Source organism: Gordonia sp. SID5947 (assembly GCF_009862785.1).
Taxonomy (GTDB): Bacteria; Actinomycetota; Actinomycetes; order Mycobacteriales; family Mycobacteriaceae; genus Gordonia.
In genome coordinates this window covers 1667610-1723639 of the sequence record NZ_WWHU01000001.1, presented here as the reverse complement: position 1 = coordinate 1723639, position 56030 = coordinate 1667610, and the positions used below count along the sequence as shown (strand labels likewise).

The following is a 56030-nucleotide window of genomic DNA, read 5'->3' as shown; positions in this document are numbered from 1 at the left end:
GGAACCTGGCCAAGTCGGTCACCGTCGAATAGTCACGGTCGATGTCGATCCGCTATCTCACCGCCGACGCCGTCCGGCAGGCGGAACAGGCGACCGGGCATCTGCTGACCAACGGCTCGTTGATGCGGCGCGCATCGGTGGGTGTGGCGCAGGTGGTACTCCACGAGCTCGCGGCGACCGGCGGCTGTTATGGACGCCGGGTCGGCGGTGTGGTCGGCGCCGGTGACAACGGCGGCGACGCTCTCTATGCACTGGCCTTTCTGGCGCGCCGTGGCGTCGCGTGTACCGCCGTACTGCTGAACCCGGACAAAGCGCATGGCGGCGGCCTCGCTGCGTTTCGCCGCTCCGGCGGCCGGGTCGCCGAAGCGCTCCCGCCCGGGCTCGATGTGGTGGTCGACGGGGTCGTGGGGCTCGGTGGCCGGGGACCGCTGCGGGCAGCGGCCGCCGAGCATTTCGGGCGTCTCGCGCCCGCCGACGCCGGAGGGCCGGCGATCGTGTCCGTCGACCTCCCGTCCGGTGTGGATGCCGACACCGGACGGATCCACGACCCGGCCGTGCGCGCGACCGTCACGGTCACGTTCGGGGCACCCCGTCACGCTCACCTGCTCGCCGCCCCGCAGTGCGGGCGGGTCGCGGTGGTCGACATCGGCATCGACCCGCCGGGTTCTTCCGACGGTGCCGCGCCTCGACTCTCGGCACTCACCGACAGCGACGTCGCACGACTCTGGCCGGTGCCCGGGGCCGCTGACGACAAGTACACGCAGGGAGTGGTCGGGGTCATCGCCGGTTCGGCGCGCTACCCGGGCGCCGCGATCCTCGCCACGGGCGCCGCGGTGAGCGCGACGTCCGGGATGACCCGGTACGTCGGGACGGCTGCCGACGAGGTGGTCTCCCACTTCCCGGAGGTGGTCGCGGTGACGGCGCTCGACGACGCCGGACGCGTGCAGGCCTGGGTGGTCGGACCGGGGATGGGAACCGATGACGAAGCACTGGAGATACTCCGCGCGATCCTTGCCACCGACCTGCCGGTGCTCGTCGATGCCGACGGGCTCACTCTTGTCGCTGCTCATCCGGAGCTCGTCGCGAAACGTTCTGCCCCGACACTCCTGACCCCGCACGCGGGCGAGTTCGCACGTCTGACGGGCGCCGAGGTCGGGGCCGACCGGTTGCAGGCGGTCGCGGACCTGGCGTCGAAATGGCAGGTCGCGGTCCTCCTCAAAGGGCGGATCACGCTCGTCGCGGACCCTTCGGGTGACGTGTTCGGCAACGATGCCGGTTCGTCATGGGCGGCCACCGCGGGGGCCGGTGACGTCCTCTCCGGGATTGCGGGCGCTCTGATGGCATCGGGACTCAGGCCGTCCGTGGCCGGGGCCGCAGCGGCACGAGTGCACGGACACGCAGCCGATCTCGCCGCCCGCGGGGCGCCGATCGGCGCCTCGGCTCTGCTGGGCGCGGTTCGATCTGCGGTGCGGACGATCCGCGAGGGCGCCGCCGACCGATGAGTGTGGTCCGCCCGCGGTATGGCTGCCACCGTGGTCCACAACACATCGGTGCCTGCGCGCGCGTTCGGTGCACGACTGCCCATCTGGGACAATGGACGCGATGACCTCACCTGCCCTGACCGCGACCGTCGATCTCGACGCGATCGCCCACAACGTCGGCGTGGTGCGCTCCGCTGCGCGCGCCGACGTCCTGGCGGTGGTGAAGGCCGACGCCTACGGACACGGGGCGCTGCCCGTGGCCCGAACCGCGCTGGCTGCGGGTGCCACCGAACTCGGGGTGGCACACGTGGGGGAGGCGATCGCGCTGCGAGCCGAGGGGATCACAGCGCACATCACCTCGTGGCTGCACACGCCCGCTACGGATTTCGGCGCGGCGATCGCTCACGACATCGACATCGCCGTGTCCTCCTCCCGTCAGCTGGCAGCAGTCATCGCAGCAGCGGAAGCCCGGTCGACCACGGCCACCGTGACCGTCAAGGTGGACACGGGACTCAATCGCAGTGGCGTCGCCGTCGACGAGTGGACCGACTTCGCCGAATCGCTGGCGAAGGCTCGCGCCGACGGCGCGGTAGCGGTCCGGGCGATCATGTGTCACCTCGCGCGCGGCGACGAGCCCGACCATCCACTCAATTCCGAACAGGCGCGCCGTCTCGACGTCGCCGCCGATGACCTGCGCAGGCTGGGGGCAGGCCCGGAGGTCATGCACATCGCCAATTCCCCTGCCGCGCTGACCCGTCCAGATCTGGCGCGCGACCTGGTCCGTCCCGGTATCGCCCTCTACGGCCGGACGCCGGTGCCCGAACGCGGTGACTTCGGCCTGATCCCTGCGATGACGCTGGCCGCCGAGGTTTCGCTGATCAAGAAACTCGCTGCCGGAGAAGGCGTTTCCTACAGCCATACGTGGGTCACGCCGACCGACACGACGATCGCGATCCTCCCCGCAGGTTACGCCGACGGCGTGCCGCGGCTGCTCTCCGGCAGGTTCGCGGTCCGGATCAACGGTCGGTCGTTCCCGGGTGTCGGCCGAATCTGTATGGACCAGATGGTCATCGACGTCGGCCCCGACGGTGGGGGAGTTGCCGAGGGCGATCGGGCGGAGCTGTTCGGCACCGGCCGCGACGGAGGGCCGACGGCGAAGGACTGGGCGGACACGATCGGCACCATCGACTACGAGATCATCTCGGGAATCGGCCGGCGCGCGGTGCGCGAATACATCGGGGGCGCCCGTGGATGAGTCGGAGCGCATCGGGTGGTTGGCCGGGGTCACCGGTGTCGCCGCGCTCGGGGCCGTCGCGGCCGGTGGGGTCGCCCGCAACGTGGCCCGTCGCCGGACCGCGGACCGGGTGGATCCGTTTGCGGGGGTGGATTTCACCACTCTCTACGACGACCCCGCGAGCACCGTGACGACCGACGACGGGGTCGATCTCGCGGTCCGCACGGTGATCACGGGTCCGCCGGGAGCAGATCCCACCGGCGATCCGGAACTGACGGTGATCTTCGTCCACGGCTTCAGTCTGCGTCTGGCCAGCTGGCATTTCCAGCGCTACGAATTGGCAAGGCGGTGGACCGACCGGCGCATCCGGATGGTCTTCTTCGACCATCGCGGCCATGGCCGTAGCGGTCCGGCACCGGCCGAGAGCTGCACCATCACCCAACTCGGCGACGACATCGGTTCGGTGATCCGCGCCGCGGCGCCGACCGGACCGATTGTCCTGGTGGGGCATTCGATGGGCGGTATGGCGCTGATGGGACTCGCGCGCCGTGACCCAGCTCTTTTCGGGCCGCAGGGACGGGTGAGTGGGGTGGCACTGGTGGCCACGGCCTCCCGTGGGCTGACCGAGGTGGGTCTCGGTGAAGGACTGTCGAATCCGCTGCTCGACGCGTTCCGGTTGTCGGTCCGTCGCGTCCCCGCCGTGGTGCGCGCCGGCCGCGGGATCACCCGCCAGGTTCTCGAACCCGTCCTGGTGGCAGCCAGTTTCGGTCCGGACTTCTACAGTCCCAACGCGGGGCGCGCCGTCGAGAAGATGATCCAGAACACGCCCATCGAGACCGTCGTGAACTTCTTGGGCGCATTGGAGGACCACGATGAGTTCATGTCGTTGCCGATCCTCGCGCGTGTGCCGTCGGTGGTGGTGTGCGGCAACGCCGATCGCCTGACACCGTTGCAGACGTCGATGCGGATGTACGGGGAACTCGGGGAGGATTCGCGGCTCGTCGTGGTGGAGGGAGCGGGGCACATGGTGCAGATGGAAACGCCGGACGTCGTGACCGAGGCGATTGCGGAACTGGTGGACCGCGCGCGGCCGGCGAAACCGCAGCCCCGTCGTCGGTGGTGGCGAAGGCGGGTGTCTCGGTGAGCGCGCCGGTGGAACCTGGTGCGCCGGGTACGCGCACCCTGGCCGAGGTCACCGACACCGAGGACCTGGGACGCGAACTGGCCGCGACCTTGCGCGCGGGCGACCTGGTGATCCTCGACGGCCCGCTCGGTGCGGGCAAAACGGCGATGGCCCGGGGTATCGGCGCCGGGCTGAGAGTTCTCGGCAGGGTGTCGTCGCCGACCTTCATCATCGCGCGGGAGCATCGGCCGTCCGAGCCGGACCTGCCCGGCATGATCCACGTCGACGCCTACCGGCTCGGCGGTCTCGACGAATTGGATGCACTCGACCTCGATTCCGACCTGAACGGGGCCGTGGTCGTGGTGGAGTGGGGCGAGGGAGTCGCCGAACGTCTCGCCGAGCGACATCTGCGGGTACGACTGCGGCGGGAGTCCGAATCGGAAGTCCGCCGCGCCGAGTGGGAATGGGTGGAGCACTGATGTGGGTACTGGCCATCGACACCGCGACCGACTCGGTGGTGACCGGCGTCGCACGCCTGGGTTCGGCCGACGCCGGTCTCCCGGAGGTGTCGGCCGAGCGTGTCGTATCCGACGGACGCCGACATGCCGAGGTGCTGACCACGCTGATCGGTGAGGTCCTCGACGAGTCGGGCGTCGCGCGGGCCGACCTCGCAGCGGTGGTGGTGGGCTGCGGGCCGGGGCCGTTCACCGGACTGCGCGTCGGGATGGCGACCGGTGCGGCGTTTGCGGACGCGCTGGGGCTGCCCGCCTACGGTGTGTGTTCGCTGGACGCGGTGGCGGAGCAGGAATTCGAGAGAGCGAGCGGGGGATCGCTGTTGGTGGTCACCGATGCGCGCCGTCGGGAGATCTACTGGGCCCGCTATGTCGACGGGCGGAGGGTGAGTGGCCCGGAGGTCATCGCGCCGGCCCTGCTCGTCGAGGAACTCGCCGACACGCCCGTCGATCTCGTGAGCGGCTCCCCGCCACACGCCGAGCTCTTCGGCCGGCCGGTCGGTGCCGCGACGGTGCCCTCGGTGGCCGGTCTGGTGGCCACTGCGGCCGTCGACCTGCGGGCCGGTACACGGCCGGAACCCCTGGTGCCGCGCTACCTCCGGCGCCCGGACGCGGTGGAATCCAAAGACCGTCGGGCCCGGGCCGGGCAGAAGTGAGAGGTGAGGCGATGACCACGTCGGAGATGCTGATCGACGAGCTGGACTACTCGGACATCCCACGCTGCGCTGCGCTGGAGAAGGAAATGTTTGCCGACGACTCACCTTGGCCTGCAACAGCTTTCCGTGCCGAGCTCAACGCTCCCTACAACCGCTACTTCGCGGCCAGGGAGCGTCCCGGCGGTGAGGTCGTCGGCTACGCGGGGGTCTCCACGCTGGGATCGGCGGGATCTTTCGAGTGTGAGATCCACACCATCGCGGTCGCGCCGTCGCATCGTGGCCGGGGATTCGGGCGGGCATTGCTGCGGGCGATGCTCGACGTCGCCGACGACTGTGGCGCACCGGTTTTCCTCGAGGTGCGAACCGACAACGACACCGCCATCGACCTGTACGCGCGACACGGTTTCGTCCGGTCGGGCATCCGCCGGAACTACTACCAACCGTCGGGTGCGGATGCATACACGATGATCCGGCCGACTGCGACCGAGGTCGCCGCGCCGGAGTCGGGGAGTGCGTCATGATCGTGATGGGAATCGAGAGTTCGTGTGACGAGACCGGGGTCGGCATCGTCCGATGGGATCCCGATGGCGTGGGAGACGGCGGGAAGGGCACCGCCGCCCTGCTCGCAGACGAGGTGGCGTCGAGCGTCGAAGAGCACGCCCGTTTCGGTGGTGTGGTCCCCGAGATCGCCTCACGGGCGCACCTCGAGGCGATCGTGCCGACGATGCAGCGCGCCCGTGAGGTAGCGGGGATCGATCGCCCCGATGCGATCGCGGTGACGATCGGCCCGGGTCTCGCAGGTGCGCTGCTCGTGGGCGTCGCAGCCGCCAAGGCGTACGCGCTGGCCTGGGATGTCCCGCTCTTCGCCATGAATCACCTCGGCGGCCACGTGGCAGTCGACACGTTGGAGCACGGGCCGATGCCCGAGTGCGTGGCGCTGCTGGTCTCCGGCGGCCACACCCATCTGCTCCATGTGACCGACCTGGCATCACCGATCACCGAGCTCGGTACCACCGTCGACGACGCGGCGGGGGAGGCCTTCGACAAGGTGGCACGGCTCCTCGATCTGGGATTCCCGGGTGGGCCTGCGCTGGACCGTGCGGCGGCCGAGGGTGATCCGAGGGCCATCCCGTTTCCGCGGGGCATGACCGGACCCCGTGACGCCCGCTACGACTTCTCGTTCAGCGGCCTCAAGACGGCGGTTGCGCGCCACGTGGAGAAATGCGAGCGCGAGGGGGTCGACGTCCCGATCGCGGATGTGGCGGCGTCATTCCAGGAGGCGGTTGCCGACGTCCTGACCATGAAGGCGTTGCGTGCCTGCGCCGACCTCGGCGTCGACACGCTGGTGCTCGGCGGAGGTGCCACCGCGAACACGCGTATTCGTTCGCTGGCACAGGAGAGGTGCGCGGCGGCGGGGATCAACCTGCGTGTGCCCCGTCCTCGCCTGTGTACCGACAACGGCGTGATGATCGCGACCCTGGGTGCGCATGTCATCGCGGGCGGCGCCGAGCCCTCTCCGTTGAGCGTGGCCACCGATCCGGGGATGTCGGTCCAGGTCAGTCAGCTCTGACGCTGCAACAGCTCGCGGCAACCGAGTGAGTGATCGGCGAGTACGCCGCGCTGGGTCGGCCGGGCGCTCCGGTAGCGACTTTCGCCGTCCTCGGTGAGCTGGGCGAACACCGACCGTCGGTCCGATTCACACATGGTCCGGCTCGCGAGGCCGTCTTTCTCCAGACGTGCCACCACGCGGGACAGGGCGCTCTGGCTGAGATGGACGTGTTCGGCGAGCACACTCATGCGAAGTCTGTGTTCGTCTGCGGCCCACAGCAATTCGAGGACCTCGAACTCGCTCGCGGAGATCTTGTGATTGGCCTGCAGCTCACGGTCGAGTGCGCAGGAGACCCGCTGGTATCGGACCGACAGATCATGCCAGGCGGCGGCAAGCGCATCCTGGTCGGTTTCAGCGGTCATGGCGACACTCTACCACATGCACGTGCATTAAATGCGAAAGACAATAATGCGTGTGCATACGTTTTCCCGACCTGGGAGATCTTCCACCGCGGCGTGGTCGCGGGAAGGGTCGTACGCAGGCGCTTCCGGCCCGGGTGGCGACTCTCGAGGCGCCCGTCGATTGATTTTGCAGCCACCGCCCTTGAGTGCTGGCACTCTCGTGTATAGAGTGCTAGTCGGCACTGCGTGAAGCCTCGGCACCCGCGACGACGGGGCTTCGTATGGCGCCATGAACATCCGAACCACCGTTCGAACTCACTCAGTACGAAAGTTGAGGACTCACATCGTGGCGAGCGTGAACATCAAGCCGCTTGAGGACAAGATCCTGGTGCAGGCCGTGGAGGCAGAGACGACCACCGCGTCCGGTCTGGTCATCCCGGACACCGCCAAGGAGAAGCCGCAGGAAGGCACCGTCATCGCCGTCGGCGAGGGCCGGGTTACCGAGCAGGGCAACCGCGTCCCGGTCGACGTCAAGGAAGGTGACACCGTCATCTACAGCAAGTACGGAGGCACCGAGATCAAGTACGCCGGCGAGGAGTACCTGATCCTCTCGGCGCGCGACGTGCTGGCCGTCATCGGCAAGTAAGACCCGCGAATCACACCGCGTGTCCACCGCCCCGGAGCCCTCGTCGGGCGCCGGGGCGGTGCTGATTCTCCAAGCTGTTCCGCACTCTGAAAGAGATTCATGTCCAAACAGATCGAATTCGATGATGTAGCGCGCCGCGCACTCGAGCGCGGCATCAACCAACTGGCCGACACGGTGAAGGTCACCCTCGGCCCACGTGGCCGGCATGTGGTGCTGGCCAAGGCGTTCGGCGGCCCGAGCGTCACCAACGACGGTGTCACCATCGCCCGGGACATCGACCTCGAGGATGCCTTCGAGAACCTCGGCGCGCAGCTCGTGAAGTCGGTGGCCACCAAGACCAACGACGTCGCGGGTGACGGCACCACCACCGCGACCGTGCTCGCCCAGGCCATGGTCACCGCGGGCCTGCGTAACGTCGCAGCGGGTGCCAACCCGATCGCGCTCGGCGCCGGGATCGGCAAAGCCGCCGACGCGATCAGCGCCGAGCTGCTCCGGGTGGCCACCCCGGTCGACGGTGAGAAGGCGATCGGCCAGGTCGCGACCGTCTCGTCACGTGACGAGGAGGTCGGAGTCATGGTCGGCAAGGCGATGACCCGGGTGGGTGGCGACGGTGTCGTCACCGTCGAGGAGGGCTCCGGACTGGAGACCGATCTCGACATCACCGAGGGCGTGCAGTTCGACAAGGGCTTCCTGTCGCCGTACTTCGTCACCGATGCCGACAGCCAGGAGGCCGTCCTGGAGGATGCCCTGGTGCTCCTCTATCGCGACAAGATCAGTTCGCTGCCGGACTTCCTGCCGCTGCTGGAGAAGATCGCCTCCGAGGGTAAGTCCGTGCTGATCATCGCCGAGGACGTGGAGGGCGAGCCGCTCTCGACGCTCGTCGTGAACTCGATCCGCAAGACCATCAAGGCCGTGGCGGTGAAGGCCCCGTTCTTCGGAGATCGACGGAAGGCGTTCCTGGAGGATCTGGCTGTCGTCACCGGCGCGACGGTGATCTCCTCCGACATCGGCATGTCTCTCGCCGAGACCGGACTCGACGCGCTCGGTTCGGCGCGCCGCGTTGTGGTGACCAAGGACACGACGACCGTGGTCGAGGGCGCCGGTACCAAGGACGACATCGCCAAGCGTGCCGAGCAGCTGCGTCGTGAGATCGAGCAGAGCGATTCCGACTGGGACCGCGAGAAGCTGGCCGAGCGTCTGGCGAAGCTGGCGGGCGGCGTCGCCGTCATCCGGGTCGGCGCTGCCACCGAGACCGCGCTCAAGGAGCGCAAGCATCGTGTGGAGGATGCCGTCGCCGCGGCCAAGGCCGCCGTCGAGGAGGGCATCGTCATCGGCGGTGGTTCCGCGATCGTGCAGGCCGCGTCGGTGTTGGACGCGCTGGCGGCCGATCTGCCGGAAGACGAGGCGCTCGGCGTTCGCGTCGTCCGCGACGCGGCCCGCGCTCCGCTCTTCTGGATCGCCGGCAACGCTGGTGTCGACGGTGCCGTCGTGGTGGAGAAGGTGACCGGGTCAGATCAGGGCCTGGGGTTCAACGCCGCCACGCTCACCTACGGCGATCTGCTCGCCGAGGGGATCATCGATCCCGTGAAGGTGACGCGATCGGCCGTGGTCAACGCGGCATCGGTGGCACGGATGGTGTTGACCACCGAGACCGCCATCACCGACCGGCCCGAGGAGGCTGCGGCCGGCGGGCACGGTCACGGTCACGCGCACTGACGCAGAACGCGCGGGCACAAACCCCTCGGGGGCATCGATCCGGTCGGATCGATGCCCCCGAGGGCGTTTCGGTGGAGGCCGCGTGTCTCTAGCTGGCCATCCGGCGTCCGACCCCGCGCTTCATCAGCATGCTGCGCTCGGCCTCGGAGAGGCCACCCCAGATCCCGTAGGGCTCGGCTACCGCGAGCGCATGTTCACGACACTGGGCGATCACGGGACACTGGTGGCACATCTCCTTGGCGCGACGCTCGCGTTGGGCGCGTGCGCGTCCTCGTTCACCATCGGGGTGGAAGAACATCGAGGAGTCCACTCCGCGACAGATGCCTTGCATCTGCCAGTCCCAGATGTCGGCATTCGGGCCGGGAAGAAGATTGGGCTGAGGCATGACAGCGACTCCTTGTCTGCGAGTGGCACTCGTATTCATCAGTGCATCCACACAGTAGGCAAGCAAAAGAAAAGGAGTCAATCCCGCCAAATACCGGCTCAATGATGGTGAAACTTCGGGAATTGTTAACCCTGTGTTATGGAATCGGACCGGTCTACCATATACCCGGCAGTGGGTGTATCGGCCCCGGTTGGCAGGGGTTCTTGTCCGGGCTGAACTGCGAGTTGTCTTGTCTGGGGCGGCAATTCGGGTATCGCTGACGAGTGTTTCGCGACGGCTCCGCGGTCGCCGCCGTGTAACACGGGAGAAATCTGGAGATTATTCGTGCGTGATCTCGGAGCGGAATTAATGTTTGTGACGGCAGGTTAAATTCATGCAAACTAGAACTGGTTTCATCCCATTCGACGTTGACATATTCGCCGGTGAAACAGTGCCTGATATGGGCAAACGTACGGACGGGTATGCGCTGTGGGAGCGTGCGGTGCATCGGGGAGGTATAGGTCACACTGCGGCCGCTTTCGCCTTGCTCGACGACGTGGATCGCCTGGCGTCGGCGCGCGGCGACGATGTGCTCTCGTCGCTCGCCTTGTCGACGAGGGCCTCCCTGTGGCGACAGGCCGGCCGCCACCGGCGTGCTGCGGCCCTCGACGGGCGTGCGTTGCGGTCGGTGGGCGTCGAGTCACCGACAGGCGATGTGTGGCGCCGAGCGGCCGTCTCGGACGCGTTGGTCGGGCTTGCCGCCGATCATCTCGGACAACTCCGCCTCGCCGCCGCTGCTCGATTGCTGGCCCGGGCCCGCGATCATGTCGACCCCGATGATCCGGGGTGGCCGGCAGGCCGGCGCCCCCGGCTGCGGGTCGAATGGGTCTCATCCGAGCTCGCCATGTACGCCGGTGACGCCGTGGCGGCGATCGGACACGCCGAGGTGGGTTGTCGATTGGCGGAGATCGTCGACACCCCGAACGGCACCGCGTGAAGACCGACCTCATCGCAGCGGCGGCGATGGCCGCCAATGGTGATCTACATCACGCTGCAGAACGCGCGAGCGAGGTGACCAGGCGTGCAGCCGACGCCGGACTGATGCCGTTGCAGTGGGCTTCTCTCGCGTTGCGGAACGGGCTCGACCCGGCAGATGGGCAGGTCACGGCAGAACTCACCCGGACACGCTCGGAGCTCATCCGCCGAGGTGTGCCGTTCGACGCCGCCTGACGGCGGTGGGTGCGTCGAGCGTCGGGTGCGATCGCTAAGGTGACGTGGGGGAAACGGCTCACCGGCAACACCACGACCACATGTAACACGGGGATCTCAACTGACGATGAAACTGACGGGTGTTGAGCTGGACGAGGCTGTCCGTGCCGCGGGGCACGGCGATCGCGTTGCGCTCACGTCAGTTCTCGAAAGTGTGCAGGACCCCATCCTGCGCTACTGCCGAGGGCGAATTGGAGTCGGAGAACGCCATCTGTTCTCCGCCGACGATATCGCGCAGGAGGCGTTGATGGCGGTGATGACAGCGTTGCCCCGGTACCAAGACCAGGGCAGACCGTTCATGGCGTTCGTCTACGGGATCGCTGCACACAAGGTGGCCGACGCGATGCGCGTCGCCGGCCGTGTGAAGGCAGACCCTGTCGAGACCCTGCCGGAGACGATGTCCTTCACGGGCGGACCCGAGCAGTCGGCGCTCGACGCCGACGCGAGCCGCCGGATGAGGGCACTGTTGACGATCTTGCCGGAGAAGCAGCGTGAAGTGCTCGTTCTCCGCCTCGTGGTCGGCCTGTCGGCCGAGGAGACCGCCGATGCCATCGGCAGCACCGCAGGCGCGGTGCGGGTGGCCCAGCACCGCGCGCTGGCGAAACTGAAGGACCAACTGAGGAAGGCAGGTGAGGTCGATGAACGACGAGCGTGATCCTGCCGAACCCGGTTGGGACCTGAACCAGCCCATCGACATGACCTCGATGCACGTCGACGACGAGTTCATCGACGCGCTGTCGCAGGACCTGCCGGTCCCCACGCACGACGACACCGAGTATCAGCTCGCGGAGCTGCTGTCCGGTTGGCGTCATGAGACGCTCGCCGAACCGTTGCCGGAACTGCCGACCGTCGACGAGGTCGAGGCGGCGATCGCGGCCACCGAGCGCGCGCGTCGCGGCCGGGGCATGATCCGTCACCTGCGAGTCGCGTCGGGCGCGGCGGCGATCGTCGTGATCGCCGGTGCGGGACTGACTGTGCTCGCCGAGGGATCGTCGCCCGGTGATCCGCTGTGGGGTGTCAAGCGGGTCGTGTTCTCCGAGGCCGCGACGCAGACGCAGGCATCGATGGATGTGCAGTCGAATCTCGAAAAGGCCGAGGCCGCTGTGGCCGCCGGTGATCCGCAGCAAGCGGCCGAACTCATCGCGAAGGCGCAGAAGGATCTCGGACCCGTACGGGACTCGGAGACCCTGAACCGGATGAAGGACTGGATCGACCGGCTCCGTGCCCAGGCCGAGAAGACGGGTGCATCGCTCACCTCGACGGCGGGCTCGGTCTCGCAGAGTCAGCGGCCGAGTCAGGGGAGCAGGGGCCCCACGACGCCGCCGCGTGACCTGCGCCGGTCGCGGGTCGATGACGGCTCGTCTTCGGTCACCGTCACCAATCCGGCACCGCCGCCGGTGACGTCGGATGTCCCGACCAGTGGCGGCGGCAACCAGGGCCCCGGCAATCCCGGGAGTTCGGAACCGTCGACACCCCCGGATGTGCGGGACTCCGTCCCGACCACCACGGCCACGTCGTCGCCGGTCGAGCGCAGCGACGGGCAGCAGTCGGATCTCCCGACCACGACGTCGCCGTCCTCGTAGGTCCGTCGCCTCGTAGGTGCGGTTCAGCGTTCGTCGTCGACGTGGCTGCGCGCGTCTGCGTAGCCACGGCAGTAATCCCAGGTGACGTAGGCGTCCGGTCGTGGGTCCACGGCCGGCTCGTGCGGCCGTACGGTGCCGTCGATCAGGAGCTGCAGCAGGTTGGCGCGCAGCATGTCCCAGTCGTGATAGTGATCTTCGTGGCAGTCGTCGCACACCACGACGAGTCCGCGGACGCCCCGATGGGCCAGAAGTGCTTCATAGACCGCAAGGTCGGCCAGGTCCTCCTCGACGGCCATCCGCTCGTGCTCGTCGAGCGGGATGCCCGGTTCCACCGAGTCGAGCGCCGAGGCCGGGTCGCTGGGATCGTCCGCGAACGGGTCAGGCGGGAGGCCGGGTGGTAGGTGGTCACGCACACAACCACGGTAACCGATGAATCGGTCAGGGTGGGGCGAGGACTCCACAGTCTCCCGGTGTGTGGAGGCAACCCCACGGGGTGACCGTCACCACTGGCGTACTGCCGATACGATGGACAGATGACGCACGTTCGCACCGGAGGAGACGACCCCGGCAAGGTCGCGATGCTCGGCCTCACCTTCGATGACGTCCTGCTGCTGCCGGCAGCGTCCGACGTCATCCCCAGCGACGCGGACACGTCGTCGCGGGTCACCAAGAACATCACCCTCAAGGTGCCCCTGGTGAGTTCGGCGATGGACACCGTCACCGAAGCGAGGATGGCCATCGCGATGGCCCGCGCCGGCGGTATGGGGGTGCTGCACCGCAACCTCTCGATCGAGGATCAGGCCGGTCAGGTCGAGACGGTCAAGCGGTCCGAGGCGGGTATGGTCACCGACCCCGTCACGTGTTCGCCGACCGACACGCTCGCCGAGGTCGACGCCAAGTGTGCGCGCTACCGGATCTCCGGTCTCCCGGTCGTGGACCAGGTCGGCGAACTCATCGGCATCATCACCAACCGCGACATGCGGTTCGAGGTCGATCAGTCGCGTCCGGTCTCCGAGGTCATGACCAAGGCCCCGCTCATCACCGCCCAGGAGGGTGTGTCGGCCGAGGCCGCGCTCGGCCTGCTGCGTCGGAACAAGATCGAGAAGCTGCCGATCGTCGACGGCAACGGAAAACTCACCGGCCTGATCACCGTCAAGGACTTCGTCAAGACCGAGCAGCATCCGCTGGCCACCAAGGACGCGGACGGCCGACTGCTCGTCGGGGCGGCCGTCGGGACCGGGGACCCGCAATGGGATCGCGCGATGGCGCTGGCCGACGCGGGCGCCGACGTGATCATCGTGGACACCGCGCACGCCCACAACCGCCTGGTGCTCGACATGGTCTCGAAACTCAAAGCCGAAGTGGGCGATCGGGTGCAGGTCGTCGGCGGCAATGTCGCCACCCGTGAGGCCGCCCTCGCGCTCGTCGAGGCCGGTGCCGACGCGGTCAAGGTCGGCGTGGGGCCCGGCTCCATCTGCACCACCCGGGTGGTCGCCGGTGTCGGCGCCCCGCAGATCACGGCGATCCTCGAGGCCGTCGCGGTCTGCAGGCAGCATGACGTTCCGGTGATCGCCGACGGCGGACTCCAGTATTCCGGCGACATCGCCAAGGCACTCGCGGCCGGTGCGTCGACCGCGATGCTGGGTTCGCTGCTGGCCGGCACGGCCGAGGCGCCCGGCGAACTGATCCTCGTGAACGGCAAACAGTTCAAGAGCTACCGCGGCATGGGCTCGCTCGGTGCGATGCAGGGCCGCGGGCAGGCCAAATCGTATTCCAAGGACCGCTACTTCCAGGATGATGTCCTCAACGAGGAGAAGCTCGTGCCCGAGGGCATCGAGGGGCGGGTGCCGTTCCGCGGTCCGCTCAACCAGGTGATCCACCAGCTCGTCGGCGGCCTCCGCGCGGCCATGGGCTACACGGGAGCGACCACGATCGCCGAGCTCCAGCACGCGCAATTCGTGCAGATCACCTCGGCGGGTCTCAAGGAGTCCCACCCGCACGACATCACCCTCACCACCGAGGCGCCCAACTACTATTCTCGCTGAAGCTCGTAAGATGTCGGCGGATCGATCCGGCCGGATCGGCCGGCGATCGATTCGCGTAGCAGAAAGGCGCAACGGTGCGTGATCTCGTGGACATCGGTATGGGCCGAACGGCCCGCCGCACGTTCGAACTCGATGACATCAGTATCGTCCCGTCCCGTCGGACCCGGTCGTCCAAGGACGTATCCACCGCGTGGCAGATCGATGCCTACCGGTTCGAGTCCCCGATCCTGAGTCATCCCACGGACGCTCTGGTGTCGCCTGCGGTGGCCATCGAGCTCGGCAAGCTCGGTGCGCTCGGGATGATCAACGGTGAGGGCCTCTGGGCCCGGCACCGCGACGTCGAGGCGAAGATCGCCGAACTGATCACCGTGGCCACCGAGAATCCTGATCCGATGGCGGCGATTCGCCATCTGCAGCAACTGCATTCGGCTCCGCTGGACACGGGCCTGCTCCGTGAGGCCGTCTCCACGGTGCGCGACGCCGGGGTGACCACCGCAGTCCGGGTGAGCCCGCAGCATGCGCCCGAACTCACACCAGCGCTGCTCGAAGCCGGTGTGGAGATCCTCGTGGTGCACGGCACGATCATCTCCGCCGAGCATGTCGCGCAAGTGGATCCGGATGGTGCGGCCCGAGAACCGTTGAACCTCAAGACCTTCATCGCCGAACTCGACATCCCGGTGATCGCCGGCGGTGTGCACGACCACCGCACGGCGCTGCATCTGATGCGGACCGGCGCGGCCGGTGTGATCGTCGGGTACGGCTCGGCCGCGGGTGCGACCACAACCGGCGAGGTCCTCGGCATCGGTGTTCCGATGGCCACCGCGATCGCCGACGCGGCCGCCGCGCGCCGTGAACACCTCGACGAGACCGGTGGGCGCTACGTGCATGTGATCGCCGACGGCGACATCCACGGTTCCGGGGATCTGGCCAAGGCGATCGCGTGCGGTGCCGACGCCGCGGTCCTCGGCACCCCACTCGCGGCGGCCGCCGAATCACCGGGCCTCGGCTGGTACTGGCCGTCGGCGGCCGCGCATCCGGACACCCCGCGAGGTGCGCTCCTGCAGGTGGCGACCGACGATGATCGGCCCAGCCTGGAGCGTGTACTCACCGGGCCGTCGCAGGACGCGTTCGGAGAGCTGAACCTCGTGGGTGCTCTCCGCCGATCGATGGCCAAGGCCGGTTACAGCGACCTCAAGGAATTCCAGAAGGTCGGGCTGTCGCTGCATTCCTGATCGTCTGACATCCCGACGGGTCGAGTCACTCCAGTCCGCGGGCGATGAGGGTGTCGGCGAACCCGTCGGCCGTCCGTAACGCAGCGATGACCACCGGCGCGACGAGAATCCGCGCGCCAGGACGTAACCCGCGCGCCTGCCGGGCCTCGTCCACCTGTCCGACCACCTCGACCATCAGTGGGATCGATCGGATAGCCAGCGCCAGTGCGAGAGCGATGTGGTCGGTGCGTATCCCGATACGCCGCAACGGACTCAACCCGGCCACGATGGTGTCGAGAATGTCGGATGTCCTGGTGGTGAGCGAGACCGCGGCCGCCAGTGCCACCGATGCGGCGAGGACCGCGCAGATCAGCAGGGCGCGCCGCCAATCGGTGAACACCACCTGGAACACGAAGACGAAGGCGAGTACCCACAGCACCGGCCGCAGCTGCCGCCACGCCTCGCGCGGGCCGATGCCGCCCAGCGCGTAGACCGCCGCCACCGCGATCGCGAGGTATCCGACTGCCGGCAGGCTCCGGACCGTGAAGCTGATGGCGAGGATGGCCGCTGCGAGGGCGACGAGCTTGAGGCCGGTGGGGAGTCGGTGCAGCAGCGACCGGCCCGGACAGTAGACGCCGAGTGCGGTCATGACATCAGCGCGCGGTATGCGGCGATCGCGGCGGCCGGCTCGTCGTCGGCGACGACGCGTCCCTCGTCGAGCACGACGACGCGGTCGTAATGCGTGAGCAGGTCCAGGTCGTGCGTGAGCACGATCAGCTGCTCGTCGAGGGTCGCGAAGACGTCGCGCAGCATCGAACTGTTGCGGAGGTCGAGGAGGGTGGTCGGCTCGTCGGCTACCAGCACGGACGGCCCGGTCACCAGGACCGATGCGAGCGCGAGGAGCTGCTTCTGTCCACCGGAGAGCAGGTGCGCCGGATGATCCGCATGGTCGGCGAGCCCGAACTGTGCCAGGACCGCAGCGGCCCTCGCGGACCGTTTCGCCTTGTCCCGCTCGATCCGGGTCAGCGACAGTTCGATGTCCTCCGAGACAGTCGGCATGATGATCTGACGATCCGGATCGCTGAAGATGAAACCGACCTCTCGCCGCACCTGCCGTTTGTGGCGTGCCGCATGGATCCCGTTGACATGCACCGACCCCCGGTCGGGCACCACGAGCGCGTTGATCATCCGAGCGAGCGTCGACTTGCCGCTGCCGTTCGCGCCGATGATGCCGATCCGCCGTTCGGACAACTCGAGATCGACGTCGGCCAGCACGACGCGGTCACCGTATGCGTGGCCGACAGACCGGAACTCGATCATCACCAGGAACCGATCACCGGGCGAACCCGACCGTCACCGCGCCGCCGGTCACCGGGCACGACGCAGCCGCAGCGGCGTGATGAGCCCCGGGTAGGCGCGGTGGACCTGGGCGGCCACCAGCGCGGTGATGATCGACTTCGCGATGTCGCCGGGGATGTAGGTGCCGTTGGTGGAGATCGCGGCCCACAACGAGAGGTCGGTCCGTAGCAGCAGTCCGGCGATCCCACAGGCGTAGATCACGACCATCCCGCCGACGATGTTGATCACCACGCCCCAGATCACCCGGTACCGCGGCATCATCAGCGCTGTGGCGAGACCGATGGCGACGACGCCGGGCAGGAATCCGACGAAGAACCCGGCCGTCGGGGACGCAAGGGCCACCAACCCGCTGCGGCCGCCTGCCAGGATCGGCAGGCCTGCGATGGCCAGCACGGCGAAGATGATCACCGCCAGCGTTCCTTTTCGGGGCCCGATGATCGAGCCGGCAAGCATCACGCCCAGTGTCTGAAGCGTGATCGGTACGCCGGCGGAGCCGATCGTGATGGTGCCGGGCAGACCCAGCGCCGCGATCAGGGCGGCGAACACCGCCGCCTGTGTCAGGTCGGTCACCGACAGCGAGAATCGCCGCGACGACGAGGGCGTGTCGGTGGTCTGGGACATTCCGACATTATGGCGGGTAGGGGTGTGCGCACGGCTGCCGGGTGGGATCGCGGGTGCCATTAGACTCGACACCGTGACAGACACCTCTGCTGACTCATTCGTCGACGGTCCCCGGCCGGTGCTCGTGCTCGACTTCGGTGCGCAGTACGCGCAGCTGATCGCCCGGCGGGTCCGCGAGGCGCGGATCTACTCCGAGGTGATCGCGCACGACGCGCCGTTGGCGGATCTGAAAGCGCGCAATCCCGTCGCGCTCATCTTCTCGGGCGGCCCCGCCTCGGTCTATGCCGACGACGCCCCGGCACTCGATCCGGCGGTGTTCGATCTCGGGGTCCCCGTCTTCGGTATCTGCTATGGCTTCCAGGCGATGGCCATGGGACTCGGTGGCGAGGTCGCGAACACCGGCGGTCGTGAGTTCGGGCGGACGACGTTGTCGATCACGGGCGACGGTGTCCTGCATCAGGGGCTGACCGAGACGCAGCCGGTGTGGATGAGTCACAACGACGCCGTGCAGGCCGCGCCGGAGGGCTTCACCGTCACCGGCTCCACCCCGGGTGCACCGGTCGCCGCGTTCGAGTGCGTGGACCGTCGGATGGCCGGGGTGCAGTACCACCCGGAGGTGCTGCACACGCCGCACGGTCAGCAGATCCTCACGCGGTTCCTCTACGAGATCGCCGGGCTCGAGGCCACCTGGACGCCCGCCAACATCGCCGACCAGCTCATCGACCAGGTCGCCGACCAGATCGGTGACGGTCTCGCGATCTGTGGGTTGTCGGGCGGTGTCGATTCGGCGGTCGCCGCCGCGCTCGTACAACGGGCCATCGGCGACCGTTTGACCTGTGTGTTCGTCGACCACGGACTCCTGCGTGCCGGCGAGCGCGAACAGGTCCAGCACGATTTCGTCGGTGCCACCGGGGCAAAGCTGGTGACCGTGGACGCCGCGGACACGTTCCTGGGCGAACTCTCCGGTGTGAGTGACCCGGAAGACAAGCGCAAGATCATCGGCCGTGAGTTCATCCGGTCGTTCGAGGGCGCGGTCACCGAGGTGCTGGGGGAGCGCGCATCGTCCGGTGACAAGGTGGAATACCTCGTCCAGGGCACCCTCTACCCGGATGTCGTCGAATCCGGCGGTGGCAGCGGCACCGCGAACATCAAGAGCCATCACAACGTCGGCGGCTTGCCCGACGATCTCGAGTTCTCTCTCGTCGAGCCACTGCGTCTGCTGTTCAAGGACGAAGTGCGTGCCGTCGGCCGGGAACTGGGGCTACCGGAAGAGATCGTCGGTCGTCAGCCGTTCCCGGGGCCGGGGCTGGCCATCCGGATCGTCGGCGAGGTGACCGCAGACCGCCTGGCGATGCTGCGCAAGGCGGACCTGATCGCACGCGAGGAGTTGACCGCGGCCGGCCTCGACGGGCAGATCTGGCAGTGCCCGGTGGTACTGCTCGCCGATGTGCGCAGCGTCGGGGTCCAGGGCGACGGTCGTACCTATGGGCACCCGATCGTGCTACGGCCGGTGTCGAGTGAGGACGCGATGACCGCGGACTGGACCCGCGTGCCGTATGAGGTGCTCGAGGTGATCTCGACCCGCATCACCAACGAGGTCCACGACGTGAACCGCGTGGTACTCGACGTCACGAGCAAGCCGCCGGGCACCATCGAGTGGGAGTAGTCGCCTCGCGACTACGGCGCTGACCGTCACGTCACCGGCGTGACGATCGCGCCCCGGTCAGGATGAGGATCAGTCCGACGACGAGGCCCACCGCAACGGCGAGCCACCCGAGGACGGCGGCCGAGGGCAGATCCGGTCCACCCGCGAGGCCCCAGCCGGACACGAGGAGCGCCGCGAGTCCGAGCATCACGAGTCCCGGGGCGCGGTGGCGGGTGTCGCGGCCGGTCGTCTCCTGCGTCATCGCGCCACCTCCACATGTCCGACGTCGGTTCGTGCGTCGATGGTCAGGACGGGTCCGTCGGTGCCGTCGCCGCCACCGGAGAGACCGTCGGGACAGACATGGTCGCCGACGCCGGAGTCGCAGGTGGCTCGGACGTTCATGTCTTTCGGTACCTGGACCTCGATCTCACCCACACCGTTGCGCAGGGTCACCGACCGGTCGGTTGTGAGGTCCACGTCCCGCAGGTCGAGCACCATGCGGCCCATGGTGAGCGAGTACTCGCCTCGGATGTCGTTCTCCGTGACCGGTGTGTAGATCCGTTCACCGGCGCCGCCCGAGGGGAATCCGTCGAGACGCCCGACCAACGAGGTGGCCACCACGGCCACGCCGAGGGCGAGTGCGATCGGGACGAGGCCCGAGCTGTGTCGTCCTGTCGTCCGACGGCGGAATCCCGCGTAGACCAGACCGGCACCGACCACGGCCAATGCCAGCGAGAGAATGCGTGCCGGCGTGAACCAATCGACCCCGGCCTGGTGCAGAGCAGCGCCGGCCGCCGCCGTGATGACCGCGAGACCGACGACGATGAGGGTCAGCGGCGATCGCCGGTCGGCCGGTTCGGCGGGGGCTCGGTCAGGCGCGGGTTCGGGTAGATCCCAGGCGAATTGGGCCGTACCCAACGGATCCCAGGCGGGTGGGGTGGTGCGTTGCATGAACTCGGTCGGTGCGGTCTCGGTGGTCCCGGCTGCGGCAGGCCGGGCGCTCGGGGCCGTCATGCCGGGCGACATCGCCTGGGCGGGCGGCATGGTGGGGGATGTGCCGGGATGACCGCTCATCGGATTCGCGGCCAGCGCACGGGGAATCCAGGGCTGCAACCGATCCGTGGACGAATCGGTGCCCGCGATGATCTGACCCGGGGTCACCGTGTCGACGCTTGTCCCGACGGGAGGTTCGGGTGTGCGCTGATAGAGCAGCCACCACCCCACGAGCATCAATGCCGCTCCGAGGAGGCCACCCGAACTCCATGTGCGACTGGGCCCGAACGATGTCAGCACGATGATCGCGAGCACGATCAGCAGGATGAACTGTGGGTTTCGGTGCCGCAGGTGTCGCGGCCGACGATTGGCGGCCGAGGCGGCGTGCCGGATCGAGCCCAGTTCGTCGCGCGAGCGGTCCTCGGCCGGAAAGGCGATCCAGGCTGCGATGTAGAGGACGAGTCCGCTCCCGCCGAACAACGTGGCCACCACGAACGCGATCTTCACCAACGTCGGATCGACTCGATAGCGCGCACCGATACCCGCACAGACGCCCGCGACCGTGCGATCGTGATTCGGCCGGACCGGCCTCGTCGCCCACATCCCTTCGAACTGCTTCGTGTCCATGTCATCCATCGTGGCGGCGCGATGGGGCCGGCACATCGGGGGTGGACCCTGAGAACGTCCCTGATGTGCACGAGGACTCGAACGTGCCACTATCGAGAGGTGAGTAGTGGTGTGCCCGTGCCCGCATCACCGCCTGCGTCACCCCAGACGCCGCGGCTGGTGCGACGCGACGGCGGCCGGGTGGTCGCCGGTGTCGCCGGCGGCATCGCCGACCACCTCGGCATCGATGCGTTCCGGGTACGTGTGGTCTTCATGGTGCTCGCCGCCCTCGCGGGCGCGGGCGTTCTCGCCTACGGACTGCTCTGGTTCTTCTGCCCGCCGGGCCAGGACACCGCCCCGCCTCCGCCCGGCGAGCGGCGACAGGCCTACGGGCTGGCGCTGGTGGGACTGGTCGCCATGTCGGTGGTCGGGTTCGCCGCATCTGGCACCCCGGCCGCGTATCTGGTGCCGTTCGTCTTCGTCGTCGTGGGCGCCAGCCTGGTCTGGCGCGAGTTCGACACCTCCCGCTCGTCGCCGCGGACGCCACTGCTGACCTGGACCCGTCTGGTCGGTGGTGCCCTGTTGGTGATCGGTGGCCTGGTCGTGATCGTGCTGGCCGGGAATCAGAACTTCGGTGGCCTCTCGACGACCCTGCTCGCCGTCCTCGCCACCCTGATCGGTGTCCTGTTGCTCACCGTGCCGCTGTGGATGCGGATGTGGCGGGCGCTCAACGAAGAACGGGCCGCGCGCATCCGCAATGCCGAACGTGAGGAGATCGCGTCTCATCTGCACGACTCGGTGTTGCAGACACTCGCGCTGATCCAGAAACAAGCCGGCAGGCCCGAGGAGGTCGCACGACTGGCACGCAGCCAAGAGCGGGAACTGCGTGGCTGGCTGTTCGGTGACCCCGCGCAACGAGCGGGCTCGCTGTCGGCCGGCCTGCAGGGCGTCGGCGCCGAGGTGGAAGACGACTACGGCATCGAGGTCGAAGTCGTCACCGTCGGCGACCTGCGTCCCGACGACGAGCCGGCGGCCGAACGCCGCCGGTGGTCGGCGCTGGTGGCCGCCACCCGGGAGGCGTTGATCAACGCGGCCAAGCACTCCGGCGAACGCAAGGTGGATGTCTACGGTGAGGTGACCGACGAGCACGTCGAGGTGTTCGTCCGTGATCGTGGCGTGGGATTCGAGCCGGAGCGCGTCGACGACGACCGCCAGGGCATCGCCCGCTCCATTCGCGCCCGCATGCAGCGGGCGGGTGGTGACGTGGCGATCGACTCGGCTCCGGACCGTGGTACGAACGTCCGTCTGACGATGCCCCGGGGTGCGCCCGGTGGCGCGGACCGGGCGGAGAGGTCAGAGAAGGCGGACAGGGATGACGTGGACGTGGAAACCGCTGTGATGGTGGGCCGCTCACGCGAACAGGAAGGACATCGATGACCGACGCGGGCGTCTGCCGGATCTTTCTCGTCGACGATCATGCGGTGTTCCGCTCGGGTGTGCGCGCCGAGTTGGCCTCGGAACCGGGACTTTCGGTGGCCGGCGAGGCCGGGACCGTGGCCGACGCCGTCGCGGGCATCGTGCGGATACGCCCGGATGTGGTGCTGCTCGACGTCCACATGCCATCCGGTGGCGGTGTTGCGGTGTTGCGTGGCGTCACCGAGGCGTTGCCCGAAGACGCCGCACCGGTCTTTCTGGCGCTCAGTGTTAGCGACGCGGCCGAGGACGTGATCGCGACGATCCGGGCCGGGGCGCGTGGTTACGTGACCAAGACGATCGGTGGGAAGGAACTCGCCGATGCCGTGCGACGGGTCGCAGACGGTGACGCGGTCTTCAGTCCGCGGCTGGCGGGATTCGTTCTGGACTCGTTCACCGGCCGGTCGACCGCGCCGGAGCCGCCACTGGACCCCGAGCTCGACTCGCTCACCAGGCGGGAACTCGAGGTGCTCCGCCTGCTCGCCCGTGGATACACCTACCGGGAGATCGCCGACGAGCTGTTCATCTCGATCAAGACCGTCGAGACGCATGCCTCGAACGTGCTGCGAAAGACCCAGCAGTCCAACCGGAACGCGCTGACCCGGTGGGCGGCGACCCGGCATATCGGCTGACCGGTCCCCGTGACCGCGCTCCGCTCGTCAGCCGGCGAGCGCGATCACCAAGACCACCACGATCGCGAGGATCACGAAGAACACAAGGATCGAGATCGCCAGAGCAGTGGTCGATGTCGTCGTCCGCTCGGTGGCCGACGTCACGCGGGTCTCGTCGGACGCCGCTCGATATCGGGGCCCGGGCTCGGCGCTGTGTGGCGGCTCGGTCGACAGGGTCGGCGCGGGCGGTGTCGGCGTCGGGCGTCCGGGCGTCGCCGTCGACGACCCGCCGACCGGCAGATGGGTACCCGTCGGATGCGTCCGCGGCGGCCGTGGTGCTCGCTGAGCCCACACCGGAAGTCCGCCGTCGGGCTTGGTGAGCGGACTGGTCAGCACCTGATGCGCCGACCCCCGTGTGCCGGCGGCCACCTGCGCGAGCAGATCGCGGGCCTCGCGCATCGTCGGCCGCTTCGCCGGGTTGGGTTCGAGCATGCGCAGCAACACCGGTCGCAGCTCGCCTGCCTTGGCCATGGGATTGATCTGTGCCCGAGCGACCTTGTGCAGCAATGCCAGCGAATTGTCGTCGACCCCGAACGGTGGCTGACCTTCGACGATGGTGTACACCGTCGCGCCGAGTGAGTAGACGTCCGACGCCTCCCCGGGTTCGGCGCCACGGGCGACCTCGGGTGCGAAATAGGCTGGGGTGCCGGTGATCACACCCGTCTGCGTCAGGCTGACATCGTCCTTCACCCGGGAGATGCCGAAGTCGGTGATCTTCACGAGGCCGGCGCTGCGACCTGTGGTCGTGATGAGGATGTTGCCCGGCTTGATGTCGCGGTGGATGATGCCCACAACATGGGCCTCGGTCATCGCGTCGGCCACCTGGGCGCCGATCTGAGCGGCCTGTTGGGGACCCAGAGTTCTTGTGGTGTGCAGGATCTGGGCGACGCTCCGGGAGGGGATGTACTCCATGACGAGCCAGGGCTCGCCACTGTCGAGGGCGACGTCGTGCATGGCAACGGCATTGCGGTGGGAGAGTCGCGCGGCGATCCGGCCTTCTCGCATCGCACGCTTGCGGACGTTCTCGGCTGTCTCGTCACTGAGGCCCTCGGTGGAGACCACCTGTTTCACCGCGACGTCGCGGGCGAGCAGTTGGTCGCGGGCCAGCCACACCGTGCCCATGCCGCCACCGCCGATGCGAGACTGCAGACGGTAGCGCCCGGCCACCAGGTACTGCGGCCCTGGCGTGCGGTGGCCCTCGTGGGTGGTCGACATAGGCTGCATGATAGTCGTGCCCACCCGGGTCGGTGCCATGCGCTTGACACGGTGATCGCACATATGTTCGACTCTGGGTATGCGGTGGTCCGACCAGGGGGTCGAGGTGGACGACGGCGCGCTGCCCGGTCTGGGCAAGGCGGGTCTCGTGCGCTCGGTGCAGACCCCCGAATTCGAAGGTGTCACCTTCCACGAGGTGTTGGCCAAGAGTGCCCTCAATCAGGTGCCGGACGCCGCGAATCTTCCATTTCGGTTCACGGTCAACACGTTTCGTGGTTGCACCCATGCCTGTCGGTACTGTTTCGCGCGGCCGACGCACGAGTATCTGGATCTCGACGCCGGGCAGGACTTCGACAGTCAGGTCGTGGTCAAGCTCAACGTGGCGGCGGTGCTCCGGAAGGAGCTGCGGCGCCGGTCATGGAACCGTGAGACGGTGGCGTTGGGGACCAACACCGACCCCTATCAGCGGGCCGAAGGGCGGTACCGGTTGATGCCGGGGGTGATCTCGGCGCTCGCGGAGTCGGCGACCCCGTTCTCGATCCTGACGAAGGGGACGTTGCTGCGCCGTGACCTGCCGTTGCTGCGGCAGGCGTCCCGCAAGGTCCCGGTGAGCATCGCGATATCCCTGGCGATGCACGATGCCGAGTTGCAGAAGTCGCTGGAACCCGGCACCCCTTCGCCGAAGGCGCGGCTGGAGCTGATCCGCGCGGTCGCCGATGCGGGTTTTGCTCCGCATGTGATGGTGGCGCCGGTGATCCCGTATCTGAGTGATGCCACGTCGCACCTGGATGACCTCTTGGCGGCACTGGCCGATGCGGGGGCCTCCGGCGTCACCGCGTTCCCCATGCATCTGAGGGGGTCCACCAAACCATGGTTCATGGAGTGGCTGGCCGAACATCATCCGGCACTGGTGCGCAGATACCGCGGTCTCTATGGACGGGGCGCCTACGTGACCCCGGAGTACTCGGCGTGGTTGCGCGACCGGATGCGGCCGCTGGTGCAGCAGTACGGTCTGGCCGGCGCGCAGGGGCTGCGTGGCGCCGCGGCGCCGGCTGAACCGGTCGCGCGACCCGAATTGCAGCAGGCGCTCACCCTCTTCTGACCCTCCCGTTCTGCCCTCTCTCCGCAGCCGCGACGGTTTCCGTCATCCGCGCCCCCTTTTTCCCGTCGCGGATGACGGAAACCGTCGCGGCTGCGGAGAGGGGTGGGTGGGTGGAGTGGACGCGTTGACGGTTGTCGGTGGGCCGCCCTAGGATGAAATCGAATCGAAAACATGTTCGAACAGCATGCATCTTCCCTGCGCGCTGATTGCGGAAAGTCGCAGTTCAGGAGGGTGTATGGGTACGTCTGCGAGTGTTGTCCCAGATGGGACGGTGAGTCACGATCTGGACCGACTCCGTCGCCAGATAGCGGTGATGTCGGGCCGTCCTGATCACCGGTCCGTTGAGGTCTCCGACAGATCGGCCGAGGTGTTGCCGGTGCCGGATGCGCTGGCCGATCTGCTTCCCCGACGCGGGTTGGCGCGGGGGAGTGTGGTCACCATCTCCGGCGCCCGGTCGATCCTGTTGTCGGTGATCGCATCGGTGAGCGGGGCGGGTCGCCAAGTGGGGATCGTGGGTTTGCCCCAACTCAACTTCGGGGCGGTCGTGGAGTTGGGTGGAGATCTGTCGCGGATCGCCACGGTCCCGAATCCAGGGGTCGACCCGATCGAGGTGGCCGGGGTGCTGCTCGACGGGATGGACCTCGTGGTGCTGGGACTCGGCGGCAGCGCGGTACCGCCATCGCGGACGCGAGTGGTGATGGGTCGAGTCCGCAAGCAGTTGTCGACGCTGGTCACGGTCGGTGGGACGTGGCCGGGTGCGCAGCTCCGTATGGATGCGGAAGTGGTCACCTACCGGCATCTGCCCGGCGGTCTCGGTTCGATCGACCTCGCCACGGCGCGGGCGGGCTACGGCCGGATCGGCGGGATGTCTCTGCAGGTGTCCGTCACCGATCGTGGGCATCGACGCGAGACCGGTGAGATCGATGTGGTGGCAGGCGGTTTCGGCGCATCCGCACAGGTGGGTCTGGTACCGTCGCCACCCCGTCCGAGTCTCGCGGTGGCGAACTGATGGCGGCGCCGATGACCTCGCCGGTGGCGGGCGACGGCCGTGTTCTCGCCTTGTGGTGTCCGGACTGGCCGGCGACGGCGGCGGCGATCGCCGACGACCTCCCCCCACACCATCCGATCGCGGTCCTGCACGCCAATCGGGTGATCGCCTGTTCGGCGCCGGCACGCAGCGTCGGCGTGCGGCGCGGGATGCGCAAACGTCAGGCGCAGTCGGCCTGTCCGGAGATGACCGTCGTCACCACCGACGATCACCGCGACGGCAGGATCTTCGAGCCGGTGGTCGCGGTGGTGGCCGACCTGGTTCCGGTCGTCGAGGTGTTGCGGCCGGGACTCCTGGTGGTCCCGTCGTCCAATGCCACCCGCTACTTCGGTGGCGAGGACGTACTCGCGGAGAAGCTGATCGATGCGGTGGCCGCGTCCGGCGTCGAGGCGCATGTCGGGGTGGCCGACGAACTGTTCACCGCAGTGCTGGCGGCGCGGCACGGACGCCACGTGGAGCCGGGTGGTGACGCCGCCTACCTGGCCGGCAGGCCGGTTGCCGACCTCGCCGTGGAACCCAGTCTGAGCGATCCGACCAGAACCGAGTTGGTCGATCTGCTCCGTCGCCTGGGGATCTCGACAATCGGCGCCTTTGCCGATCTGCCTGCCGGTGATGTCGCGACCCGTTTCTCCGCCGACGCCATGATTGCGCACCGATTGGCCAACGCCGTTCCCGGCCGGCCTCCGTCGGGTCAGATCTCCCCGGTCGATCTGGTGATCGAGCATCGATGCGATCCACCGATCGACCGCGTGGATGCGGCGGCGTTCCTCGGTCGCCGGCTGGCCGACGCATTGGCACAACGGCTGGCATCGGCATCCGCGGCCTGCACCCGGCTCACCGTGGAAGCGGTCACCGAACGGGGGCAGCGTCATTCCCGGACCTGGAGATGCGCTCAGCCGCTGACTCCAGAGGCCACCGCGGACCGGATTCGCTGGCAGCTCGAGGGATGGCTGACCGGTGGCCGTGCCGGGGCGGAGGGCCGTCCGGATTCGCCGATCGATGTGTTGCGGCTCGAGCCGGTCGAGGTGGTCGCCGCCGGTGCGCTGCAGTACTCGTTGAGCGGCAACGGGTTACCCGAGGACCCGGAGGTCGACGAGCGGGCAAGGCGATCCCTGGTCCGGGTACAGGGGCTGCTCGGCGGTGACGCAGTGCAACTCCCGATCCCGAGTGGGGGACGCGGTCCCAGGGACCGGATCACGATGGTGTCCCTCGGGACGAACGGATACCGGCACGCAATCCCGAGGCGCCGTGGCCGGGCCGGTTGCCGCAACCAACCCCTGCGGTGTTGTTGAACACCCCGATTCAGATGCTCGATCTGACCGGGAGCCCGGTGGAGGTCACCGCCCGGGGGTGTTTCTCCTCTGAACCCACCACGATCCGGATGGAACGCAACGGCAAGGCTCGAGGTGCCTGGGAACTGCGCTGGTGGGCCGGACCCTGGCCCACCGGCGTCGATACGGGTACGGGCGGGATCACCGCGCGGGCACAGGTTCTGCTCGACGACTCTCGCGCGTTGCTGTTGAGCTATCGAGCGGAGAAGTGGGTGGTCGAGGGAGTGTACGAGTGACCGGCGCTCACGAGTTGGCTCCCCGGGCGACCACCGGCCACCGTGCGGTGGTTCCGTCGGGTGTCTCGGCGATCAACTCGTCGACCAGATTGACCGCGGTACACACGTGATTCGGTATCACCCGCAGTCGATCGCCGGGAGCCGGAAGCGCAGTAGATGCGGTGTCCGACGGGAACTCGATCACCGCATGGTGTTCGGAGAGCGAGGTGATGGTCGCGTCGGGAGCATCGAGTACGCGGCCGAATCCCGACGTCCAGGGCGGACGGTCGGCGCCGAGGATCTTGCTGCCCGCATCCACGACGGCGCGCATCCCGGTTCGATGTACCACGGTCGCGATGGCGGACAATGCGACCTCCGCGAAACCGCACGACCCGAGCTCTATCTGCTGTGCATCGTTGAGAGGGTAGACACCCGGCCGGATCTCGGTCAGCACCCCTGATTCGGCGAACTCGATGGTGGGCGTGGAACCCCCACTGCGGACCACCGGCTCGACGCCGACCGCCCGCAACTGTTCGGCGGCGACCGACAGCGCGGTCACCTCCTGCTCCGCCGCCCGCCGTGGCGCATCGCCGGGACCGTACCCGTGACCGGGGAACGTGAACACTCCGATCACCCGTAGGCCGGCATCGACTGCGGCAGAGGCGACCCCGCCGGCCTCCTGCGGCACCACGCCGGTCCGGTGCTGACCGGAGTCGACCTCCACGACGACGTCGACATCGGCATGACCGATCTCGGCAGCAAGCTGTCGCGCACCCTCGGCGGAGTCGACGGCGAGACGGAGCCGGGTATGCGCGGCGAGTGCACGCAGACGACGCCCCTTGTCGCCGGAGACCCACAATGGATAGGCGATGAACAGATCCGCACGGACCGGCGATGCGGTGGCGAACGCCTCTGCCTCGCCGATGGTCGCGACTGTCAGACCGACCGCGCCGGCCGCCAGCTGTCGCCGGGCGATCTCGGCGCACTTGTGGGTCTTCGCGTGTGGTCGCAGATCGAGGCCTGCCGTCTGCGCGTGTCCGGCGACACCATGGATGTTGCGATCGAGCCGCGCGACGTCGAGCGAGAGATACGGTGTGTCGATCACGGGACAGCGTCGTCGTCTGGATTCGACTTCCCCAGCGCAGCGGCCGATTCACCAAAGGCCAGGTACTCCTGGTGCAGGATTCGCGTGGTCAGCCCGGGGGCGAAGCGATGGCCCACGTCGGCCAGGGAACCCACCACCGACCCGACCCGACGCGGCCGGTCCAGGATGCCGTGCAGCACACGCGATGCGGCCTTGTCCACACCCCATACACCTGCCTGGTTCTCGTACGCCTCGGTGGGTGCGATCATCCGTGTCCGCACGAGGGGAGTCGTACGTTGGTGAATGTCACATGGTCGGAGAGGGTTTCGACGCTCGTCACATCGCTGAAGGCCTCGAGGGCGGCCTTCGACGAGGCATACGCGCCGAACCGGGCACCGCGGGATTGGACGGCGATCGACGTCACGTTCACGATGTGGCCCGACTGACGCTCGACCATGTGCGGGAGGAGTTGCAGTACCAGGTTGACCGCGCCGAAGTAGTTCACCGCCATGACTCGTTGGTAGTCGTGCAGCCGATCGGTGGAGTTGATCGTGGCCCGGCGGATCGAACGGCCGGCGTTGTTGACCAGGATGTCGACGTGATCGTGTTCGGCGAGAATCGTCTTCACCAACCCGCCGACCGACTCCTCATCGGTGATGTCGCACTGGTACGCATGTACCGCACCGGGCGGCACGCCGTCCTTGCTCGCGGTCGCGGAGAGTTCGGCGGTCGCGGTGTCGAGACCGTCCGCGTCACGGGCGACGATGAACACGTTCGCGCCTCGTGCCACACACATCCGGGCGGTGGCCTTGCCGATCCCGCTGGAGCCGCCGGTGATCAGGATGTTCTTGCCGACCAGTGGTCCGCGCGGATCGTTGTGACGATGCCGGGCGGGATCGAGGTGCATCGCCCAGTATTTCCAGAGACGCGGCCCGTAGTCGTCGAGATCCGGCAGCATGATCCCGCGCTCCCGCAGCGCGGCCGCGGTCTCGTCGGATCGGAAGTCGACGGCGAGCGCCACGGTGTCGAGAAGTGCGGGCGGGATGCCCTGCTGGGTGGCGAGGAGATCACGCCCCACTCGCAGCGGCCCGGTGCCGGCGAGGGCGAGGAGAGGCTCGACGACCCCGTTCGGGATCACATTGCGGCCTCGTGGCCCATGGAATCCGGGAGCGATCGCGTTGTACATCCCGGTGATCGTGCGACGACGCGGGTCGGCGAGGTGAAAGACCATCCCGCTGCGTTCCGGCTCCACGGTACAGAGCGCGACGATCGCCCCGGCGACAAAGTCGACAGGGACGATGTTCGTCTTACCGAGATCCGGCATGGGCAAGGGGAGCCCGGACGGGAGATGACCGAGCATGGCGAGATGACCGAAGAAGTAATACGGGCCATCGACCTTGTCCATCTCCCCGGTTCGCGAGTCTCCGACCACGATCGAGGGACGGTAGACACGCCACCGCAATCCCTCGCGTTCCCGGACCACTTTCTCGGCCTCGAACTTGGTGCGGTGATAGGGCGACGGAAACCCTTGTCCGGCATCGAAATCCTCCTCGGTGAAGGTTCCGCGATGGTCGCCGGCCACCGCGATCGAGGAGATGTGGTGCATCATCGCACCGCCCGCGAGCGCGAAATCCGCCACGCGTGCGGTGCCCTCCACGTTTGCCACCTGTTGTGCGTCGGCGTCGGCCGTCATGTCATAGATCGCCGCGAGGTGGATGACGTGGTCGATGTCGGGGAGATCGCGGTTGTCGGCCGCGAGGCCCGGGGTCGTCACGTCGCCGATCACCGGTGTGACCCGGTCACCGGCATTCATGTCAGTGAGCATCTGGCTGAATCTCGCCAGTGACTGCTGACGTACCAGTGCATGGATGCGGGCATCCGGCTCTACGGTGAGGAGGCGTTCGATGACCCGGCGGCCGATGAATCCGCTGCCGCCGGTGATGAAGTATGTCGTCATGGCTGTGGTGTCCGATCTTTGGAGCGTGACGTCGACCAGCGCGACTCAGTTCTTACTTGACGGTAAGGAGCCGGTTTCTACCCAGCGTGACATTTACATTGACGAATGGCAACATTCGGTTGGCCGGGCGGGTCGCGGAGTGTGTCCGGGGGCGTTCTAGGGCCCTGAATGGAACAGTCCGGCGAGCGCATCGACACGTCTGCGCTGATTTTCGGGACTCAGTCGGTGCCCACGCGTGAGGACCGACATGCCGTGGAGGGCGCTCCACAACAACTCGGCGCGGGTGCCTGCGTCTCCGATTTGATCACTGCCGAGGGCGTCGACGAGGACGTCGAATGCCGCCCGCAGTTCGGCAGGGGTTGAGTCATGTGCGAATCGGACCTCGAGCTGCATCGAGAACATCGCCTCATAGGTGGCGGGGTTCGCCGCCGCAAAGGACAGATAGGCGTCGATGAAGGCGCTGAGGCGATCAGTTGGCCCGGCCTCATCGAGCGCATGTCGCATGAGGCGCGTGAATTCGGTGAATCCGGCGAGCGCGACCGCACTCACGATGCCGTCGCGCCCGTCCGGAAAGTGGCCGTAGAGCACGGGTGGGCTGTACTCGATCTCGCCGGCGAGGCGCCGGGTGGTTACCGCAGCCCAGCCCTCCTCCTCGGCGATGGCTCGGGCGCAGTCGATGATCTTGCGTTCGCGAACCTGCCGGTCCCGTGCCTTGCGTTCTCGAACTCCCACGACGGAACCATATCACTGATAGGTTCTGGATCATCATTAGTCTATCGTTGTTAGAAATTATTCAAACGGAAGGTCGAATGCATGGTCACCACCTGGATCGGGCTCGTCATCAGTTGGACCGGCGCCCTTGGCATCATCGCGATCGGAGCTGCCTATCTGGCGAGGAACGAGAAGAACGCGGCCGGCTTCGGTCTTCGGGTGAGTCCCGCGCCGGAGGCGCGGGGCTGGTGGCAGGTCAAAGGCGTCCGCGATGTCGTCACCGGCCTGCTGGTGATCGTGTTCACGTTCGCCGCTCGAGATCAACTCGCACTGCTTGTGCTTGTGATCGCTGGGATTCCACTGGGTGACATGGGGGTGGTCCTGTCCAATGGTGGGGATCGGAGAGCGGCATTCGCCATCCACGGCGTAACGGCGCTGGCGCTCGTCGTGGCCGCAGTTCTGTTGTTCGTCTGACCTACCGAAACGAGACAAGGAGATGGATCTGATGACCGAGAACACCGGACCGACCCCCGAGATCCGTGGGCCCGACCACGAGGTGGTGGGGACCGGCGAAGCGTCGATGCATCTGCTCTTCGATGCATCGGACACCGACGACGCGCTCAGCATGCTCGAGGTTCGGTTGCGGGCCGGCGCCGATGGTGCGGCGCCGCACTTCCACCGGCGATCCGCGGAGATGTTCCACATTCTCGACGGAGAGCTCAGGGTGATGGCGGGCGATAGGATCGTCAGTGTCGGTGCCGGGGAAACCCTGGTGGTCCCCAAGTTGATGCCACACGCGTTCGGCGCGACCCCGGAGACCTCGGTTCGGGTGCTGATCGTGCTGACGCCCGGAGTCGAACGGTTCGAGTACTTCCGGTTGCTCGCACGGATACAGGCCGGCGAGGCGACCCTCGAAGAGCTCGCGGCGGTCCAGGACGAATACGACAACCACTTCGTCGACGCGCCGCAGTGGTGGCAGGAGCGACAGGCGATGAGGCGCAGCGATGGCTGAGTGCCGGGCAGAGGCCGAGAGTGATGTCGCGGCGATTCGCGAGGTGATCGGTGCGGCGTTCGGGCGGTCGGACGAGGCGGATCTCGTCGATGCACTGCGCCGGGAGCCGGAGGTCTGGATTCCGGGCCTCTCGGTGGTGGCGACCGATGCCGGCGAAGGCGTCGTCGGGTACGCGTTGCTGACACGCTGCCGGGTGGGCGGACACGTGGCGCTGGCCCTGGCGCCCTGTGCGGTGGCACCGGGGTGGCAGAACCGTGGCGTGGGCACCGAGGTCACCGCATATGCGTTGAGCGAGGCACGTGAGCGAGTCGCCGAGAATCTGGTGGTGGTGCTCGGGCATCCGGAGTTCTATCCACGCTTCGGATTCCGGCGTGCCTCCGACGCGGGGATCGCGGCTTCGTTCGAGGTTCCCGACGAGGCCTTGATGTACCTGTCCCTCGACCCGGATCGGCCGATCCCCTCCGGCGTGATCGAGTACCCGCCGGCGTTCGGCGTCTGACGGCGAGAGCCGCCCACGCTGGTCTGTCGAACACATGTTCGATAGACTTGATCGGTGGGATGGGACCAGGGGCCACCGACGTGGTCGGAGTTGGAGCGGGTGCTCTCCGGTCGGGCGCCGGGCCCGGGGCGGCCGGCGGAGGCGTTCGGCCCCGGTGACAATTCCGGGGATGGCAACGACAGCCCAGCGTGGTCGCGAAAGCGGGGTGCCTACCGCCCCGAGAGCGTCGAACGCCGGCGATCGTCCGTGCGGTATGCCGAACTCCACGCGCACAGCTCCTACAGCTTCCTCGACGGTGCCTCGATGCCGGAGGAAATGGTCGAGGAGGCTCAGCGACTCGATCTGGAGGCCCTCGCCGTCACCGATCACGACGGTTTCTACGGACTCGTTCGATTTGCCGAGGCGGCAAGGGAATTCGGTATGCCCACGGTGTTCGGTGCCGAACTCTCCCTGGAGCCCGACGTCACGCGGACCGGTGTTCCGGACCCGCCGGGAGAGCACCTGATCGTCCTTGCCCGCGACAGCGAGGGGTATCGGCGACTGTCCCGGACCATCGCGGACGCACATATGGTCGCAGGGGAGAAGGGACTGCTGCGCTATGACCGGGAACGGCTGCCGGACAAGGGCGGCGGCCATTGGCTGATACTCACCGGGTGTCGCAAGGGGGCCGTCCGGCGCGCGCTCGAGAGGAGCGGGCCCGGGGCTGCGCGGCTCGCATTGACCGACCTGGTGGACCGCTACGGTCGCGACGACGTCGCGGTGGAACTCACCGCCCAGGGTTTGCCCGAGGACGACGAGCGCAATGCGATCCTGGCCGGCCTGGCCGCCGAACTGGGGTTGACGACGGTGGCGACCACCGGGGCGCACTTCGCCGGACCACGACGCCGTAGGCTCGCGACAGCGGTTGCGGCGGTTCGGGCGAGGACGGACATCGAGACCATCGAGGGCTGGCTGCCCGGCGTCGGTGGTGCACATCTGCGCAGTGGTGACGAGATGTCCCGGTTGCTGATCGGCCATCCGGACGCGATCGACAACACGGTCGGGGTGGCCGCTGACTGCGCTTTTCAGCTGGGGCTGATCGCGCCGCAGTTGCCCCCGTTCGATGTTCCCGACGGTCACACCGAGATCAGCTGGTTGCGGGAACAGACCATGGACGGCGCGTTGCGTCGGTATGGCACCCCCGGCACGCACCCGCAGGCGTACCGGCAGATCGAACACGAACTCGCCATCATCGAGACCCTCACCTTTCCCGGCTACTTCCTCGTGGTCGCCGACATCGTGAACTTCTGCAGGCGCAACGACATCCTGTGTCAGGGACGGGGCAGTGCCGCCAACTCGGCGGTCTGTTACGCGCTGGGCATCACCAACGTCGACCCGGTCGCGAACAAGCTCTTGTTCGAGCGATTCCTGTCGCCGGAACGAGACGGTCCCCCCGACATAGACGTCGACATCGAATCGGACCGGAGAGAAGAGGCGATCCAATACGTCTATCGACGTTACGGCCGCGATTACAGTGCGCAGGTCGCCAATGTCATCACCTACCGTGGCAAATCCGCGGTCCGTGACATGGCACGCGCACTGGGTTATGCCACCGGGCAGCAGGACGCATGGAGCAAGGCACCTGACGAGGCTCCCGGTGACGTCATCGATCTCGCAGGCGAGATTCTCGGTATGCCAAGACATTTGGGTATCCACTCCGGAGGGATGGTGATCTGTGACCGGCCCATCGCGGACGTATGCCCGACGGAATGGGCGCGGATGGAGAACCGGAGCGTCTTGCAATGGGACAAGGATGACTGTGCCGCAATAGGTCTCGTGAAGTTCGATCTCCTCGGCCTCGGTATGCTGTCGGCGCTGCACTACGCCATCGATCTGGTTGCCGAACACAAGGGCATCGAGGTCGACCTGGCCGCCTTGGATCTGACCGAGACGGCCGTCTACGACATGCTGTGCCGGGCCGACTCGGTCGGCGTGTTCCAGGTGGAGTCGCGCGCACAGATGGCAACCTTGCCGCGGTTGAAGCCACGAACGTTCTATGACCTGGTGGTCGAGGTGGCATTGATCCGCCCCGGGCCGATTCAGGGCGGTTCGGTGCATCCCTACATCCGTCGACGCAACGGGGCGGAGGAGGCGACGGTGGAACACCCGTCGATGCGCAAGGCGCTCGATCGCACACTGGGGGTGCCGCTGTTCCAGGAACAGTTGATGCAACTCGCGGTCGATGTGGCCGGATTCGATGCCACCGAGGCCGACCAGTTACGCCGTGCGATGGGCTCCAAGCGGTCACCCGAGCGGATGGAGCGCCTGCGCAAGCGTTTTTACGAGGGAATGGAGGAGGAGCACGGCATCTCCGGCGAGATGGCGGACCGGATCTTCGAGAAGATGGCGGCGTTCGCGAATTTCGGTTTCCCGGAAAGTCATTCGCAGAGTTTCGCGTCCCTGGTCTTCTACTCGTCGTGGTTCAAGCTCCACCATCCGGCGGCGTTCTGCGCGGCATTGCTGCGTGCCCAGCCGATGGGGTTCTACTCGCCGCAATCGTTGGTCGCGGATGCGCGCAGACACGGCGTCGTCGTACATCGGCCGGACATCAACCTGTCGCTGGCCGATGCGACCCTGGAGAACGACGGACTCGAGGTCAGGTTGGGACTCGGCGGGATTCGTGGGATCGGGGACGATGTCGCTGCGCGGATCGTCGAATGTCGTGACCGTGGCGGTGGTTATCGGGACGTGACGGACGTGTCCCGTCGGGCAGAGCTGACGGTGCATCAGCTCGAGGGGCTCGCGGGTGCCGGGGCGTTCGCAGGCTTCGGGATGAGTCGCCGGCAGGCCCTGTGGGAGGCGGGTGCCGCCGCGACGGTGCGATCGGATCAGCTGGCACTCGAGTCGTCCGCACGCACACCGGCCCTGCCGGGACTGTCGGAGATCGAGCTGGCAGCGACGGATGCCTGGGCGACCGGTATCACCCCGACGTCCTATCCCACCCAGTTCCTCCGTCCGCGCCTGGCCGCGATGGGAGTGGTCCCGGCCGACGGATTGCTGTCCGTCGCAGACGGATCGCGCGTCACCGTGGCCGGTGCGGTGACCCACCGGCAGCGTCCGGCCACCGCATCGGGTGTGACATTCATCAATCTCGAGGACGAAACCGGCATGGTGAACGTCGTCTGCTCGGTGGGGTTGTGGACCCGACATCGAAATCTGGCACACTCGGCATCGGCATTGCTGATCCGTGGCACCGTGCAGAACGCCGAAGGGGCGGTGACAGTGGTGGCAGAGCGTCTGCAGCGCCTGGACCTTCGAGTGGGATCTCGTTCCAGGGATTGGCAATAGACAAGGGGGCGGCGATGCCGAGGCAGATCGTGGTGACCGTGAAGCCGAGTAGTCGCAAGGGGCCGCTGGTGGAGACCGGGCCCGACGGTTCGGTCACCGTCTTCGTGCGTGAACCGGCGGTCGAGGGTCGGGCGAACAAAGCTGTCGCGGCGATCCTCGCCGATCATCTCGGTGTGCCCAAACGGAAGATCGCGCTCGTCGGTGGTGCCACTGCACGGACCAAGCGATTCCGGATCGACAGCTGACCGGGAGCACCAGCGCGGCGGTCAGACCGCTCCGCTGAATCCGTTCTGCCGCCACGCCTCGTAGACGACGATGCTCGCGGCGTTTGCGAGGTTGTGTGACCGACGCCCCGCCAGCATGGGTATCCGGACCCGGTCGGTCACCTCAGGTTCGGCGAGTACGTCGTCGGGCAGTCCGGTCGGTTCGGGCCCGAACAACAAGACATCCCCGGGTCGGTAGTCGACATCCGTGTGGTAGCGGGATGCGTGCGCGGTGAACGCGAAGACGCGCTCGGGCTCGAGTGTGGTCCATGCGGTCGCCAGATTGGGATGCACTGTGACCGTGGCCATCTCGTGATAGTCCAGGCCGGCGCGTTTGACCTGCGCATCGGACATGCTGAATCCGAGTGGCTCGATGAGATGCAGTTCGCAGCCGGTGTTGGCGGCAAGACGGATCGCGTTCCCGGTGTTGGGTGGGATGCACGGCTGATAGAACATGATGCGGAACATGGTCAGGTCATCTTAGTCTTCTGGCCGCAGTCCGTTCTTCTGGACGCACTTTCCGCCGAAGCCCGAACACGGCGACGCGGCCGGAACGCTCAGATGGTCGCCGAGGTGTTTGCGCCGCACAGCACCACGCACAATGTCGAATCCGGTTCCGGCCGAACGACTCCGGTGAGCACCGCGGCGACTGCGGTCGCCGTGCCGGGCTCCACCAGGATGCGGAAGGCTTCCCACAGATGGCGGCGCGCCGCGATCAGGTCTGCGTCCGAGACCACCACGCTGGTCACCGCGCGGCCGGCGATGGTCGACCAGCAGATGTCCCCGAGGCGGGTGGCGCCGAGGGAATCGGCGGCGACACTGTCGAGTTCCACAGGGACCGGGCGACCCGCTTCCAACGCTTGATGCAGGCACGACGCACCGGCCGGCTCGACGCCGATGATCCGATCGCCCGGCCGTTGCACCGCGGTCAGCCCGCCGAGCAATCCGCCGCCGCCGACACAGACGACCGTGGTCAACGGACCGGCGATGTCGTCGGCGAGTTCGAGTCCGATCGTGCCCGCGCCGGCCACGATGTCGGGTTGGTCATAGGCATGCAGCAGGAGAGCGCCGCTTCGTCCGGCCATCTCCGCCGCGGCGTCGGCGGCCTGCTGGTAGCGGTCACCGACCTGACGGACGTCGGCACCAAGTGCGCGCAGGCTGTCGACCTTGACCTGGGGCGCCGTCTCGGGAACCACCACGGTGCAGCTGGTACCGGCGATCCGGGCCGCCCATGCGGCGCCGATCGCGGCGTTGCCGCCCGACGCGACCAGGATGCCTGCGTCGTCGAGCTGTCCTGCCGCACGGGCGTGCCGCACCGCGTTGAGGCTGCCGCGGGGCTTGAAGCAGCCACCAGCCTGGAGGTATTCGAGCTTGAACACCACGTCGACGCGACCGTCGACGGTGTCGAGCGAAGTCGCGAACTCCGGCGTGCGCCGCACGTCGCCGGAGATCCGCTCGCGGGCGGCGACGACGTCGTCGAGGGTGACGACACCCACCCCGTCGGTCGATGGTTCCACGTCGACCCACGGTACCGGCGGGGCAGATGGAACAATGGATCTCTGTGAGCGCTATACGACTCGACGGCAAGGTCACTCGTGACGAGATCTTCGACGATCTCGGCGTGCGGGTGGAGAAGTTGCGTGCCGAGGGCATCATGCCCGGTCTCGGCACCGTGCTGGTCGGGGATGATCCCGGCTCGCAGTCCTACGTGAAGGGCAAGCACGCCGACTGCGCCCGTATCGGCGTGGCCTCGATCCGTAAGGATCTGCCAGCGGACGCGACCACCGAGGAACTGAACGCGGCGATCGACGAGCTGAACGGGGACCCGAGCTGCACCGGCTACATCGTCCAACTGCCGCTTCCGCGCCATCTCGACGAGAACGCCGCCTTGGAGCGCATCGATCCGTCGAAGGATGCCGATGGTCTCCATCCGATCAACCTCGGGCGTCTGGTGCTCGGCAAGGAGTCGACGCTGCCGTGCACTCCGCGCGGCATCGTCCACCTGCTGCGGCGATACGACATCCCCATCAACGGCGCGCGGGTGACCGTGGTCGGACGCGGCGTCACCATCGGACGACCGATCGGTCTGCTCCTGACCCGGCGCAGCGAGAACGCGACCGTCACGCTCTGTCACACCGGCACCGCCGACCTCGCGTCTGAGGTCGCCCGGGCCGACATCGTGATCGCCGCCGCAGGTGTGCCGCATCTCATCACCAAGGACATGGTGAAGCCGGGCGCGGCGGTCATCGACGTCGGGGTCAGCCGGACCGAGTCCGGGCTCACCGGCGACGTCGCGCCGGATGTCTGGGATGTGGCGGGCCACGTGTCGCCCAACCCCGGCGGTGTCGGGCCGCTCACCCGCGCGTTTCTGCTCGTCAACGTGGTGGAACGGGCAGAAGCCGAACTCGCCGGGCGCAGCGGGTCGGGGCCTCTCGGGTGACCGGGACGAGTGCTGCCGGCCGTGTGGAGCGGATTCGGCACGCACGGCAGGTCAGGCGGTATCTGGTTCAGATCCCGTACTTCGTCGTATTGCTGGGCCTGCTGGTGGCCGCGATCCTGGTCTTGTTCGACCGGTGGCGGCGTGGCGCATTCGTCTTCGGATCGGCGCTGCTGCTCGGGGCGGTCCTACGGGCCCTGATCCCGTCGTCGCGAGCGGGTCTTCTCCAGGTCAGAGGGCGTTTCTTCGATGTCGCGGCGATGGCGGCCACCGGCACACTCATCCTGTGGCTGGCGACGTCAATCGATCCGTTGGGCACAGATTGATTACAATAGAGATCAACACGTGACCTGAGGCCCGAGGGGGCGACGACAGCTGGGGAGTACGTATCACTTCGACGATCAACACCGCTGACCCGACGATTCCGGATGATTCCACGTCGATGGGTGTCTCAGCAGGCGATGGCATGATCCACTACGTCCTGCTCACCCGCGACGACGTCGGGCGTAGTGTGGTGGACACCCGGGTGATCGACGTAGACCGCAGCGACGGCCTGGATGTCGCCGGCCGGGTCAATGCCGGGATCGACCTGATGCTGGGTGCCGCACGCGACGCGAACCTGCGGGTCGGTCCGATCGGCGTGGCCGCACGCACCACAAAGCAGCGCTGGGAGCTCCAGTCGAGGGGAGCCGGGCCACGGCGTCAGATCCACCTGGTCAACGACGACGAGGCGGTCGTGGCCTACCTCTCGGCCACGGGGCAGATCACCCGTTTCGAGTCCGTCGTGGTGGTCGACTGCGGCGATACCGGGATGTCCCTCTACACGGTCGAGCCCGCGACCAGTCGGATCTCGGCGACGGAACGATCCCGTGCGCTGACCGGTCGTCGACTCGATCGATCCATCGTCGAGCAGTTGGTCACCGATGAGTCCGTGGCGGAATCGATGGGGGCCCGGACCCGTCGTCGCGCACTGCTGAGTGCGTGCCGGACCGCCAAGGAGGAGTTCTCGGCGCCGACGCCCTCGGCCGAGGCCGGTTCGATCCTGCTCGCCGACGGCGGCGGACACGTGACGCTCACCCAGGACACGATCGACGCCGCGATCGCACCGATGATCGACGAAGCGCGAGGCGTGCTGGCGCGCTACCTGTCCGACGGCGCCGATCGCGGTCCGCGTCCCCAGGCGGTCGTGCTGGTGGGTGGCATCGCCAACCTGCCTGCCGTCCGTGCGATGGTCGATCGTGATCAGACGCTCGAGGTCATCGTCCCCGAGGCCCCCGAACTCGCGGCGTCTGTCGGTGCGGCCATCCTCGCGCGGGCCAAGACCACCGTCGAGAGTCCGTCTCGCCTCGCGTTTATCGGGGGAAAGCGGAATCGCGAGTGGCTCTCCGCGACGCCATTGGCCGTGGTCGGCGCGATCATCGCCGCGGCGATGATGACCGTCTTCGCCGTCAGTTCGTCGCTGACCGGGCAGAACGAGCCTGCCCCGTCGTCGACGGCTGCGCCCGAGACGTCGTCGACCACCAGTTCGGCGGTCACGACGTCCCGCGCACCGCAACAGCCGATCCCCACCACCACGGCCGCGGTCGTACCGCCGCCGGTGGTCCAGATCCCGACCGAGGAGCAGGTGGTGCCGCGGACACGGCGGCCCGAGCCGCGGTGGAACGAGTCGCCGGGCTGGGCCACCACCGAGTTGCCGCCCACCACACAGCAACCCGATCAGCCGTCGACGACCACGCGGACGCTGTTGCCCTACCCGCTGCCCTCGTTGCCGTGGCCCACCGGCACCCGGCCCACTCCGACGATCCCGCCGGACCTGCTGCCGCCGGGGTTCGCGCCGCAGACGACCCAGCCGACACCGGCCCCACCGCAGCAGGCCCCGGCGACGACATCACCGCGGGGCGCGCAGCGTCAGATGACGCCTTCGGCGCCGACGTCGGAGGACGCACCGGAGTCGACCACCAGCACTCCGGTGCCCTCGCGGTAGGGGGGTCGCTCGCGTCAGGCGCGGGCGAGTTCGACGGTCTGCTTCAGCAGATCGTTGATCGCGTCGAATTCCGTGAGGAATCCGTCGTGACCGTTGTCCGAGTGGACCACCTGCAGGCCGCCGACGCAGTTGCCCAGCAGCTCGGCCAGCTCGACCTGTAACCGCAACGGGTACAAGCGGTCCGAGACGATGCCGCCGACGATGACCGGGACGTGGCACCGGCGCAGTGCCGCTTCGATGCCGCCCCGATCGCGTCCGACGTCGTGGTGGTTGAGGACGTTGCTCAGCACCACGTAGCTGCCGGGATCGAAGCGGCCGATGAGTTTGTCGGCCTGATGCTGCAGGTAGCTGTCCACCGCATAGCGGCCGCCGGTCAGCGGTTCCTCGTCGCCCTGGGGCTGGTCGGCGAACCGTTGATCGAGTTCGGTCTCGCCGCGGTAGGTGAGGTGCGCGATTCTGCGTGCCACACCCATGCCGGTCGACGGCACACGACCGGTGCCGTGATAATCGCCGTTCTGCCAGTCGGGATCGGCCTTGATCGCCGCGATCTGGGTGGTCTGGGTACCGATCTGGTCCGCGGTGGCCCGGGCGCCGACCGCGAGCACCAATGCGCTGCGGACCATCTCCGGGTATTCGATCGCCCATTCCAGGGCCCGCGCTCCGCCCATCGAGCCGCCGATGACGGCGCCGATGCCCGCGATGTCGAGGCGTTCCACGAGCAGTCGCTCGGCACGGACCTGATCCAGCACGGTGATCTGGGGGAAGCGTGAACCCCACGGCCGTCCGTCGGGCGCCGGCGACGCGGGCCCGGTGGATCCTTGGCAGCCGCCGAGCACATTGGCGGAGATCACACACCATTCGTCGGTGTCGATCGCGCACCCCGGACCGATGAGTCCGTCCCACCAGCCGGGCGTCGGATGCTCCGCGTCCGCAGGCCCGGTCACATGCGAGTCACCGGTGAGCGCATGCAGAGTGAGGATCACGTTGTCACGGGTCGGCGACAACGTGCCCCAGCGCTGGAACGCCAGGGAGACGTCGTCGATCTGTCCGCCGTTGTCGAGTGAGATCGAGCCGATCTGGACACTGGTCATCGCCCCGTCGGGCATCTGCTCCCAGTCGGGCCGATCAGCTGACTCGGTTGTCGTTTCGATACTCACCGACACGATTCACTCACTCTGCGCTGCACCTCGGTTCCCCTGTCTCCGTTGATCTCCGGTGTTATCGTGCGGCCGCCGCGAACCCCTGCTCGAGGTCGGCGACGATGTCGTCGATGCCCTCGATTCCCACGGCCAGGCGTACCAGTCCGGGCGTCACACCCGCGGCGGCCTGTTCCTCGGGTGTCAGTTGGCTGTGCGTGGTGGATGCCGGATGGATCACCAGCGACCGTACGTCACCGATGTTCGCGACGTGACTGTGCAGTGTCAGGGCGTCCACGAAGCTCTTGCCGGCGTCGACCCCACCGGTGATCTCGAACGAGACGATCGCGCCCTGCCCCTTGGGGAGCAGCTTCTGCCCGCGCTCGTACCAGGCCGACGACGAGAGTCCGGCGTACGCAACGGATTCCACCTGGGCATGCTGATCGAGGAACTCGGCGATCCGCTGCGCGTTGGACACATGGCGCTCGACGCGCAGACTCAGGGTCTCGAGCCCTTGCGCCAGCAGGAAGGCGTTGAACGGGGAGATGGCGGCACCGGTGTCGCGCAGCCACTGAACGCGTGCCTTCAGGGCGAAGGCGGGTGCGCCGAGGTCTGCGAAGACCGCGCCGTGATAGCTCGCGTCCGGGGTGGTGAACCCGGGGAAGAGATCATTGCCGTCGCGCTGCGCCCGCCAGTCGAAGGTGCCGCCGTCGACGATCACGCCGCCGATCGCGGTGCCGTGGCCGCCGATGTACTTGGTTGCCGAGTGCACGACGATGTCGGCGCCGTGCGCCAGCGGATTGAGCAGGTAGGGCGTGGCGACCGTGTTGTCGACGATCAACGGCAACTGGTTGCGGTGCGCCACCTCGGCGATCCCCTCGATGTCGAGGATCTCGTTGTTCGGGTTGGATATCGTCTCGCCGAACACCGCGCGCGTGTTGTCCTTGATCGCCGCCTGCCAGGAATCGAGATCTTCCGGGTCGTCGACGAACGACACCTCGATACCGAGCTTCGGCAGGGTGTAGTGGAAGAGATTGTAGGTACCGCCGTAGAGACGCGGGCTGGACACGACGTGCCCACCGTTCTCGACGATGTTGAGGATCGCGTAGGTCTCGGCCGCCTGACCGGATGCCACCAGCAGAGCTGCGACGCCGCCTTCGAGTGCGGCGATCCGCTGTTCGACGGCGTCCTGGGTCGGATTCATGATCCGGGTGTAGATGTTGCCCGGCTCGGCGAGTCCGAAGAGGTTGGCCGCGTGCTGCGTGTCGTTGAACACGTACGAGGTGGTCTGGTACAGCGGCAGCGCTCGAGCATTGGTGGTCGGATCGGCGGTCTGTCCCGCGTGGATCTGTTTGGTCTCGAAGCTCCAGGTGTCGACTGGATTGGTGTCTTCGGGGGCGTCAGACATGACTGTGTCATCGCTTTCTACGGTCGGCAGGGTGCAACGACCCTGGTGGGGTCCGACCTTCGGACCCGCGCTTGCCGGGGAACACGTGGCGCGTTCCTCAACCCGGTCATCACCCGGAGCACCCCACCGCGGATGGAGGGTTGCCGATCAGCAAGCCGGGGCTTTGCGCTGATGCTCATGACCTGGCGTCAAGGATATAACACGGTCTCGGAGACCCGGGAACCGTCCTGATCGCGCTGATCCGATCTGATGACAGGTGTCCTCCGAAAGAATGAACTTGTCGCGATGTGCCGGTGAAAGCCCAGCTGACAGTCCTTAGCCAAACTAAATACGATACGTGTTTTGAGATAGCGGATCTAGTCTGTGGCCAGCCCTGGGCCGCGCATCCGGTCCGATGTGCGCCAGGTCAGACGAAGGGCCTCAGCATGACGAGTCGCTATCGCTTGCCTCACCGTCTGTCTGCCGTGTCGGTCGCCGTGGGCGCGAGCCTCGCCGTCGTCGCGGCGTTCTGTGTGCCCGGGGCCGTCGGCGCGGCCAACGCCACCGAGTGCGGCGGGGGAGCGGTCGTCATCGTCGGCGGGACGAATGATCCCGACGGCAAGGCGATGGTGGGAATCGAGCAGCGATACAGCGGCACCGGGCTGGACAACGAGCTCGGCACCGCCGACGACACCGAATATGCGGATGACCCCTACCAGGTCATCTATGCCGATTACCCGACGACGCTGTGGCCGTTGGGCGCGGCCGGGTATGACGACAGCGTCGCGCAGGGCACGGCCGCGACGCGATCCGCGATCGCGACCTATCAGGAGTCATGTGGTCCGCGACCCGTCGTCGTCGCCGGGTACTCGCAGGGTGCCCGAGTCGCCGGCGATGTCCTCGCCGACCTCGGCAGAGGCGGGGAGGTCGACGGTGTGCTGTTGGACGAGGACGGGAACCCCGTGCTCGACGAGAACGGGGTTCCGGTGACCCGCGTCATCGACACCACGCAGATCTCCGGCGAGCTCTACGCCGACCCGCGCCGGGACGGGACCGTCGACGGCGAGGGCATCGAGGTGGCGTTGATCGGGGTGATCCCCGGCTTGACGATGACCGGTCCGCGCCAGGGTGGCTTCGGGTCCATCCCGGTGACCACGGTGTGCGCGGACGGGGATCCGATCTGCGACCTACCGGATCCGCTGCATGATCCGATCGGTGCGATCGACGGCCTGGTGGGCTACTTCACCAAGCACAACTACTATCCGTACCGCATGTATCTGGACCCGGCCGAGTGGCCGACGACCGAATGCGAGCCCGGTTCCACGACCACCTGCATCGTGCCGCAGGATTCCGCGATCGTCGGCGTGATCCGTCAGGGGGCGGAGGCCATCGGTGTCGACGGCGACCAGATCCCCGACTTCCTCGCAGGCCGTTGGACCGTCGATCTCCCCGACGGCATCGCGCTGTCGAACCTGCAGCCGTTGGTTCGTCTCGTTCAGGAGCGGCTGCCGCAGCTGCCCGACCTCGGTTATGGCGCGTACCTCCCGGACCTGTTCGTCTTCCAGTCCATCGTGGACGGCATCGTGAACCGGGCGCCCGACGAGGTCAGGGCAGGCGTCCTCGCGCTCGCCGCGAGCGCGAAGAGCATCGTCCTGGCGCCGGTGAACTTTGTGCGATTCCTGGCCGCGCAGTTCTCCGGCCCACAGATGACGGTTGCCGCACCCACGTCGTCGGCGCTCGGTGCCGGTTCCACGAACGAGTCGTCCGCGGCGAGGCAAGCCGCGGTCCTGCGAGCTGTTGCCACCGTCGACGACGTCCCGGCAGCGCAGGGCGGTCGGTCGGTGAGCGCCTCCGCGGACCGGGATTCCTCCACTGCTTCTGATGGACCGGCATCGGAGGGGTCGTCCGCGACGTCCGGGACAGACGGTTCCACTGCAGGGGATGCCACGGCGGGTGCCGGCCCCGACGAATCCACGTACACCCCGCCCGCGGCTTCGGAACCGAGCTCGTCGACGGCGGATTCCGCGGGTGGTGACGCCGGTTCGGCCACGTCAGAACCCGACGCCTCAGAAACCGGCCCCACCGGCCCCACCGGCCCCGCCGGCACGGGTGGCGCTGAGCCGGGATCCACGAACGCCGGCGCCGGTGACACCACACCTGGCGACACCGGCGGCGGAGACGACAGTGGGACTGGACCGGCCGCCACCGCGAGCACCGGCGGTGGCGGCACAAGAGGTTCGGAATCGGGCGATGCCGGCGACGGTGGCGAGTAGCCGGCACCTGAGGCGGGGCGGTCCGTGTGAACGAACTCACCTCCCATTCGTGGAATCAGCACGCGGCCGGCCGAGGTTGGAGAAATGGTGTCCTCAGCCCCCGGCCTCACTCAGGTGTCTTCCACACGACCGCAGCGATCCATTCGTCGGTGGGCGATCCTTGCCCTTGCCCTCGGTGGGTTCGGCATCGGGACCACCGAGTTCGTCGCGATGGGCTTGCTGCCCAACATCGCCGACACCCTTGGCGTCAGCGAGCCCACTGCCGGTCATGTCATCTCGGCGTACGCACTGGGAGTGGTCGTCGGTGCGCCGCTGATCGCGGCACTCACCGCGCGCATGTCCCGCCGCACGTTGCTCATCGGGCTGATGGTCGCGTTCACCGTCGGCAATCTCGCGACCGTGCTCGCGCCGACTTATGGATTGCTGATCGCCGCGAGATTCGTGGCGGGCCTTCCGCACGGTGCGTACTTCGGGGTGGCGGCCCTGGTTGCCGCCCACCTCGCAGGCCCGCGTGATCGGGCGAAGGCGGTCGGCAAGGTGATGCTCGGACTGTCGGTGGCCAATGTGCTCGGCGTTCCGATGGCCACCTGGCTCGGCGAATCGCTGGGGTGGCGCGTCGCGTTCGCGCTCGTGGTGGTGATCGGTCTTGCGACCATCGTCGCTCTCGTACGGAATCTTCCCGATCTGGCCGACATGCCGGTGACCAATCCCGTGACGGAACTCGGGGCGTTGGCGCGACCGCAGGTGTGGTTCACCCTGCTGATCGGGGTGGTCGGCTTCGGCGGCATGTTCGCGTTCTACACGTATCTCAATTCGGCGTTGACAAACGTGACCGGTATCTCGGTGTCGTTGGTCCCGTTTGCGCTCATGCTGTTCGGCCTCGGCATGGTGGTCGGGAACGTCGCCGGGGGAATCTTGGCCGACCGCAGTGTGCCGCTCGGCATCCTGATCGGTCTGGTGGCCACCGGTACATCACTCGCGTTGTTCGCGTTGACGTTGCAGAATGCCTGGGCCGCAATGTTTCTGAGTTTTGCGATCGGGTTGTCGGGAGCGTCCACGATCCCGGCTCTGCAGACCAGGCTGATGGATGTCGCCGACGATGCGCAGACGCTCGCCGCGGCACTGAACCATTCCGCCCTCAACATCGCCAACGCGCTCGGTGCATGGCTGGGCGGCGTGGTGATCGCCGCGGGTCATGGCTATCGGGCGCCCTCGATGCTCGGTGCCCTTCTGGCAATCGCCGGACTCCTCGTTCTCGCGCTCGCGTTGATCACGCAACGGCGCGCGACGCGGAATCGGAACCTGTCAGAACCGCCGACGGAGCGGGTGAGCGTGTCCGCGTAGGCGGGTCGGAGCTGCAGAGATCTCTGGGCGCGAACTCAGCCGACGGTCGGCGGGGTGGCGACCGTCTTCGACAGGTAGAGCTGTTCGCCGAGCTTGTCCATCAACTCGAGCTGCGTCTCGAGGTAGTCGATGTGATCCTCTTCGTCCTTCAGGATGTCCTCGAGGATCTTCGCGCTGGTGATGTCGCCCTTGGCGCGGCACATCGAGATACCTGGGCGCAGGCGCTCGACGACCTCGATCTCGACGGCCATGTCCGACTCGAACTGCTCGCGCAGCGTCTGGCCGATGCGCAGCGGCAGGATCTTCTGGTAGTTCGGGAGCGCTTCGAGGAACAGGATGCGGTCGGTCAGGGTCTCCGCGTGATGCATCTCCTCGATGGACTCCGCGCGTGACTTGCTCGCGATCTCGGTGAGCCCCCAGTTGGCTTGCATCTTGGAATGCAGGAAGTACTGGTTGATCGCCGTCAGCTCACTGGTGAGCTGTTCGTTGAGCAGTGCGATCACCTCGTCGTCGCCGCGCATGACCGTGTCTCCGTTCGCCGTGGTAAGAGGAACGTAGCACGCACAAAGGCCCCGTGCCGGGCTTCCGGCACGAGGGTGTCGAATCGACGTCAGAAGACGTCCGTCATGCAGCGGTGGTGGCGGTGGCAATCCTTTCGCTGACGATCTCGTGAAGTCGTTCGAGGCAGGTGCCGCAGCCTTCGCCCGCACCGCAACGTTCGCCGATGGCATCCACGGACATCGCGCCCGACGAGCAGTGCTCGTGGACCTCGTCTTCGGTCACCGCGCGGCAGATGCAAACGAACATTGTCTTCACCTCTTCAGGTCAGTTAGGTAAGGGTTACATAAAGCAGGACCGATGGCAAGGGTTGGCTTACCTCTGGTACGGACGCACCACAACGGGCAGTACCCTCGACTGCTGTGTCCATCACGATCAGCACCGTCAATGTCAACGGCATCCGGGCCGCGGTGAAACACCGTTCCGAGGCCAATCGGGGTCTGCTCGCCTGGCTGGCCGACGCGGCCGTCGACGTCGTCCTTCTCCAAGAGGTTCGTGCCGACGAAGAGCAGGCACGAGAGGCGCTCGCCCCGGCACTCGACGACGGTTGGGCCCTCGCGATGAGTTCGTCGGAGGTGAAGGGCCACGCCGGGGTCGGCGTACTGAGTCGCCTGCCGATCGGACCGGTCCGGATCGGGTTCGGCAGCGCAGAATTCGACCGGACCGGGCGGTATCTCGAAGTGGATGTCGAGGGGACCGCGGAGCCACTCACGGTGGCCAGCCTCTACCTGCCCAAGGGTGCGGCCGCGACCGCCGAGCCGAAAGACATCGCCAAGTTCGACGAGAAGGTGCGGTTTCTCGACGAGTTCGGTGAACACCTGCGGAGACTCGCGCGGCGTCGGCGGCAGGTGGTGGTCGGCGGTGACTGGAACATCGCCCACGCCGAGGCCGACATCAAGAACTGGAAGGGCAATCGGAAGAGTCCGGGCTTCCTACCGCACGAGCGGGCGTGGGTCGGCGACCTGCTGGAGCAGGGCTGGTCGGATGTGGCGCGGGATCTCGCTCCCGACGAGGAGGGGCCGTACACCTGGTGGTCGTGGCGGGGTAAGGCCTTCGACAACGACTCCGGCTGGCGGATCGACTATCAACTGGCCAACCGGGCGCTGGCACGTCGCGCGGTCAAGGCGACGGTCGACCGCGCCGCGGCCTACGACCTCCGATGGTCGGATCACGCTCCGATGACCGTGGTCTACGACTGAGGGGTGGCGCCGACCTCTGCCGGAAATCGGTCGCGGGCATCTGCGAAACTGGAGGCATGAGCAGCGACGTCACCCACACCGGCGCATCACGGCCGCGCGTGCTGTCGGGTATCCAGCCGACCAGCGATTCCTTCCACCTGGGGAACTACCTCGGGGCCGTACGCCAGTGGGTGGCGTTGCAAGACGACTTCGAGGCGTTCTACTTCATCCCGGACATGCACGCGATCACCGTGCCCTACGAGCCGGCCGAACTCCGTGACCGTACGCGCCGTAGCGTGGCGCAACTGCTCGCGGTCGGCGTGGACCCGGAGCGGTCGACCATCTACGTGCAATCGCATGTCCCGGAGATCGCTCAACTCACCTGGGTGCTGTCCTGCATCACGGGTTTCGGTGAGGCGAGCCGGATGACCCAGTTCAAGGACAAGTCGGCCAAGCAGGGCACCGATGCGGCAGGCGTCGGGCTGTTCACCTACCCGATCCTGATGGCCGCCGACATCCTCGCCTTCGCGGTGGATCGCGTGCCGGTCGGGGAGGATCAGCGTCAGCACCTCGAACTCACGCGCGATCTCGCGCAGCGTTTCAACTCGAGGTTCGGCAAGGTCCTGAAGGTCCCCGAGGCCTACATCGTCACGGAGTTCGCCAAGATCTACGATCTCCAGAACCCGACCGCCAAGATGAGCAAGTCCGCCGAGTCCGACCGGGGCCTCATCAATCTGCTCGACGAACCCAAGAAGTCCGCCAAGAAGATCCGCTCCGCGGTCACCGACACGGGAACCGACATCCGTTTCGACCCGCAGGAGAAGCCCGGCGTCAGCAACCTGCTCACCATCCAGTCCGCGCTCTCCGGTACCCCGGTCGACGTCCTGGTCGACAAGTATCAGGGAAAGGGCTACGGCGACTTGAAGGTTGACACCGCAGACGTGCTCACCGAGTTCGTCACCCCGTTGCGTGGACGGGTCGCCGAATACATGGACGACCCGGCGCACCTCGACGACATCCTGGCCCGCGGGGCGGCACGCGCGCGATCGGTCGCTTCGGCCACGCTGGCATCGGTCTATGACAAAGTGGGTTTCCTGGCACCGGAAGGGTGATCAGCCGTTGTTCCGACTGACCCCGTGATCCGATGAGGAGGCGGTACAGGTGAGTTCGATGGTGGATTCCGGAAAAGCGGCGGTCGCACGCGGCAAGAGTGCCTTCGCCCAGGCGCGTGAACGCTGGACCTGGTTGGAGCACCTCATCCAGACGGTGCAGCGGTACAACGACCGGCGCGGCAATCTGTATGCGGCGAGCATCAGCTTCAACGGCATTCTCGCGCTCGTACCCATCGTGATGGTCGTGTTCGCGATCGCCGGTTTCGTTCTGGCGAATCAGCCGGAACTCCTGAAAGAACTGCAGGATGCGGTCGTCGAGAACATGCCCGAAGGGCTGGGGGACCAGGTCAGCGACCTCATCGACTCGGCGATCTCCTCCCGCGCCGCGGTCGGCATCGTCGGTCTGGTCGGCGCCGCCTTCACCGGCATCGGCTGGATCTCCGGCGTCCGACTGGGCATGACCGAGATGTGGGGCGGCCGCGTCAGCCGCAACGCGGTCATGTCGAAGGTCTGGGACCTCGTCACCTTCGTCGTGCTCGGCATCGCCTTCGCGGGCACGATGGCGCTCACCGCCCTCGGCAACTCCGGCCTCACGACCGAGGTGTTGTCGTGGGTCGGCCTCGAGGACGCCTCGTGGGCACCGGCGGTCGTCCGGACGACGTCCATCATCGTCTCGGTCATGGCGACATGGCTGCTGTTCACCTTCGTGATGTCGCGACTCCCGTTGGTGCAGTTGCCCTTCCGGAATACTCTGAAGGCCGGGCTGCTCACGGCGGTCGCTTTCGAGATCGTCAAGACCGTGGGTGGCATCTACCTACAGTCGGTCCTGAGCGGTCCGGCAGGTGTGGCATTCGGCCCCATCATCGGCTTGCTGGTGTTCGCCTACCTCGCGTCCCGGATCGTGCTGTATGCCGCGGCCTGGTGCGCCACCGATCCGATCAACGAGGAATTCCAGGTCACCGAGGAGGACCAGCCGCTGCCGCCGGTGGTCGTCTCGCCGAACTATCAGGTCAACCCAGCGGCCAGGCCCGCCACTCTGGTCGCGGTCGCCGGCATCGCCGCCGCCCTCAGCGGATTCGTCGGGTGGCTGCTGCGCCGCTGAGGTCACGGCCCGTCGGGGCGGTCATCGCCTGGCGAACAGCCTCAGGGCAAACAGCAGGAGACCGATGGCGATCAGCGCGGCACAGAGGCCCACCAGGATTCGGATCGACCAACTGTCCGGATGATCTGTACCCGTCGACGGCAGGGCGTGCGCGGCCTTCGGAGCCGCCGCCGACGTGATCGGCGCGGCGGATTCGCGGGTGCGCGCGGTGACCAGGCGGCCCACCTCGGTATCCGGCGGTGCGCGAAAGCCGTAGTCGTACATGGATTCGGCCTGATCCCAGTAGGAGTCCGACTCGACGGTCAGTCCGTACATCTGCACGATCACCACACGTCTGCCGTCACGCTCGGCCGCCCCGACAAACGTCTTCTGTGCATCGTCGGTGTATCCGGTCTTGCCGCCCAGCATGCCCGGGTAGCCGTCGAGCAACAGGTGATTCGACGTCTGCATGAGGTAACTCGGGTGGTCCTTGTCGCCAGGCACGTCAGGACGCTTCGGATAGCCCGGGAAACGATAATCGTGCAATGCGATGAGCTCGCGGAAGAGGCTGTTGCGCATGGCCTCTCGGTAGATGATCGCGAGATCGTAAGGTGAGGTGGACATGCCCGCGGCGTCCAGGCCCGACGGCGTGGACGCGTGGGTGTCGAGCGCCTGGAGTGCACGTGCCCTGTCGTTCATCGCGGTGAGAGTCGCCGTCACACCGCCGAGTTGCCGAGCCAGCGCACTGGCACAGTCGTTTCCCGATACCACCATCAGTCCGGTCAGTAGGTCGCGGTTGGTGTAGCGGCCACCGGGGCCCATCCCGCACGAATCGCCTTCGGCGCTCCAGTCCTCCGGGGCTGCGGTGACGATGGTGTCGAGATCCATTGTGCCCCGGTCGATCGCGTCGAGAATCACCAGCGAGAACAACACCTTGATGGTCGACGCCGGGCGGTATCGGCCGTGCGGATCCTTGGCCGCGATGATCTTCCCGGTGTCGAGGTCGGCGATCAGCCATCCCGCCGAGGTCAGCCGTTCCGGTACCGCGCCGAGACCCGGGTCGGCCACCACGCCGCATGCACCGAGGCGGGTGCCGCCGATCGGTGGGTCCGGTACCGGGAGGGGACCGGGAGCGGACATGCCCGGCGCGACCACTTCGGAGGTGTCCACGGCAGGCGGAGGCGAGACCCTGTGCGGGCAGTGATCGGTGACAGGTGTGGTGACGGGTGGCGGGGCCGCATTCGCGGGTAGCGGGTGCCCGAGGAGCGGTGCGATCGAGACGCAGGCCGCCAGGACGATGCGCGCGATCCCATGTCCGCACGACCGGCGATCGATCCCCACAGTCACCGATCGGACGCTACCACCGGAGCCGGCCGGGGACTGCGCCGGACTCCGGGACGGAGAGCCATTCGTCAATGCGCGTGCGGATTTCACGCTTGCGGGTGTCCGGCAGAAAGCTGGCGTCGACGGCGTTGTGAGCGAGGGCCGCCACCGCTTCGTCGTCGAGACCGAACGCGTCGACGACGACGTCGTAGTTCCGGTCGATGTAACCGCCGAAGTAGGCAGGGTCGTCGGAGTTGATGGTCACATGGAGCCCGGCCTCGATGAGTGCCGGCAACGGGTGTGATGCGATGTCGGCGACGGCGTTCAGATGCACATTCGACAGTGGGCAGATCGTGAGTCGCGTCCGTTGATCCGCCAGACGTGACAAGAGAAGCGGATCGTCGATGCTGCGGATGCCGTGGTCGATGCGCTCGACGCCCAGATCGTCGAGCGCCTGGCGGATCGAGTCGGGTCCGCCCTCCTCGCCCGCGTGTGCGACCGAGCGCAGGCCTGCTCGCTTCGCGCGATCGAAGACCTCGGCGAACCGGGACGCGGGATTGCCGACTTCCGCGGAATCGAGTCCGACCCCGATGATCGGCGCTTCGAGGGCGATCAATTCGTCGAGCGTCGTGAGCGCCTCTGTCACCGGCCGGTCCCGGAGGAAACAGGCGATCAGGTCGGCCGTGATGCCGAACTCCGCGCGAGCCTGCTCGAAGCCGTCCACCAGCCCGTCGACGACGTCGACGAGGGGTACTCCCCGGACAAGGTGTGCCTGCGGATCGAAGAACACCTCGGCGTGCACGACGCCTGCCTCGTGGGCGCGGGCGGCATAGGCATGGGCGAGCTGTGCGAAGTCGCCGCGACCACGCAGCACGACGAGGTTCTCGTAGTAGATGTCGAGGAAGGACTGCAGGTCGTCGAACGCATACCGTGCCCGTAGTTCGTCTGCGTCGCGGTACGGCAGGGTGATGCCGCCCGCGCGAGCGAGTTCCATGACGAGTTCGGGTTCCAGGGTTCCCTCGATGTGCAGGTGCAGTTCGACTTTGGGGAGCGTGGCGATACGGGACCGGCTCGGGCCACTCGATCGGTCTCCGCCCACGCGGGTCGGCCGGGCGAACGCGGGTCGTCGACGGCCCGCGTCATCCGAACCCACCCGCGTCACCGGAGACCGCCTGCGTCACCGGAGACCGTCAGGTCGAACCATCGACGGATCGCGGTCACCGCGAGCGGATGCGTGACCGATTCCGCGCGGGCGACATCGGCCACGACTCTCTCGACGCCACCCGGGCCGAGCACGGTGTCGAGCTCCGCGCGGTACTCGGGACATCGAGCCATTCGGCGAGCTGAGCGGACCCGACCTCGAGGTGGAACTGGATCCCGTAGCTGTGGCCGTGTCGGAAGAGCTGATTCGGGTAGGCGGGGGACGAGGCGAGCCGGACCGCTCCCGGTGGAAGCGAGAACGTGTCGAAATGCCATTGCAGGACCTCGACGACGGGGTCGGGGTGAGATGACCACACCGGATCTCGCCGGCCGTCCTCGGTCAGCGAGACGTCGAGCAGCCCGATCTCGGGTGCGGGCCCGGTGGAGATCTCGGAACCGAGAGCGGCGGCGAGCAGTTGGGAACCGAGGCAGACCGCCCAGATCGGCGTGTCCGATGCGCTCGCGCGCCGGAGCAGGCCGATCTCGTCGTCGATCCATGGGAGGCGTGGACCGTCGTCGGCGCCCATCGGCCCACCCATGACGATGATGGCGGCATACGAGCTGGGGTCGTGGGGGATGGGTTCACGCCACGCCCGGACCGTATGGATGTCCGCGACGTCGGCAAGACCGGCGGCATATGCACCCGGAGACTCGCATTCGGCATGTCGGAGTTCGAGTATCGTCGGCACGTCGCTCCTCCGGTTTGTGCGCAGTGGGCACAGTTTAAGGGTTCGGGCCCGGGTGCGCCCGGAGGCCGGGCGTGAAAAGTCAGCGGCAATAGGCGGTGGCGAAGCGCGGAGCGCGCGCGGTTTTCTCGCGGATCTTCTTCGCGTTCACCCAGACGGCGCATCGTGCGAATCGTCCGTTCGATTGGAAGAGGGTGTCGACCTTCTGGTGACGAACACGGCTGGTGTAGACGATCGAGCCCGCCCACAGGTGTGTCTCATGGTCATACCGGACGAGCGCGACGTCGCCCTGGCTGCGCAGCTTGTTGCGACTGTCATACCAGCTCACCGCGCTGTTGAACTGGCGATCCGACGTGAGGACCACGGTCACGCGGTCGCCGTGGCCGGGCTGCCGAGCGCTCGCGTCAACAGACGGTGCACCGCACGCGAGGGTCAGGATGAGTCCGGCGATCACGAGTCGTGTTCGAGTCATGGCGATTGGACGCACCGCGCCGTGCCACGGTTCCGTCGCCGGGTTCGGCAAAGACGACACCGCCCCTCCCGGGCTGCGGGAGGGGCGGTGTCGGGGCTGCAGAGTGAAGTCTGCGGATCGATCAGCGCGAGAACATCAGCGCGCGCTTGACCTCTTGGATCGCCTGGGTCACCTGAATGCCACGGGGGCACGCGTCGGTGCAGTTGAACGTGGTGCGGCAGCGCCACACACCGTCGACGTCGTTGAGGATGTCGAGACGCTCGACGGCGGCCTCGTCGCGGCTGTCGAAGATGAACCGGTGGGCGTTCACGATCGCGGCCGGACCGAAGTAGCTGCCCTCGTTCCAGAACACCGGGCAGCTGGTGGTGCAGCAGGCGCAGAGGATGCACTTGGTGGTGTCGTCGAACCGTGCGCGGTCGTGCTGGCTCTGGATGCGTTCACGGGTCGGCTCGTTGCCACTGGTGATGAGGAACGGCTTGATGGCGCGGTACGCGTCGAAGAACGGTTCCATGTCCACCACGAGATCCTTCTCCACCGGGAGGCCCTTGATGGGCTCGATGGTGATGGTGATCTCCTTGGACCGGTCCCCATCTCCCTTCTTGGCGGGGAGCATGTCCTTCATCAGCAGCTTGCAGGCGAGGCGGTTCACGCCGTTGATCCGCATGGCGTCGGATCCGCACACGCCGTGCGCGCAACTGCGCCGGAAGGTGAGGGTGCCGTCGAGGTAACCCTTCACATACAGCAGCAGGTTGAGCAGGCGGTCGGTCGGCAATGCCGGTACGCGGAAGCTCTCGAAGCCCTGGGCATCCGGATTCTCCGGATTGAACCGGTAGATCTTCAAGGTCACCATCGTGGCCTCGTCGGGTACCGGAGGCAGTGGCGGATCGTCCGAGGCCGGCGTGGGGTTCTCCATGATCGCTGTCATCAGTACTTACGC

The 56030-nt window shown here is 67.4% G+C and carries 56 protein-coding genes, 3 pseudogenes and 1 riboswitch (2 of these 60 cut by a window edge); of the genes and pseudogenes, 35 read left to right on the top strand and 24 right to left on the bottom strand.

Going from position 1 to position 56030, the window contains the following annotated elements:
• The 8 genes from glmS to tsaD form a co-directional block, all read left to right on the top strand.
• Positions 1-32: the 3' end of a glutamine--fructose-6-phosphate transaminase (isomerizing) gene (gene glmS / locus GTV32_RS07985; protein WP_161059687.1), read on the top strand. The gene continues 1831 nt to the left of window position 1, outside the view; only the last 32 of its 1863 coding nucleotides appear in the window; its start codon lies beyond the left edge, outside the window; the stop codon is at positions 30-32.
• 9 nt (positions 33-41) lie between these two features.
• A complete protein-coding gene (locus GTV32_RS07980; RefSeq protein ID WP_161059686.1) occupies positions 42-1502 on the top strand; it encodes an NAD(P)H-hydrate dehydratase in 1461 nt (486 codons plus the stop codon).
• A 100-nt stretch (positions 1503-1602) separates the two neighbouring features.
• Positions 1603-2736 (top strand): alanine racemase, encoded by a 1134-nt coding sequence (gene alr / locus GTV32_RS07975; protein ID WP_161059685.1) that lies wholly within the window; start codon positions 1603-1605, stop codon positions 2734-2736.
• Complete coding sequence (locus GTV32_RS07970) at positions 2729-3859, top strand: alpha/beta hydrolase (protein ID WP_161059684.1); 1131 nt, start codon at positions 2729-2731, stop codon at positions 3857-3859. The genes alr and GTV32_RS07970 overlap by 8 nt, the downstream gene beginning before the upstream one ends.
• Positions 3856-4317, top strand: coding sequence for a tRNA (adenosine(37)-N6)-threonylcarbamoyltransferase complex ATPase subunit type 1 TsaE (gene tsaE, locus GTV32_RS07965; RefSeq protein ID WP_161059683.1), 462 nt, complete (start codon positions 3856-3858; stop codon positions 4315-4317). Before GTV32_RS07970 ends, tsaE begins: the two co-directional genes overlap by 4 nt.
• Complete coding sequence (gene tsaB, locus GTV32_RS07960; RefSeq protein WP_161059682.1) at positions 4302-5006, top strand: tRNA (adenosine(37)-N6)-threonylcarbamoyltransferase complex dimerization subunit type 1 TsaB; 705 nt, start codon at positions 4302-4304, stop codon at positions 5004-5006. Before tsaE ends, tsaB begins: the two co-directional genes overlap by 16 nt.
• Before the next feature lie 11 nt (positions 5007-5017).
• A complete protein-coding gene (gene rimI / locus GTV32_RS07955) occupies positions 5018-5527 on the top strand; it encodes a ribosomal protein S18-alanine N-acetyltransferase (RefSeq protein WP_161059681.1) in 510 nt (169 codons plus the stop codon).
• Positions 5524-6576, top strand: a complete 1053-nt coding sequence (tsaD, locus tag GTV32_RS07950) for a tRNA (adenosine(37)-N6)-threonylcarbamoyltransferase complex transferase subunit TsaD (protein WP_161059680.1) — start codon at positions 5524-5526, stop codon at positions 6574-6576. Before rimI ends, tsaD begins: the two co-directional genes overlap by 4 nt.
• Here tsaD and GTV32_RS07945 read toward each other — a convergent pair.
• Positions 6567-6977 (bottom strand): MarR family transcriptional regulator, encoded by a 411-nt coding sequence (locus GTV32_RS07945; protein ID WP_161059679.1) that lies wholly within the window; start codon positions 6975-6977, stop codon positions 6567-6569. The genes tsaD and GTV32_RS07945 overlap by 10 nt on opposite strands.
• A 325-nt stretch (positions 6978-7302) precedes the next feature.
• On the opposite strand from GTV32_RS07945, the gene groES reads away from it, so the two are divergent.
• The gene (gene groES / locus GTV32_RS07940) at positions 7303-7602 is read left to right on the top strand and encodes a co-chaperone GroES (protein ID WP_006334733.1); all 300 of its coding nucleotides are present in this window, start codon (positions 7303-7305) and stop codon (positions 7600-7602) included.
• A gap of 99 nt (positions 7603-7701) precedes the next feature.
• Complete coding sequence (gene groL, locus GTV32_RS07935) at positions 7702-9318, top strand: chaperonin GroEL (protein WP_161059678.1); 1617 nt, start codon at positions 7702-7704, stop codon at positions 9316-9318.
• 88 nt (positions 9319-9406) lie between these two features.
• Here groL and GTV32_RS07930 read toward each other — a convergent pair whose 3' ends face one another.
• Positions 9407-9703, bottom strand: a complete 297-nt coding sequence (locus GTV32_RS07930) for a WhiB family transcriptional regulator (RefSeq protein WP_161059677.1) — start codon at positions 9701-9703, stop codon at positions 9407-9409.
• 439 nt (positions 9704-10142) lie between these two features.
• Between GTV32_RS07930 and GTV32_RS07925 the strand changes: the two genes are divergently transcribed.
• The 4 genes from GTV32_RS07925 to GTV32_RS07910 all read left to right on the top strand — a co-directional run bounded on the left by GTV32_RS07925 (position 10143) and on the right by GTV32_RS07910 (position 12534).
• Positions 10143-10679 (top strand): hypothetical protein, encoded by a 537-nt coding sequence (locus tag GTV32_RS07925; protein ID WP_161059676.1) that lies wholly within the window; start codon positions 10143-10145, stop codon positions 10677-10679.
• Positions 10676-10912, top strand: a complete 237-nt coding sequence (locus tag GTV32_RS07920) for a hypothetical protein (protein WP_161059675.1) — start codon at positions 10676-10678, stop codon at positions 10910-10912. Before GTV32_RS07925 ends, GTV32_RS07920 begins: the two co-directional genes overlap by 4 nt.
• 106 nt (positions 10913-11018) lie before the next feature.
• Entirely contained in the window at positions 11019-11606 is a 588-nt protein-coding gene (gene shbA / locus GTV32_RS07915; protein WP_161059674.1) for an RNA polymerase sigma factor ShbA, read from the top strand.
• The gene (locus tag GTV32_RS07910; RefSeq protein ID WP_161059673.1) at positions 11590-12534 is read left to right on the top strand and encodes an anti-sigma-D factor RsdA; all 945 of its coding nucleotides are present in this window, start codon (positions 11590-11592) and stop codon (positions 12532-12534) included. Before shbA ends, GTV32_RS07910 begins: the two co-directional genes overlap by 17 nt.
• A gap of 23 nt (positions 12535-12557) precedes the next feature.
• Here the strand turns inward: GTV32_RS07910 and GTV32_RS07905 are convergent, their stop codons facing one another.
• A complete protein-coding gene (locus tag GTV32_RS07905; protein ID WP_161059672.1) occupies positions 12558-12947 on the bottom strand; it encodes a DUF5319 domain-containing protein in 390 nt (129 codons plus the stop codon).
• Between the two features lie 120 nt (positions 12948-13067).
• Here GTV32_RS07905 and guaB point away from each other — a divergent pair, with 120 nt between their 5' ends.
• Entirely contained in the window at positions 13068-14579 is a 1512-nt protein-coding gene (gene guaB / locus GTV32_RS07900) for an IMP dehydrogenase (protein WP_161059671.1), read from the top strand.
• Between the two features lie 74 nt (positions 14580-14653).
• Positions 14654-15811, top strand: coding sequence for a GuaB3 family IMP dehydrogenase-related protein (locus GTV32_RS07895; protein WP_161059670.1), 1158 nt, complete (start codon positions 14654-14656; stop codon positions 15809-15811).
• A 25-nt stretch (positions 15812-15836) separates the two neighbouring features.
• On the opposite strand, the gene GTV32_RS07890 is transcribed toward GTV32_RS07895, so the two are convergent.
• The 3 genes from GTV32_RS07890 to GTV32_RS07880 are packed head-to-tail and all read right to left on the bottom strand — an operon-like array spanning position 15837 to position 17770.
• Positions 15837-16439, bottom strand: a complete 603-nt coding sequence (locus GTV32_RS07890) for a CbiQ family ECF transporter T component (protein WP_161059669.1) — start codon at positions 16437-16439, stop codon at positions 15837-15839.
• Positions 16436-17110: an ABC transporter ATP-binding protein gene (locus GTV32_RS07885; protein ID WP_161059668.1), complete on the bottom strand. Its 675-nt coding sequence runs from the start codon at positions 17108-17110 to the stop codon at positions 16436-16438. Before GTV32_RS07885 ends, GTV32_RS07890 begins: the two co-directional genes overlap by 4 nt.
• A 48-nt stretch (positions 17111-17158) precedes the next feature.
• The gene (locus GTV32_RS07880) at positions 17159-17770 is read right to left on the bottom strand and encodes a biotin transporter BioY (RefSeq protein ID WP_161059667.1); all 612 of its coding nucleotides are present in this window, start codon (positions 17768-17770) and stop codon (positions 17159-17161) included.
• A 73-nt stretch (positions 17771-17843) separates the two neighbouring features.
• Here GTV32_RS07880 and guaA point away from each other — a divergent pair, with 73 nt between their 5' ends.
• A complete protein-coding gene (gene guaA / locus GTV32_RS07875) occupies positions 17844-19436 on the top strand; it encodes a glutamine-hydrolyzing GMP synthase (RefSeq protein WP_161059666.1) in 1593 nt (530 codons plus the stop codon).
• A 31-nt stretch (positions 19437-19467) separates the two neighbouring features.
• On the opposite strand, the gene GTV32_RS07870 is transcribed toward guaA, so the two are convergent.
• A complete protein-coding gene (locus tag GTV32_RS07870) occupies positions 19468-19677 on the bottom strand; it encodes a hypothetical protein (protein ID WP_161059665.1) in 210 nt (69 codons plus the stop codon).
• Positions 19674-21035 (bottom strand): PspC domain-containing protein, encoded by a 1362-nt coding sequence (locus tag GTV32_RS07865; RefSeq protein WP_343287250.1) that lies wholly within the window; start codon positions 21033-21035, stop codon positions 19674-19676. The genes GTV32_RS07870 and GTV32_RS07865 overlap by 4 nt, the downstream gene beginning before the upstream one ends.
• 159 nt (positions 21036-21194) lie before the next feature.
• Here GTV32_RS07865 and GTV32_RS07860 point away from each other — a divergent pair, with 159 nt between their 5' ends.
• On the top strand, positions 21195-22451 hold the full coding sequence (locus GTV32_RS07860) for a PspC domain-containing protein (RefSeq protein WP_343287440.1): 1257 nt from the start codon (positions 21195-21197) through the stop codon (positions 22449-22451).
• A complete protein-coding gene (locus GTV32_RS07855) occupies positions 22448-23119 on the top strand; it encodes a response regulator transcription factor (RefSeq protein WP_161059663.1) in 672 nt (223 codons plus the stop codon). Before GTV32_RS07860 ends, GTV32_RS07855 begins: the two co-directional genes overlap by 4 nt.
• 27 nt (positions 23120-23146) lie before the next feature.
• Here the strand turns inward: GTV32_RS07855 and GTV32_RS07850 are convergent, their stop codons facing one another.
• Complete coding sequence (locus GTV32_RS07850) at positions 23147-24373, bottom strand: serine/threonine-protein kinase (RefSeq protein ID WP_161059662.1); 1227 nt, start codon at positions 24371-24373, stop codon at positions 23147-23149.
• Positions 24374-24452: 79 nt separating this feature from the next.
• On the opposite strand from GTV32_RS07850, the gene GTV32_RS07845 reads away from it, so the two are divergent.
• The 3 genes and pseudogenes from GTV32_RS07845 to GTV32_RS07835 all read left to right on the top strand — a co-directional run bounded on the left by GTV32_RS07845 (position 24453) and on the right by GTV32_RS07835 (position 28090).
• Positions 24453-25475, top strand: a complete 1023-nt coding sequence (locus tag GTV32_RS07845; RefSeq protein ID WP_161059661.1) for an Rv2578c family radical SAM protein — start codon at positions 24453-24455, stop codon at positions 25473-25475.
• Between the two features lie 235 nt (positions 25476-25710).
• On the top strand, positions 25711-26484 hold the full coding sequence (locus GTV32_RS07840; RefSeq protein WP_161059660.1) for a hypothetical protein: 774 nt from the start codon (positions 25711-25713) through the stop codon (positions 26482-26484).
• Positions 26484-28090, top strand: a pseudogene (locus GTV32_RS07835) (DNA polymerase Y family protein). Before GTV32_RS07840 ends, GTV32_RS07835 begins: the two are co-directional and overlap by 1 nt.
• Before the next feature lie 7 nt (positions 28091-28097).
• Here GTV32_RS07835 and GTV32_RS07830 read toward each other — a convergent pair.
• From GTV32_RS07830 to GTV32_RS23995, 3 genes and pseudogenes are all read right to left on the bottom strand, one after another.
• Positions 28098-29174, bottom strand: coding sequence for an alanine racemase (locus GTV32_RS07830; RefSeq protein WP_161059659.1), 1077 nt, complete (start codon positions 29172-29174; stop codon positions 28098-28100).
• Positions 29171-31110 (bottom strand): annotated as a pseudogene (locus GTV32_RS07825) (SDR family oxidoreductase). Before GTV32_RS07825 ends, GTV32_RS07830 begins: the two are co-directional and overlap by 4 nt.
• A 156-nt stretch (positions 31111-31266) precedes the next feature.
• Positions 31267-31842: a TetR/AcrR family transcriptional regulator gene (locus GTV32_RS23995; RefSeq protein ID WP_161059658.1), complete on the bottom strand. Its 576-nt coding sequence runs from the start codon at positions 31840-31842 to the stop codon at positions 31267-31269.
• Positions 31843-31923: 81 nt separating this feature from the next.
• Between GTV32_RS23995 and GTV32_RS07815 the strand changes: the two genes are divergently transcribed.
• The 5 genes from GTV32_RS07815 to GTV32_RS07795 all read left to right on the top strand — a co-directional run bounded on the left by GTV32_RS07815 (position 31924) and on the right by GTV32_RS07795 (position 36904).
• A complete protein-coding gene (locus GTV32_RS07815; protein WP_161059657.1) occupies positions 31924-32295 on the top strand; it encodes a DUF4267 domain-containing protein in 372 nt (123 codons plus the stop codon).
• Between the two features lie 106 nt (positions 32296-32401).
• Positions 32402-32833, top strand: a complete 432-nt coding sequence (locus GTV32_RS07810; protein WP_202422283.1) for a cupin domain-containing protein — start codon at positions 32402-32404, stop codon at positions 32831-32833.
• Complete coding sequence (locus GTV32_RS07805) at positions 32826-33332, top strand: N-acetyltransferase (protein WP_161059655.1); 507 nt, start codon at positions 32826-32828, stop codon at positions 33330-33332. Before GTV32_RS07810 ends, GTV32_RS07805 begins: the two co-directional genes overlap by 8 nt.
• Positions 33333-33386: 54 nt before the next feature.
• Positions 33387-36659 carry an error-prone DNA polymerase gene (locus tag GTV32_RS07800; protein ID WP_161059654.1) on the top strand — a complete coding sequence of 1091 codons (3273 nt, stop codon included), beginning with the start codon at positions 33387-33389 and terminating at the stop codon, positions 36657-36659.
• A 14-nt stretch (positions 36660-36673) separates the two neighbouring features.
• Positions 36674-36904 carry a DUF167 domain-containing protein gene (locus tag GTV32_RS07795; RefSeq protein ID WP_161059653.1) on the top strand — a complete coding sequence of 77 codons (231 nt, stop codon included), beginning with the start codon at positions 36674-36676 and terminating at the stop codon, positions 36902-36904.
• A gap of 21 nt (positions 36905-36925) precedes the next feature.
• Here GTV32_RS07795 and GTV32_RS07790 read toward each other — a convergent pair whose 3' ends face one another.
• Positions 36926-37390, bottom strand: a complete 465-nt coding sequence (locus GTV32_RS07790) for a tRNA (cytidine(34)-2'-O)-methyltransferase (RefSeq protein ID WP_161059652.1) — start codon at positions 37388-37390, stop codon at positions 36926-36928.
• Positions 37391-37479: 89 nt separating this feature from the next.
• Positions 37480-38418: a serine/threonine dehydratase gene (locus tag GTV32_RS07785; RefSeq protein ID WP_343287439.1), complete on the bottom strand. Its 939-nt coding sequence runs from the start codon at positions 38416-38418 to the stop codon at positions 37480-37482.
• 65 nt (positions 38419-38483) lie between these two features.
• On the opposite strand from GTV32_RS07785, the gene GTV32_RS07780 reads away from it, so the two are divergent.
• From GTV32_RS07780 to GTV32_RS07770, 3 genes are all read left to right on the top strand, one after another.
• Positions 38484-39362 (top strand): bifunctional methylenetetrahydrofolate dehydrogenase/methenyltetrahydrofolate cyclohydrolase, encoded by an 879-nt coding sequence (locus GTV32_RS07780; RefSeq protein WP_343287249.1) that lies wholly within the window; start codon positions 38484-38486, stop codon positions 39360-39362.
• The gene (locus GTV32_RS07775) at positions 39359-39685 is read left to right on the top strand and encodes a DUF3017 domain-containing protein (protein WP_161059649.1); all 327 of its coding nucleotides are present in this window, start codon (positions 39359-39361) and stop codon (positions 39683-39685) included. The genes GTV32_RS07780 and GTV32_RS07775 overlap by 4 nt, the downstream gene beginning before the upstream one ends.
• Before the next feature lie 116 nt (positions 39686-39801).
• Positions 39802-41343 (top strand): Hsp70 family protein, encoded by a 1542-nt coding sequence (locus GTV32_RS07770; RefSeq protein ID WP_161059648.1) that lies wholly within the window; start codon positions 39802-39804, stop codon positions 41341-41343.
• Between the two features lie 14 nt (positions 41344-41357).
• Here GTV32_RS07770 and GTV32_RS07765 read toward each other — a convergent pair whose 3' ends face one another.
• Both GTV32_RS07765 and GTV32_RS07760 read right to left on the bottom strand, forming a co-directional pair.
• Entirely contained in the window at positions 41358-42506 is a 1149-nt protein-coding gene (locus GTV32_RS07765) for a homoserine O-acetyltransferase (RefSeq protein WP_161059647.1), read from the bottom strand.
• Positions 42507-42561: 55 nt separating this feature from the next.
• Positions 42562-43887, bottom strand: a complete 1326-nt coding sequence (locus GTV32_RS07760) for a bifunctional o-acetylhomoserine/o-acetylserine sulfhydrylase (RefSeq protein ID WP_161059646.1) — start codon at positions 43885-43887, stop codon at positions 42562-42564.
• Between the two features lie 62 nt (positions 43888-43949).
• Positions 43950-44070: riboswitch (SAM riboswitch) on the bottom strand.
• Between the two features lie 281 nt (positions 44071-44351).
• Here GTV32_RS07760 and GTV32_RS07755 point away from each other — a divergent pair.
• A complete protein-coding gene (locus tag GTV32_RS07755) occupies positions 44352-46139 on the top strand; it encodes a PE-PPE domain-containing protein (RefSeq protein ID WP_161059645.1) in 1788 nt (595 codons plus the stop codon).
• Positions 46140-46223: 84 nt separating this feature from the next.
• Entirely contained in the window at positions 46224-47483 is a 1260-nt protein-coding gene (locus GTV32_RS07750; RefSeq protein WP_161059644.1) for an MFS transporter, read from the top strand.
• Positions 47484-47518: 35 nt separating this feature from the next.
• Here GTV32_RS07750 and bfr read toward each other — a convergent pair whose 3' ends face one another.
• Together bfr and GTV32_RS07740 are read right to left on the bottom strand one after the other, a co-directional pair.
• Positions 47519-48004: a bacterioferritin gene (gene bfr / locus GTV32_RS07745; protein WP_161059643.1), complete on the bottom strand. Its 486-nt coding sequence runs from the start codon at positions 48002-48004 to the stop codon at positions 47519-47521.
• Between the two features lie 103 nt (positions 48005-48107).
• Positions 48108-48290, bottom strand: a complete 183-nt coding sequence (locus tag GTV32_RS07740) for a (2Fe-2S)-binding protein (protein ID WP_161059642.1) — start codon at positions 48288-48290, stop codon at positions 48108-48110.
• A gap of 113 nt (positions 48291-48403) precedes the next feature.
• Between GTV32_RS07740 and GTV32_RS07735 the strand changes: the two genes are divergently transcribed.
• The 3 genes from GTV32_RS07735 to GTV32_RS07725 are packed head-to-tail and all read left to right on the top strand — an operon-like array spanning position 48404 to position 51433.
• Entirely contained in the window at positions 48404-49240 is an 837-nt protein-coding gene (locus GTV32_RS07735; RefSeq protein ID WP_161059641.1) for an exodeoxyribonuclease III, read from the top strand.
• 56 nt (positions 49241-49296) lie between these two features.
• Positions 49297-50331 carry a tryptophan--tRNA ligase gene (gene trpS, locus GTV32_RS07730; RefSeq protein WP_161059640.1) on the top strand — a complete coding sequence of 345 codons (1035 nt, stop codon included), beginning with the start codon at positions 49297-49299 and terminating at the stop codon, positions 50329-50331.
• Between the two features lie 49 nt (positions 50332-50380).
• Positions 50381-51433 (top strand): YhjD/YihY/BrkB family envelope integrity protein, encoded by a 1053-nt coding sequence (locus tag GTV32_RS07725; protein ID WP_343287248.1) that lies wholly within the window; start codon positions 50381-50383, stop codon positions 51431-51433.
• A gap of 21 nt (positions 51434-51454) precedes the next feature.
• Here GTV32_RS07725 and GTV32_RS07720 read toward each other — a convergent pair whose 3' ends face one another.
• From GTV32_RS07720 to sdhA, 6 genes and pseudogenes are all read right to left on the bottom strand, one after another.
• Positions 51455-52687 carry a D-alanyl-D-alanine carboxypeptidase family protein gene (locus tag GTV32_RS07720; RefSeq protein WP_343287438.1) on the bottom strand — a complete coding sequence of 411 codons (1233 nt, stop codon included), beginning with the start codon at positions 52685-52687 and terminating at the stop codon, positions 51455-51457.
• Between the two features lie 82 nt (positions 52688-52769).
• Positions 52770-53795, bottom strand: a complete 1026-nt coding sequence (locus GTV32_RS07715; protein WP_161062399.1) for an adenosine deaminase — start codon at positions 53793-53795, stop codon at positions 52770-52772.
• 157 nt (positions 53796-53952) lie between these two features.
• Positions 53953-54624 (bottom strand): type 1 glutamine amidotransferase, encoded by a 672-nt coding sequence (locus tag GTV32_RS07710; protein ID WP_343287247.1) that lies wholly within the window; start codon positions 54622-54624, stop codon positions 53953-53955.
• 79 nt (positions 54625-54703) lie between these two features.
• On the bottom strand, positions 54704-55093 hold the full coding sequence (locus GTV32_RS07705; RefSeq protein WP_161059638.1) for a hypothetical protein: 390 nt from the start codon (positions 55091-55093) through the stop codon (positions 54704-54706).
• 121 nt (positions 55094-55214) lie between these two features.
• Positions 55215-56018 carry a succinate dehydrogenase iron-sulfur subunit gene (locus tag GTV32_RS07700; RefSeq protein ID WP_161059637.1) on the bottom strand — a complete coding sequence of 268 codons (804 nt, stop codon included), beginning with the start codon at positions 56016-56018 and terminating at the stop codon, positions 55215-55217.
• Positions 56018-56030: pseudogene (sdhA, locus tag GTV32_RS23805) on the bottom strand (succinate dehydrogenase flavoprotein subunit); it runs 1741 nt beyond the window's last position. Before sdhA ends, GTV32_RS07700 begins: the two are co-directional and overlap by 1 nt.

What these genes read in the sequence shown, in the direction of transcription:
- GTV32_RS07980 (WP_161059686.1), top strand. Translation starts at nt 42, where the DNA reads ATGTCGATCCGCTATCTCACCGCCGACGCCGTCCGGCAGGCGGAACAG.
- alr (WP_161059685.1), top strand. Translation starts at nt 1,603, where the DNA reads ATGACCTCACCTGCCCTGACCGCGACCGTCGATCTCGACGCGATCGCC.
- tsaB (WP_161059682.1), top strand. Translation starts at nt 4,302, where the DNA reads ATGGGTGGAGCACTGATGTGGGTACTGGCCATCGACACCGCGACCGAC.
- rimI (WP_161059681.1), top strand. Translation starts at nt 5,018, where the DNA reads ATGACCACGTCGGAGATGCTGATCGACGAGCTGGACTACTCGGACATC.
- tsaD (WP_161059680.1), top strand. Translation starts at nt 5,524, where the DNA reads ATGATCGTGATGGGAATCGAGAGTTCGTGTGACGAGACCGGGGTCGGC.
- GTV32_RS07945 (WP_161059679.1), bottom strand. Translation starts at nt 6,977, where the DNA reads ATGACCGCTGAAACCGACCAGGATGCGCTTGCCGCCGCCTGGCATGAT.
- groL (WP_161059678.1), top strand. Translation starts at nt 7,702, where the DNA reads ATGTCCAAACAGATCGAATTCGATGATGTAGCGCGCCGCGCACTCGAG.
- GTV32_RS07930 (WP_161059677.1), bottom strand. Translation starts at nt 9,703, where the DNA reads ATGCCTCAGCCCAATCTTCTTCCCGGCCCGAATGCCGACATCTGGGAC.
- GTV32_RS07925 (WP_161059676.1), top strand. Translation starts at nt 10,143, where the DNA reads ATGGGCAAACGTACGGACGGGTATGCGCTGTGGGAGCGTGCGGTGCAT.
- shbA (WP_161059674.1), top strand. Translation starts at nt 11,019, where the DNA reads ATGAAACTGACGGGTGTTGAGCTGGACGAGGCTGTCCGTGCCGCGGGG.
- GTV32_RS07910 (WP_161059673.1), top strand. Translation starts at nt 11,590, where the DNA reads ATGAACGACGAGCGTGATCCTGCCGAACCCGGTTGGGACCTGAACCAG.
- guaB (WP_161059671.1), top strand. Translation starts at nt 13,068, where the DNA reads ATGACGCACGTTCGCACCGGAGGAGACGACCCCGGCAAGGTCGCGATG.
- GTV32_RS07890 (WP_161059669.1), bottom strand. Translation starts at nt 16,439, where the DNA reads ATGACCGCACTCGGCGTCTACTGTCCGGGCCGGTCGCTGCTGCACCGA.
- GTV32_RS07885 (WP_161059668.1), bottom strand. Translation starts at nt 17,110, where the DNA reads ATGATCGAGTTCCGGTCTGTCGGCCACGCATACGGTGACCGCGTCGTG.
- GTV32_RS07880 (WP_161059667.1), bottom strand. Translation starts at nt 17,770, where the DNA reads ATGTCCCAGACCACCGACACGCCCTCGTCGTCGCGGCGATTCTCGCTG.
- GTV32_RS07870 (WP_161059665.1), bottom strand. Translation starts at nt 19,677, where the DNA reads ATGACGCAGGAGACGACCGGCCGCGACACCCGCCACCGCGCCCCGGGA.
- GTV32_RS07865 (WP_343287250.1), bottom strand. Translation starts at nt 21,035, where the DNA reads ATGGACACGAAGCAGTTCGAAGGGATGTGGGCGACGAGGCCGGTCCGG.
- GTV32_RS07855 (WP_161059663.1), top strand. Translation starts at nt 22,448, where the DNA reads ATGACCGACGCGGGCGTCTGCCGGATCTTTCTCGTCGACGATCATGCG.
- GTV32_RS07850 (WP_161059662.1), bottom strand. Translation starts at nt 24,373, where the DNA reads ATGTCGACCACCCACGAGGGCCACCGCACGCCAGGGCCGCAGTACCTG.
- GTV32_RS07845 (WP_161059661.1), top strand. Translation starts at nt 24,453, where the DNA reads ATGCGGTGGTCCGACCAGGGGGTCGAGGTGGACGACGGCGCGCTGCCC.
- GTV32_RS07840 (WP_161059660.1), top strand. Translation starts at nt 25,711, where the DNA reads ATGGGTACGTCTGCGAGTGTTGTCCCAGATGGGACGGTGAGTCACGAT.
- GTV32_RS07815 (WP_161059657.1), top strand. Translation starts at nt 31,924, where the DNA reads ATGGTCACCACCTGGATCGGGCTCGTCATCAGTTGGACCGGCGCCCTT.
- GTV32_RS07810 (WP_202422283.1), top strand. Translation starts at nt 32,402, where the DNA reads ATGCATCTGCTCTTCGATGCATCGGACACCGACGACGCGCTCAGCATG.
- GTV32_RS07805 (WP_161059655.1), top strand. Translation starts at nt 32,826, where the DNA reads ATGGCTGAGTGCCGGGCAGAGGCCGAGAGTGATGTCGCGGCGATTCGC.
- GTV32_RS07795 (WP_161059653.1), top strand. Translation starts at nt 36,674, where the DNA reads ATGCCGAGGCAGATCGTGGTGACCGTGAAGCCGAGTAGTCGCAAGGGG.
- GTV32_RS07790 (WP_161059652.1), bottom strand. Translation starts at nt 37,390, where the DNA reads ATGTTCCGCATCATGTTCTATCAGCCGTGCATCCCACCCAACACCGGG.
- GTV32_RS07770 (WP_161059648.1), top strand. Translation starts at nt 39,802, where the DNA reads ATGGGTGTCTCAGCAGGCGATGGCATGATCCACTACGTCCTGCTCACC.
- GTV32_RS07760 (WP_161059646.1), bottom strand. Translation starts at nt 43,887, where the DNA reads ATGTCTGACGCCCCCGAAGACACCAATCCAGTCGACACCTGGAGCTTC.
- GTV32_RS07750 (WP_161059644.1), top strand. Translation starts at nt 46,224, where the DNA reads ATGGTGTCCTCAGCCCCCGGCCTCACTCAGGTGTCTTCCACACGACCG.
- bfr (WP_161059643.1), bottom strand. Translation starts at nt 48,004, where the DNA reads ATGCGCGGCGACGACGAGGTGATCGCACTGCTCAACGAACAGCTCACC.
- GTV32_RS07740 (WP_161059642.1), bottom strand. Translation starts at nt 48,290, where the DNA reads ATGTTCGTTTGCATCTGCCGCGCGGTGACCGAAGACGAGGTCCACGAG.
- trpS (WP_161059640.1), top strand. Translation starts at nt 49,297, where the DNA reads ATGAGCAGCGACGTCACCCACACCGGCGCATCACGGCCGCGCGTGCTG.
- GTV32_RS07705 (WP_161059638.1), bottom strand. Translation starts at nt 55,093, where the DNA reads ATGACTCGAACACGACTCGTGATCGCCGGACTCATCCTGACCCTCGCG.
- GTV32_RS07700 (WP_161059637.1), bottom strand. Translation starts at nt 56,018, where the DNA reads ATGACAGCGATCATGGAGAACCCCACGCCGGCCTCGGACGATCCGCCA.